Annotated in this window: 38 protein-coding genes and 11 pseudogenes (2 of these 49 running past the window's edge); 26 read left to right on the top strand and 23 right to left on the bottom strand. The window is 69.5% G+C overall.

Going from position 1 to position 57,671, the window contains the following annotated elements; genetic code table 11:
* The 8 genes from ADK41_RS25785 to yicI all read left to right on the top strand — a co-directional run.
* A protein-coding gene (locus ADK41_RS25785) for a WD40 repeat domain-containing protein (protein ID WP_030834480.1) crosses the window boundary here: on the top strand, positions 1–300 show its 3' end. It extends 1,389 nt beyond the left edge of the window; 300 of the gene's 1,689 nt are visible here — the last part of the coding sequence; its start codon lies off the left edge, out of view; its stop codon occupies positions 298–300.
* 147 nt (positions 301–447) lie between these two features.
* Positions 448–1,572: a glycosyltransferase gene (locus tag ADK41_RS25780; RefSeq protein WP_030834479.1), complete on the top strand. Its 1,125-nt coding sequence runs from the start codon at positions 448–450 to the stop codon at positions 1,570–1,572.
* 41 nt (positions 1,573–1,613) lie between these two features.
* Positions 1,614–2,351 carry a formylglycine-generating enzyme family protein gene (locus ADK41_RS25775; protein WP_030834478.1) on the top strand — a complete coding sequence of 246 codons (738 nt, stop codon included), beginning with the start codon at positions 1,614–1,616 and terminating at the stop codon, positions 2,349–2,351.
* Positions 2,352–2,373: 22 nt separating this feature from the next.
* A complete protein-coding gene (locus ADK41_RS25770; RefSeq protein ID WP_051843522.1) occupies positions 2,374–3,105 on the top strand; it encodes a class I SAM-dependent methyltransferase in 732 nt (243 codons plus the stop codon).
* A 73-nt stretch (positions 3,106–3,178) separates the two neighbouring features.
* Positions 3,179–4,213 carry an ABC transporter ATP-binding protein gene (locus ADK41_RS25765; RefSeq protein WP_051843520.1) on the top strand — a complete coding sequence of 345 codons (1,035 nt, stop codon included), beginning with the start codon at positions 3,179–3,181 and terminating at the stop codon, positions 4,211–4,213.
* Positions 4,210–4,998 carry an ABC transporter permease gene (locus tag ADK41_RS25760; RefSeq protein WP_158717715.1) on the top strand — a complete coding sequence of 263 codons (789 nt, stop codon included), beginning with the start codon at positions 4,210–4,212 and terminating at the stop codon, positions 4,996–4,998. The genes ADK41_RS25765 and ADK41_RS25760 overlap by 4 nt, the downstream gene beginning before the upstream one ends.
* Positions 4,988–5,788, top strand: a complete 801-nt coding sequence (locus ADK41_RS25755; RefSeq protein WP_051843518.1) for an ABC transporter permease — start codon at positions 4,988–4,990, stop codon at positions 5,786–5,788. Before ADK41_RS25760 ends, ADK41_RS25755 begins: the two co-directional genes overlap by 11 nt.
* A 27-nt stretch (positions 5,789–5,815) precedes the next feature.
* Positions 5,816–8,134: an alpha-xylosidase gene (gene yicI, locus ADK41_RS25750; RefSeq protein ID WP_030834467.1), complete on the top strand. Its 2,319-nt coding sequence runs from the start codon at positions 5,816–5,818 to the stop codon at positions 8,132–8,134.
* A gap of 309 nt (positions 8,135–8,443) precedes the next feature.
* On the opposite strand, the gene ADK41_RS25745 is transcribed toward yicI, so the two are convergent.
* Entirely contained in the window at positions 8,444–9,313 is an 870-nt protein-coding gene (locus tag ADK41_RS25745; RefSeq protein WP_030834465.1) for an IS3 family transposase, read from the bottom strand.
* Between the two features lie 14 nt (positions 9,314–9,327).
* Entirely contained in the window at positions 9,328–9,627 is a 300-nt protein-coding gene (locus tag ADK41_RS25740; protein WP_030834463.1) for a transposase, read from the bottom strand.
* Between the two features lie 71 nt (positions 9,628–9,698).
* Here ADK41_RS25740 and ADK41_RS39750 point away from each other — a divergent pair, with 71 nt between their 5' ends.
* Entirely contained in the window at positions 9,699–9,920 is a 222-nt protein-coding gene (locus ADK41_RS39750; RefSeq protein ID WP_267883156.1) for a thioesterase domain-containing protein, read from the top strand.
* 55 nt (positions 9,921–9,975) lie between these two features.
* Here ADK41_RS39750 and ADK41_RS25735 read toward each other — a convergent pair whose 3' ends face one another.
* Entirely contained in the window at positions 9,976–11,541 is a 1,566-nt protein-coding gene (locus ADK41_RS25735) for an ANL family adenylate-forming protein (RefSeq protein ID WP_030834461.1), read from the bottom strand.
* 337 nt (positions 11,542–11,878) lie between these two features.
* On the opposite strand from ADK41_RS25735, the gene hemA reads away from it, so the two are divergent.
* Positions 11,879–13,135 carry a 5-aminolevulinate synthase gene (gene hemA, locus ADK41_RS25730; RefSeq protein WP_051843516.1) on the top strand — a complete coding sequence of 419 codons (1,257 nt, stop codon included), beginning with the start codon at positions 11,879–11,881 and terminating at the stop codon, positions 13,133–13,135.
* 111 nt (positions 13,136–13,246) lie between these two features.
* A complete protein-coding gene (locus tag ADK41_RS25725) occupies positions 13,247–13,471 on the top strand; it encodes a transposase (protein ID WP_078662149.1) in 225 nt (74 codons plus the stop codon).
* 627 nt (positions 13,472–14,098) lie between these two features.
* Here ADK41_RS25725 and ADK41_RS25715 read toward each other — a convergent pair.
* Positions 14,099–14,526: pseudogene (locus ADK41_RS25715) on the bottom strand (transposase family protein); the annotation flags it as partial.
* Between the two features lie 220 nt (positions 14,527–14,746).
* On the opposite strand from ADK41_RS25715, the pseudogene ADK41_RS25705 reads away from it, so the two are divergent.
* A pseudogene (locus ADK41_RS25705) lies at positions 14,747–16,187 on the top strand (IS3 family transposase).
* A gap of 40 nt (positions 16,188–16,227) precedes the next feature.
* On the opposite strand, the gene ADK41_RS25700 reads toward ADK41_RS25705, so the two are convergent.
* A complete protein-coding gene (locus ADK41_RS25700) occupies positions 16,228–16,782 on the bottom strand; it encodes an ATP/GTP-binding protein (RefSeq protein ID WP_030834455.1) in 555 nt (184 codons plus the stop codon).
* A gap of 174 nt (positions 16,783–16,956) precedes the next feature.
* Positions 16,957–17,765, bottom strand: a protein-coding gene (locus ADK41_RS25695) for an IS5 family transposase (protein ID WP_420706784.1) whose coding sequence is annotated in 2 segments (ribosomal slippage) — positions 16,957–17,417 and positions 17,417–17,765 — 810 coding nt in all. Because the reading frame shifts where the segments join, the coding sequence is not laid out codon by codon here.
* A gap of 33 nt (positions 17,766–17,798) precedes the next feature.
* Between ADK41_RS25695 and ADK41_RS25685 the strand changes: the two are divergent.
* Positions 17,799–18,337: pseudogene (locus ADK41_RS25685) on the top strand (transposase); the annotation flags it as partial.
* Positions 18,338–18,399: 62 nt separating this feature from the next.
* Here ADK41_RS25685 and ADK41_RS25680 read toward each other — a convergent pair.
* On the bottom strand, positions 18,400–18,897 hold the full coding sequence (locus ADK41_RS25680; RefSeq protein ID WP_037805159.1) for a tautomerase family protein: 498 nt from the start codon (positions 18,895–18,897) through the stop codon (positions 18,400–18,402).
* Between the two features lie 94 nt (positions 18,898–18,991).
* Here ADK41_RS25680 and ADK41_RS25675 point away from each other — a divergent pair, with 94 nt between their 5' ends.
* A complete protein-coding gene (locus tag ADK41_RS25675; protein ID WP_030834447.1) occupies positions 18,992–19,483 on the top strand; it encodes a winged helix-turn-helix transcriptional regulator in 492 nt (163 codons plus the stop codon).
* 269 nt (positions 19,484–19,752) lie between these two features.
* Here ADK41_RS25675 and ADK41_RS25670 read toward each other — a convergent pair.
* Positions 19,753–20,901 (bottom strand): annotated as a pseudogene (locus ADK41_RS25670) (IS3 family transposase).
* Positions 20,902–21,079: 178 nt separating this feature from the next.
* A complete protein-coding gene (locus ADK41_RS25660; protein WP_030834443.1) occupies positions 21,080–23,401 on the bottom strand; it encodes an ATP-binding protein in 2,322 nt (773 codons plus the stop codon).
* A gap of 125 nt (positions 23,402–23,526) precedes the next feature.
* Here ADK41_RS25660 and ADK41_RS25655 point away from each other — a divergent pair, with 125 nt between their 5' ends.
* From ADK41_RS25655 to ADK41_RS25620, 8 genes are all read left to right on the top strand, one after another.
* Complete coding sequence (locus ADK41_RS25655) at positions 23,527–24,009, top strand: GNAT family N-acetyltransferase (RefSeq protein WP_030834442.1); 483 nt, start codon at positions 23,527–23,529, stop codon at positions 24,007–24,009.
* 578 nt (positions 24,010–24,587) lie between these two features.
* A complete protein-coding gene (locus tag ADK41_RS25650) occupies positions 24,588–29,147 on the top strand; it encodes a peptidoglycan-binding protein (protein WP_158717714.1) in 4,560 nt (1,519 codons plus the stop codon).
* Complete coding sequence (locus ADK41_RS25645; RefSeq protein WP_030834438.1) at positions 29,144–32,860, top strand: DUF6603 domain-containing protein; 3,717 nt, start codon at positions 29,144–29,146, stop codon at positions 32,858–32,860. Before ADK41_RS25650 ends, ADK41_RS25645 begins: the two co-directional genes overlap by 4 nt.
* Positions 32,861–32,978: 118 nt before the next feature.
* Complete coding sequence (locus ADK41_RS25640; RefSeq protein WP_030834436.1) at positions 32,979–38,198, top strand: DUF3892 domain-containing protein; 5,220 nt, start codon at positions 32,979–32,981, stop codon at positions 38,196–38,198.
* Between the two features lie 71 nt (positions 38,199–38,269).
* Complete coding sequence (locus ADK41_RS25635) at positions 38,270–42,916, top strand: hypothetical protein (RefSeq protein WP_037805158.1); 4,647 nt, start codon at positions 38,270–38,272, stop codon at positions 42,914–42,916.
* Between the two features lie 4 nt (positions 42,917–42,920).
* A complete protein-coding gene (locus ADK41_RS25630; RefSeq protein ID WP_030834434.1) occupies positions 42,921–44,603 on the top strand; it encodes a hypothetical protein in 1,683 nt (560 codons plus the stop codon).
* Between the two features lie 308 nt (positions 44,604–44,911).
* Positions 44,912–45,166 carry a hypothetical protein gene (locus ADK41_RS25625; RefSeq protein WP_030834432.1) on the top strand — a complete coding sequence of 85 codons (255 nt, stop codon included), beginning with the start codon at positions 44,912–44,914 and terminating at the stop codon, positions 45,164–45,166.
* The gene (locus ADK41_RS25620; protein ID WP_030834430.1) at positions 45,163–45,537 is read left to right on the top strand and encodes a PIN domain-containing protein; all 375 of its coding nucleotides are present in this window, start codon (positions 45,163–45,165) and stop codon (positions 45,535–45,537) included. Before ADK41_RS25625 ends, ADK41_RS25620 begins: the two co-directional genes overlap by 4 nt.
* Before the next feature lie 57 nt (positions 45,538–45,594).
* On the opposite strand, the pseudogene ADK41_RS41795 reads toward ADK41_RS25620, so the two are convergent.
* The 4 pseudogenes from ADK41_RS41795 to ADK41_RS25610 all read right to left on the bottom strand — a co-directional run.
* Positions 45,595–45,720 (bottom strand): annotated as a pseudogene (locus tag ADK41_RS41795) (IS3-like element ISRhosp1 family transposase); the annotation flags it as partial.
* 48 nt (positions 45,721–45,768) lie between these two features.
* Positions 45,769–46,008: pseudogene (locus ADK41_RS41095) on the bottom strand (transposase family protein); the annotation flags it as partial.
* A 22-nt stretch (positions 46,009–46,030) separates the two neighbouring features.
* Positions 46,031–46,712: pseudogene (locus tag ADK41_RS44335) on the bottom strand (IS110 family transposase); the annotation flags it as partial.
* Between the two features lie 232 nt (positions 46,713–46,944).
* Positions 46,945–47,472: pseudogene (locus ADK41_RS25610) on the bottom strand (transposase family protein); the annotation flags it as partial.
* Between the two features lie 259 nt (positions 47,473–47,731).
* Between ADK41_RS25610 and ADK41_RS25605 the strand changes: the two are divergent.
* Together ADK41_RS25605 and ADK41_RS25600 are read left to right on the top strand one after the other, a co-directional pair.
* Positions 47,732–48,580: pseudogene (locus ADK41_RS25605) on the top strand (IS5 family transposase).
* Positions 48,577–48,975, top strand: a complete 399-nt coding sequence (locus tag ADK41_RS25600) for a hypothetical protein (RefSeq protein WP_030834427.1) — start codon at positions 48,577–48,579, stop codon at positions 48,973–48,975. The pseudogene ADK41_RS25605 and the gene ADK41_RS25600 overlap by 4 nt, the downstream one beginning before the upstream one ends.
* Positions 48,976–49,027: 52 nt before the next feature.
* On the opposite strand, the gene ADK41_RS43450 is transcribed toward ADK41_RS25600, so the two are convergent.
* From ADK41_RS43450 to ADK41_RS25560, 9 genes and pseudogenes are all read right to left on the bottom strand, one after another.
* A complete protein-coding gene (locus tag ADK41_RS43450; protein WP_051843512.1) occupies positions 49,028–50,152 on the bottom strand; it encodes a serine/threonine-protein kinase in 1,125 nt (374 codons plus the stop codon).
* Between the two features lie 205 nt (positions 50,153–50,357).
* Positions 50,358–50,960 (bottom strand): annotated as a pseudogene (locus ADK41_RS43445) (protein kinase domain-containing protein); the annotation flags it as partial.
* Between the two features lie 387 nt (positions 50,961–51,347).
* Positions 51,348–51,746, bottom strand: a complete 399-nt coding sequence (locus ADK41_RS25590; protein WP_030834425.1) for a hypothetical protein — start codon at positions 51,744–51,746, stop codon at positions 51,348–51,350.
* A complete protein-coding gene (locus ADK41_RS25585; protein ID WP_030834423.1) occupies positions 51,746–52,021 on the bottom strand; it encodes a hypothetical protein in 276 nt (91 codons plus the stop codon). The genes ADK41_RS25590 and ADK41_RS25585 overlap by 1 nt, the downstream gene beginning before the upstream one ends.
* A gap of 304 nt (positions 52,022–52,325) precedes the next feature.
* On the bottom strand, positions 52,326–52,691 hold the full coding sequence (locus tag ADK41_RS42550) for a hypothetical protein (RefSeq protein ID WP_199821992.1): 366 nt from the start codon (positions 52,689–52,691) through the stop codon (positions 52,326–52,328).
* Positions 52,692–52,965: 274 nt separating this feature from the next.
* Positions 52,966–54,096, bottom strand: coding sequence for a DNA gyrase subunit B (locus ADK41_RS25570; RefSeq protein ID WP_234319043.1), 1,131 nt, complete (start codon positions 54,094–54,096; stop codon positions 52,966–52,968).
* Positions 54,097–54,506: 410 nt separating this feature from the next.
* The gene (locus ADK41_RS25565) at positions 54,507–55,001 is read right to left on the bottom strand and encodes a nuclear transport factor 2 family protein (protein ID WP_051843508.1); all 495 of its coding nucleotides are present in this window, start codon (positions 54,999–55,001) and stop codon (positions 54,507–54,509) included.
* A gap of 33 nt (positions 55,002–55,034) precedes the next feature.
* On the bottom strand, positions 55,035–55,199 hold the full coding sequence (locus ADK41_RS41790) for a hypothetical protein (RefSeq protein WP_158717712.1): 165 nt from the start codon (positions 55,197–55,199) through the stop codon (positions 55,035–55,037).
* A complete protein-coding gene (locus tag ADK41_RS25560; protein ID WP_030834413.1) occupies positions 55,196–55,405 on the bottom strand; it encodes a hypothetical protein in 210 nt (69 codons plus the stop codon). Before ADK41_RS25560 ends, ADK41_RS41790 begins: the two co-directional genes overlap by 4 nt.
* 83 nt (positions 55,406–55,488) lie before the next feature.
* Here ADK41_RS25560 and ADK41_RS25555 point away from each other — a divergent pair, with 83 nt between their 5' ends.
* On the top strand, positions 55,489–56,067 hold the full coding sequence (locus ADK41_RS25555) for a helix-turn-helix domain-containing protein (RefSeq protein ID WP_051843505.1): 579 nt from the start codon (positions 55,489–55,491) through the stop codon (positions 56,065–56,067).
* 42 nt (positions 56,068–56,109) lie between these two features.
* Positions 56,110–56,763 (top strand): hypothetical protein, encoded by a 654-nt coding sequence (locus tag ADK41_RS25550; protein ID WP_051843503.1) that lies wholly within the window; start codon positions 56,110–56,112, stop codon positions 56,761–56,763.
* A 174-nt stretch (positions 56,764–56,937) separates the two neighbouring features.
* Here ADK41_RS25550 and ADK41_RS25545 read toward each other — a convergent pair.
* Positions 56,938–57,671 (bottom strand): annotated as a pseudogene (locus ADK41_RS25545) (Helicase associated domain protein); it runs 1,904 nt beyond the window's last position.

Genomic DNA, 57,671 nt, shown 5'->3' with positions numbered 1-57,671 from the left:
TGGTTCGCAAGCGTCAGCCGGGATCTCAAGCTGCGTATCTGGAACCCGCGACGAGAGGCCGACGTCCTCACCACCCCGCACACCCACTCGGTGAAGTGCGTGGCAGCCTCCGATGACGGGCTTTCGGTGGCCACGGGCTCCTATGACGGCAGCGTCGCGGTGTACGACCGGAGCACCGACACCTGGGGCCCCGTGACACGGCCCACGACCTCGGGTATTTCCTCCCTCGCCTACGACGCGCGACAGGACGTCTTCCTCGCCGGAGCGTACGACGGACAGGTGTACCACATCCCGCGCTGAGCGATGTGGTCCGAGGCGGCCTCGGCGTGACCGCCGACCGCTTCTGTCGTCTCCCTCCACCCTCGCGACGCCGTCATGCCGGCCGCGATTCCATGACCGTCTCGACATGTCGGCCTGCTTCCACGGGCCCGACGGAGAGGATCTGCCGTGACCGGGTTCCTGATACCCACCGCCGTGCGGCGGGCGGAGCACGCGGCCCCCCGCGCCGCCGACGAGACCGAAGCCGCGGCCGACGTCGTGGTTCTGGTGCCCATGTACAGGGAATCGCTCGAGACGTGCGAGCGTTCCGCGGCCGGCATGCTCCGCCTGGACCACCCCCGGGAGCGCATCACCGTCCTGTGGCTCGTTCCCGAGGGTGACGAACGCAGCCAACTGCCCGCGCGCAGCGCATTCGCGCGACTGACCACAGCCGGTTTCGACCCGAGGTCCCGGATACGGCCCGTGCCGGACATGAGGCCCAAGGGCCGGGCGCTCAACCACGTCCTGGCCGACCTGGACGCCTACGACGTGGTTCTCTTCCTCGACGCGGACGTGGTCCCGGGCCCCACACAGGTCACCGAGGCGCTCCAGGCGGTCGGCGAGGGCGTGGACATCGTGGAGGCATTCGAGTTCCACGAGTCGCGCAACTGGGTGGGCCGCGCCATAGCCGCGGAGAACGCCACTCACCTGGCGTCCATGATGTTCCTGGAAAAGCGGCTGAAGACCGCCTTTCTGCAGGGCAGTTCCCTCTACGTCAGCACCGCTTTCCTCAAGAGGGCCGGGGGCTTCATCGACGATGAGGCCGAGGAGTGCTTCGTGTGGTCGATGTTCGCCAGTCGGCTGAGACCGCGGATCCGTTTCCTGGCGACCGTCTCGTACGGAACACCCGTCGACCAACTGCCGACCGCGCTACGGCAGCGGGTCCGGTGGCTACGGGGGCAACTCGCGGCTCTTCGGCACATCACCGCGCCCGAACTCACTCCGGCCGGACGCCTGGCGCTGGGGATCACCGCCGCGAGTGTCGCCGCCCAGCTGACCGTGCTGCCCGCGCTCGTCCTGGCCCCGCGCGGCGGCCGTACGCGTCGCATCGCCCTCACGGCCGTTCTCCTGGAGGCCGTCCGCATCGCTCATACCGCCGCCACGCCCGAATGGCGTCGGCTGGGCATCAAAGACGGCTGGTGCACACTGCTGGCCTTCGAACTGGTACAGGGCATCACCGGATGGCGTGCGGTGCTGGAACTCGCCACTCAGCACAAGGTGTGGCACAGCGTCCGCGACAGTGGGCACATGTGACGCAGAACCCGACGGACACGGCGGAACAGGTGGTCTGCTTCATGACACGAACAGCGCTCCCCGACATCGACTGGGTGACCGTCCCCCACGGCATCCTGGTGCGTGGTACGGACGAGCGGGAGGTTCCCGCACTGGTACGGGATCACGCCGATCTCGAACTTCCGGCGGAATGGTTCCTCAAGGAATGCCCGCGGACGGAAGTGACCGTCCCGGAGTTCGCCATCAGCCGGACGCCGGTCACCCGCGCCCAGTGGGCGCCCTTCGCACGGGAGAGGGGACTGAACCGTGGGCCGGACAGCGACTTCGACCACCCTGTCACCGGCGTCGACTGGCAGTTGGCCACGGAGTACTGCGCTTGGCTGGCCGAGCTGACCGGCCTGCCGGTGCGGCTTCCCTCCGAGACCGAGTGGGAGCGGGCGGCCCGCGGCGGTGACACCCGCGCCTACCCGTGGGGGGACCGTTTCGACGTCGCGCACGCCAATCTCAAGCCCGCGGGGCACAAGGGCACCACGCCCGTCGGCTCCTTCCCTTCGGGCGCCGGCCCCTTCGGCGTCCTCGACCTGGCGGGCAACGTCGACGAGTGGACCTCGACGGTGTACGAGCCGTACCCGGGCGCTCCCGACGAAGTTCCGGCCGACGAGACCTGGGCCCACGACCGGCACGTGACACGCGGCGGCTCCTGGCGTCACAACCGTGATCTGGCACGGTGCGCCCGTCGGCACGGCGCCTACGACTCCGAACCGCACGACATCGGCTTCCGGCTCGCGGCCGGAACCTGACGATCCCGAGGGGGAGCATTCGATGAACGCGGTAAGCGGGAACACCTTCTACGACCTGCCGGGTGTCTCCGGGGAGTACCTGCTGCGCAGGGAACAGCCGGAACACCCCAACGACCTCATGGAACAGCCCTATGTCCGCGAACTGGTGGGGCAGGTGGCGGGCCGGTCCTTCGTCGACCTCGGCTGCGGAGACGCCAGGTACGGCAACACCCTGCTCGACGAGGGCGCTGAGAGCTACCTGGGCATCGACGGCTCCCGGAAACTGCTGGAGCAGGCCCGCCTCACCTCCGACAGGATGCGGGTCCAGCACACCGACATCGAGCAATGGCGCCCGGACACGGCTGTCGCCGACGTCGTCACGGCCAGGATGGTGCTGCACTACGTGGCCGACCTGGAGAGCACGCTGCACCGCGTACGCAGTGCCCTCCGTCCGGGCGGAACGTTCGTCTTCTCCGTCGAACACCCCACCGTCACCAGCTGCTACGACTATGCCGACAGTTCCGACTTCCCGCGCGCATGGCTGGTGCGGGACTACTTCCGGCCCGGGCCGCGGAAGGTCGACTGGATGGGCGCCAGCGTGATCAAGCACCACCGGAGCATCGAGGAGTACCTCGCCGCCTTGGAGGCTGCGGGCCTGTGTTTCACCGCGCTCAGGGAGGGCCGCCCGCACACGGACCACACGTCCGAGGAGGTCATGCGGGAGCGGCAGCACGTGCCCATGTACCTGATCGTCAAGGCCGTCCGCATGGATTGAGGAAACGCCGTCGGAGTGCCGGCCGCGCGGACGGCGCGGCCGGCTTCACCCAAGGGCCGGGCCGGGGAGGAACATGAGGACCATCGAGGTGCGCGGTCTGCGCAAGGAGTACCGGATCCCGGAGAAGGAACCGGGGCTGGCGGGCACGGTCAAACACTTCATACGACCCCGGTACCGGGCGAAGCCGGCGCTCGCGGGGATCGATCTCGACATCGAGCCGGGAGAATCGGTCGGCTATCTCGGCTCCAACGGTGCGGGCAAGTCCACCACGATCAAGATCCTCACCGGGCTGCTGTCCCCGACGGACGGGTACGTCAGGGTGAACGGCTTCGATCCACACCGTGAGCGCAAGCGGCACGTGCGGGAGATCGGAGCCGTTTTCGGACACCGCACCGGACTGTGGTGGGACCTGCCGGTCATCGACTCGTTCAAAACACTGAGCAGCATGTACCGGATTCCGGACGCGACCTACCGCGCCAATCTGAAGCTCTTCACCGAACTGCTCGAACTGGAAGAGTTCCTGTCGGTCCCCGTGCGACAACTGTCCCTGGGACAGCGCATGCGCGCCGACCTGGCAGCCGCCCTGCTGCACGACCCGAAGCTCATCTTCCTCGACGAGCCGACAGGCGGCCTGGACGTCAACTCCAAGGTGGCCGTACGGCAGTTCATTCGTCATCTCAACCAGCAACAGGGCACCACGATATTCCTGACCAGTCATGACATGGCCGACATCGAAGGGATGTGCAACCGGCTGATCATCCTGGACCGCGGCAGCGCGGTCCTCGACGAGGACATCGACAAGGCGAAGCACCGCCTCGCGGCCGACCGGCGTCTGGTGGTGACCGTGTCCGACACGGAGGATGTCGCAGAGGTCGCCCGGACGGTGCACAATGCCTCCGGCCTCACCTGCACGATGCTCGACCGGCAAAGGTTGTCCTGTGAGTTCGGCCGGACCGAGGCCACCGCCGCACACCTGGTCGGCGTCATCATGCGAGCCCATGAGATCGTCGACTTCGAACTGCGTGAGCCGACCCTCGAACAAATGGTGCGGCGCCTCTTCCAGCAGCCCCCTCCGTCTCCCCCGCCGGCAGAGGTGAGGTCCCGTTGAGGATCTTCCGCAGTCTGGTCGGCGTAGCAGCGCAGGAAGCCTTCATGTACCGCGGCCGGTACGTGGTGGGCGTCCTCATCAGCCTGGTCCAGATAACGGTGCTCTACTACATCTGGCGCGCCATCATGAGCGGCGGGCAGAGGCACGCGGGGTACGACTGGCCGCAGATGCAGACCTACCTGCTGCTGTCCTTTCTGCTGACACTCGTTCTCTCGTTCGGCACGGAGGAACGGGTCTCAGCCAGCATCCGTGACGGCAGTGTCTCGCTGGAACTGCTGAAGCCGGTGCACTACATGACCCTTCGTGTCACCGAACTGATTGCCGCACTGTTCGTCGAACTGCTGTCCGTCGGCCTCTGCCTGGCGCTGTTCGTCTCGACCGTGCTGCCTGCCGTGCCGCCCGAGACGGGATCGCGCTTTCTCCTGGTCCTCTCCTTCCTCCTCGCGGTGGCCCTGAAAGCGACCATCGCGATCACCACCGGCGTCCTCTGCTTCTGGACGACCAACGTCCTCGGTCTCATCGCGTGCCGGCAGGCCTTGGCCCTGATGCTGTCCGGAGCCATGTTCCCGCTGCAGATGCTGCCGGACTGGCTGCACACCGTGGCGTACGCGCTGCCCTTCCAGAGCTTCTTCAACACACCCACCATGATCTACTTCGGTCGGGTCGGCACTGCGGACGCTGCCGGTCTTGTCGCGCTCCAAGGAGCGTGGCTCATCGCTCTGGCGGGCATGACGGCCCTACTGCTGAACCGCGGATTCCGGCGGCTGGACAGCTATGGCGGCTGAACAGCGAGCACACGCCCTCACCCACTTCGCGCTTCTACTGCGGCTCCAGTACCGGGCCAAGTCGGCTTACCGGGCCGACCTCGCGCTCGAAATCGTCTCGGCGCTGTTACGCCAGGGCACTTGGCTCGCCTTCATGCTGGTGCTCCTGCGCCGCACGCCGGTGGTCGACGGCTGGGACACCTGGAAGATGGTTTTCCTGTACGGCCTGGCGACGGCCCCTCTCGGCCTCAACGTCCTGCTTTTCGACGGCGTCTGGAAGCTGACCGAACTCATCCGCAAGGGCGAACTCGACTCCCTGCTGCTTCGCCCCGTCGATCCGGTACTCCACCTGTACACCAGAAGCGTGAGTCTGCACGGTATCGGTGACCTCGCCATCGGCATCCTCGCCATGAGCCTGGCCGCGCAACACGTGCCGCTTCGCTTCGGCCTGTGGACACTGCCGCTTCTGGTCGTGTGCGTCGTCTCCGGCAGTGTCGTCTACGCCTCGGTCAATCTGGCCTCGGCGGCTCTGGGCTTCTGGTTCAGGGAACTGCACAACGTCCCCTTCCTCGTGCAGCAGTTCACCGACCTGGCCCGATTCCCGCTCGCCCTGTACCCCCCCGTGCTGACCGCGATCTTCTTCTTCCCGCTCCCCTTCGCCTTCGTCACCTATCTCCCGACGGTCCTGCTGACAGAGGGCGGCTCCGTCTGGGTCGTCCTGACGGCGCCGGCCGCCGCCGCCGTCATCCACATGCTGGCGAGGCTCGGCTTCCGCCTCGGGCTGCGGCGCTATGAGAGTGCCGGAAATTGAGAACATCGAACCAGGAGAGTGACTCCCATGAAGTTCACTGATGGTCACTGGCTGCTCCGTGACGGAGTGAAGGCCTTCCACCCGGCCGAGGCGTACCGCATCACCTCCGACTCGGATTCGCTGACGGTTCTGGCTCCGGTCCGACGGATCGAGAGGAAAGGCGATGCGACGATGGGTCCCGTCGTCACCGTTCGCTGCAGCAGCCCGGTGCCGGACGTCATAGCGGTCGAGATCACCCACTTGGAGGGCGTGCGGCCGCGTGGACCGGAAATCGAGCTCCACTCCCCGGAAACGCCCGCCGTCGATGTGTCGGTGGATGACCGCGCGGCTGTGCTCACCAGCGGCTCACTGTCGGTACGCTTCACCCGCGGTGACGCCTGGCGTATGGATTTCCTGGCCGACGGCCGGGTTCTGACCGGCAGCGGAGCCAAAGCCATGGCGGTGATCGAAGCCGACGGCCACCCCTATGTGCGCGAACAGCTGGACCTCGGCGTGGGGCAGCACGTCTACGGCCTCGGCGAACGCTTCGGACCGCTGGTCCGCAACGGTCAGTCCGTCGACATCTGGAACGCGGACGGCGGGACCTCCTCCGAACAGGCCTACAAGAACGTGCCGTTCTACCTGACCGACGCCGGCTACGGGGTCTTCGTGCACCACAGCGGCAAGGTGTCGTACGAGGTGGCCTCGGAGGCGACGTCACGCGTCCAGTTCAGCGTGGCGGGCCAGTCGTTGCGCTACTTCGTCGTCCACGGCCCGACGCCGAAGGACATTCTCCGCCGCTACACCGCGCTGACGGGCCGCCCCGCCCGGTTGCCCGCCTGGTCCTACGGTCTGTGGCTGTCGACCTCCTTCGTCACCGACTACGACGAGGGCACGGTCAGCTCGTTCATCGACGGCATGGCCGAGCGGAACATCCCTCTTTCCGTGTTCCACTTCGACTGCTTCTGGATGCGCGAATACCAGTGGTGCGACTTCGCCTGGGACGAACGAGCCTTCCCCGATCCGCCCGGCATGCTGAAGCGTCTGAAGGACCGCGGCCTCAAGATCTGTCTGTGGATCAATCCGTACATCTCCCAGCACTCGCCGTTGTTCGCCGAGGGAAGGGAGAACGGCTACCTGCTGCGCAGACCCAATGGCGACGTCTGGCAGTGGGACCTGTGGCAGCCCGGTCTCGCGATCGTGGACTTCACCAATCCGGCCGCCTGCTCATGGTTCGCGGAGAAACTCGACGCGCTCCTGGACATGGGAGTGGACTGCTTCAAGACCGACTTCGGGGAGCGCATCCCGCTGGACGTGGTGTACTTCGACGGATCCGATCCGGAACGCATGCACAACCACTACGCCCACCTCTACAACCAGGTCGTCTTCGACCTCCTCGAGCGACGCCGGGGCCGTGGTGAGGCCGTTCTCTTCGCTCGCGCCGCCTCGGCCGGTACACAGAGTTTCCCGGTGCACTGGAGCGGCGACGGTGAGGCCACCTTCGAAGGCATGGCCCAGAGCCTGCGGGGCGGGCTGTCCCTCGGGCTTTCCGGATTCGGGTACTGGAGCCACGACATCGGAGGATTCATCGGTCTTCCCGACGCCGCGGTGTTCAAGCGGTGGATCGCCTTCGGTCTGCTCTCCTCGCACAGTCGTCTGCACGGAGGCGGGTCCTACCGGGTTCCCTGGGCGTTCGACGAGGAGTCGGTGGACGTACTGCGGGACTTCAGCCGGCTGAAGATGCGGCTCATGCCCTACCTGGGCCGTATCGCCGAGGAAGCTCACACCGAGGGTCTGCCGATGATGCGTCCCATGATCCTGGAGTTCCCCGACGACCCGTCCTGCGCTTACCTGGACACGCAATACATGCTGGGGGACTCTCTGCTCGTCGCTCCGGTCTTCTCGGCCGACGGGCACGTCCGCTACTACGTGCCTGAGGGCCGCTGGACCAGTCTGCTGTCCGGGCAGTCGATCACGGGCCCCCGCTGGGTCGACGAGCAGCACGGCTTCGACAGCCTGCCCCTGCTCGTCAGGCCGGGAACGGTGCTGCCCACGGGCGCCGTGGAGGACCGGCCCGACTACGATCACGCCGCAGGCGTCGTGCTGCGGGTCTACTCCCTGCCCGAAACGACGCGAGTGAAGACGAGGATCGTGGCGCCCGGAGGCGAACTGTCCGCGGCCTTCACCGTCGAACGCGCCGGCGGCCGGTTGCACGTCACGGCGGACCGGCCGATCGCGGACTGGGCCGTGCTGCTGGTGGGTGAGTCCGTGCCCTCCTCGATCGAGGGCGCCACGCCGGAACACGTGGCGGAGGGGGTGCTGCTGCGGGCCTTGCCCAACGCTCTCACCATCACAGTCGACGGGTGACCACTCGCCGACCGGCCGCGCCGGGCCGGAGTTCCCGCCGCGTTTCGACCGCCGTGCCCGGAGCACGGCGTGTCACGCGGAACCGCGGAGCTCGAAAGGACCGCGGGCCTTACCCCAAGGCCGGGTAGTTAGGGCTTGCCGATCAATAACTCGCTGTCTTGATCTCTGGCGCGGGGATGCCGAGGTGTGTGGCGAGGTTGGTGAAGTCGTCGAGTGTGGCCAGGTGTGTCTCGGCGGGTTCGATGGCGTGTCCGATGTCGTGGAGGAGCCGACGGGTGAAGTTTCCCCGTGATCTCGGACACGTGATCGTTATGCCGCGAGGGCGTGCTGATGCCGCTGCCTGGTCTCGGCCGGGGTGAGGTAGCCGAAAGTCTTGTGCTTGCGCAGGCGGCGGCGGTTGTAGAAGGTCTCGGTGAATGAGAAGACCTCGGCGCGGGCGGTGGCCCGGTCGGGCCAGGTACGGGTGCCGATCTCCTCCTTGAGCAGAGCCCAGAAGCTTTCCGCAGCGGCGTTGTCGAAGCATGATCCGGTGCGTCCGCAGCTCTGCCGCAGCCCCAACTTGCCTGTCCGGTGCCGGAACTGGGTCGATGTGTATTCGCTGCCGCGATCGCTGTGGATCACGCAGCCGGGCTCGAGTCCGCCCCGGCCGTGGGCCATGTCGAGAGCGTCGACGACGAGCTCGGCGCGGTGATGGTCGGCCATGGCGTGGCCGACCACCTCGCGGGTGGCCAGGTCCAGCCAGCAGGCGAGGTAGGGCCAGCCCTCGGGGGTGGGCAGGTAGGTGATGTCGCCGACCAGCTTGGTCCCGGGGCGCTCGGCATGGAAGTCGCGGCCGATCAGGTCCGGGGCCGGCTTCGCCTTCGCATCAGGCCGGGTCAGCGAACGTCGCCCGCGCCGGGTGACGCCGCGGATGTCGCGCTCACGCATCACGCGGGCGACGCGCTTGCGGTTCACCCGTCGGCCCAGGCGGCGCAGTCCGGCGTGGATGCGCGGGACACCGTAGGTGTGCCGGGAAGCGATGTGCACCACGGTGGTCTCATGGGCGAGCGCGTCGTCGGCGGCCCGCCTGGCACGACGGGCGGCCTCGCCCTCGCACCAGGCGTAGTAGGAGGAGCGGGCGACCTTCAGCACCCGGCACAGCAGGACGATCGGGTACGTCGCCTTCTCCGCATGGATCAACCGCTACAGCTTGCTCACCGGCCGCTCTCCTTCACGAAGAAGGCCGTCGCTTTTTTCAGGATCTCGATCGTCTGCTGCTGTTCGCGGACCTCCTTGCGCAGCCGTTTGAGCTCCTCACGCTCGGCGCTGGTCGGCTCACCGGACTCGCCCTCGCCCCGGTCCGCCTTCGCCCGGCGGTACCAGCCGCGCAGGGATCCGGAGCTGATGCCGAGTTCCCGGGCGACAGCGGTGACCGTCCTGCCCGAGGAATCGACGAGCGCGATCGCATCCCGCTTGAACTCCTCGGTGTACCGCTTCGTGTACTTGCTTCCCACCTGGTGCTACTTCCTCTGGAACCTCAAGATCCCAGTCTCCAGGTGTCCACGATCAAGGGGAAGCTTCAGCACTGAGGTGCCCCCTGTACGTCTACACCGGTGACGTCGATCCCCAGGTGAACGAGGAGGAGGAGGCGGCGGGATGGGCGGAGCACACCCGCGCGGACTTCCGGATCCGCACTTTCAGCGGCGGTCACTTCTACCTCGCCGAGCAGAGCGAGCAGGTGATCGCGGCACTGCGTGAGGACGCGACGGGCTTCCAGGAGCGTTCCCGGACCGGCACCGAGCGCTGATCCGGGCCGGGGCGTCGCCCGGCGGACTCGGCCAGTACGGACGCGGCGGTCAGGATCATGCCGCACCGCTGTGCCGTGCGGCCAGTGCCGGCTTGTCCGGCTTGCCGGCACCGGTGAGGGGCAGCGCGTCGTGGAACGTCACCACGGCCGGTACGTGCTTCGGGGACAGCTCGGCGGCGACGTGGCCGATCAGCGTCCCGGTGTCGGCGGTGCCGCCCGGCCGCGCCACGACGGCGGCATGGATGTGCTCCACGCGGTCCTCGTCGACCACGCAGTACACCGCGGCCTGGGCGACCTCCGGATGGGTCAGCAGCGCGTTCTCCACATCGGTGGGATGGACCTTGATGCCGTTGGTCTTCATCACCTCGCCCATGCGTCCGTGCAGGCGCAGGAAGCCGTTCTCGTCGAGGGAACCGAGGTCGCCGGTGTGCACCCAGCCGTCGCGGATGATCGCGGCGGTCAGTTCCGGTTCGCCCCAGTAGCCGAGCATGGTGGACGGGCTCTGCACGCACACCTCGCCGATCTCGCCGGGCGGCAGGTCACGGTCGTCGTCCACGTCGCGGATGCGTATCTCCGTGGTCGGACGTCCGACGGTCCGGCGCAGTTCCGGGTCGAAGTGGTCCTGCGGCATCAGCATGCTGATGCCGCTGACCTCCGTGGTCCCGTAGAGCTGGAGCAACACCGGGCCGAACACCTCGACCGCCTCGGCCAGTCGGGCCGGGGCCGCGGGGGAACCGACGTAGGTGATGAGCCTGATACTCGAACGGTCGGTTGTGGCGGTGTCGGGGTGGTCGATCAGCATGTACAGCTGCGGCGGGGTGATGGTCAGCGTGGAGACGCGGTGCTGTTCCACGGCCCGCAGTACTTCGCTCGCCTCGAACCCGTCGTGCAGGACGACCGTTCCGCCGGAGGCGAGCGCGACATCGACGGCGGAGCCGCTGGAGTTGCTCACCGGCAGGGTCGACAGGTACACGATGGGTTCGGGGGACTGGAGGGCCACTTGGAGGTGGGCACGGCGAAGGCGGTACGGCTGCGTGACACCCTTGGGACGTCCGCTGGTACCGCTGGTGTGGATCACCACGGCCGGCTGTTCGGGGTCGACCTCGACGGCGTCGTGGCCGAAGGCGTCCGGGGCACCCGACGAGAGGTCCAGGACATCGGGACCGAGGGCGCCGAGGGCGGCGAGACGCGGTGGCTCGGGCAGCCGGTCGCACAGCTCTCGGGCCGCGTCCAGGTTCTCCTCGTCGACGGCGAGGAAGGTCGCCCTGGTCTTGCTGAGAATGTCCAGCCGAGCGGCGGCGGCCAGTTGGTCGGTAGGGTCCACCGCGTTCGTGGAGTGCAGGTGGACCAGGGTGGCCCCGGCCAGGTTGGCCGCGTAGCGGAGGATGATGGTCGCCGGGCTGTTGGTGACGGTCAGCACCACCACAACCGAGGCCCTGCCCTCCGTACTCGGGGCTCGATGTTCCGTGAAGTGCCGGAACAGAAGTTCCGCTGCTGTGAGAACCGCCTTGGAGAACTGGCCTGCGGTGATTTCTTCACCATCCGCCCACAGGGCAGTCCGGTCGGGGGCGGAGGCCAACGCATCAAGCACCCGACGGACGTAATTCTCGTTCGAGGACATCTTTACCCCACCCTGCTGGTTCGTTTATCGGCCAGTGCGGACTTACATGATCACGCGGAAGCGCGGCAATCCGCTCTCGGCGACCATTGGGCGTGTGACCGGTGAGCACGGCTGTGGTCGGCTGGTTCCCAACGCCCGTTAATCTTCGACGAGTTGAATGCCCGCCGGAGTCGATGATATACAGACGTTACCTCCATGCCCTTCCCCTGCGTTGCGAATGCTGAGACCGCTCCCGCGCGATTTCGCCAGTGACACGTTCGCGCCGGTGCCGGGGACAAGCAGAATCCAGTCATAGCCGTGCGGTTTCAGCCAGTTATGCGCGGTTGCCCATAGTTGCATGTGGCCTCAGACGGCCTGGACGAAGCGAGTAGACGTGACGACCCAATATCTGGATCTCTTTGCACGCCTCACAGAAAACTCCGACGGGGGGAAGAGGGAGTTCCTGGAGATCGGACGGCTCGCCGGGAGCTTCCCCGCGGCCAGCGTCCGCAGCAGTGGACCCGTGACCGGCCGGGACAGCATCAGCGTCTGGTGCAGCAACGACTACCTCGGCATGGGCCAGCATCCCGCAGTGCTCAAAGCCATGAAGGACGCGATCGACGAGCACGGTGCCGGCGCCGGCGGCTCACGCAACATCGGCGGCACCAACCACTACCACGTGCTGCTGGAGAGAGAGCTCGCCGTGCTCCACGGCAAGGACGAGGCCCTGCTGTTCACCTCCGGTTACACCGCCAACGACGGTGCGCTGTCCGTCATCGCCGGCCGCATGGAGAAGTGCGTCGTCTTTTCCGACGCCCTTAACCACGCGTCCATCATCGACGGCCTGCGCCACAGCCGCGCCCAGAAGCGGATCTTCCGCCACAACGACCCCGCTCACCTGGAAGAACTGATGGCGGCAACCGACCCCGAGGCCCTCAAGCTCATCGTCACCGAGTCCGTGTACTCGATGAACGGCGACATCGCCCCGCTGTCCGAAATCGCCGACATCGCCAAGCGCTACGGGGCGATGACGTACCTCGACGAGGTGCACGCGGTGGGCATGTACGGCCCGGAGGGTGCCGGCATTGCGGCCAGGGAGGGCATCGCCGACGACTTCACCGTCATCATGGGCACCTTGGCCAAGGGCTTCGGCACCACCGGCGGCTACATCGCCGGGCCCGCCGAAATCATCGAAGCGGTGCGCATGTTCTCCCGCTCCTTCGTCTTCACCACCGCGCTGGTGCCGGCCGTGGCCGCCGGCGCCCTGGCAGCCGTACACCATCTGCGGTCCTCCGAGGTCGAGCGGGAACAGCTCTGGTCGAACGCGCAGTTGATGCACCGGCTGCTGAACGAGCGTGAAATTCCCTTCATTTCGGACCAGACGCACATCGTGTCCGTCATGGTGGGGGACGAGGCCGTGTGCAAGCGGATGTCCGCGCTGCTGCTCGACCGGCACGGAATCTACGTGCAGGCGATCAACGCGCCGAGCGTGCGGGTCGGTGAGGAGATCCTGCGGGTCGCCCCCGGAGCCGTGCACACCGCCGACGACATAAGCGAATTCGTCGACGCTCTGAGCCAGGTCTGGGAGGAAGTGGGCTCTGCGGCTTCCCCCTGATCATGGACACCCGGAGACTGGGATCTTGATGTTCCAGAGGGAGTAGCACCAGGTGGGAAGCAAGTAAATGAAGCGGTACGCCGAGGAGTTCAAGCGGGACGCAACGCGCCCGTGGATTCCTCCGGCAGGACGGTCACCGCGGTTGCCCGGGAACCCGGTATCAGCTCGGAGTCCCTGCGCGGCTGGTACCGCCGGAGCGAGGGCGAGTCCGGTGAGCTGACCAGCGCCGAGCGTGAGGAGCTCAAACGGCTGCGCAAGGAGGTCCGCGAACAGCAGCAGACGATCGAGATCCTGAAAAAAGCGACGGCCTTTTTCGTGAAGGAGAGCGGCCGGTGAGCGAGCTGTACCGGTTGATCCGTGCGGAGAAGGCGTTACTGATCGCTTCACAATGAGATCAGCTGAGGAGCTGACGTGGTCACGCTCGGCTTCTTCCGTAGGATCGCTGCATGCCCGCTGACGAATGCGCGACCCGGTCCACATTTTCCGGTCGTATCCGGCCAATATCTGTTCCTCAAACGATGCCACAGTTGCCCCAGCGGGTCTGGTCGGACGAAGACTGGGAGCGGATCCAGCGCGGCTACTCGTCGATCGCCTCCAGTCTGGGCAACATGGCTGCGCATTGAGCAGCTGTGAGGGATCCGTCATCGTCTGGGTGGTCGAGCAGTGGTGTCAGTGTGGTGGAGACACTGCTCCACTCGCGGTCTCCACCGAACCCGCGCATCTCAGCAAGGGTGAAGCCCTCTGAGTCGGCCAGTCACTGTCTGAACATGTGGAAGCCGGTGCAGGACCAGGAGACGTCGGGGCTGGTCGCGTCGCCGTCTCCGGGGAAAAGCATGAGCCCCGCCATGTCCCCCTTCGCTTGCCTGGTGTCCAGGATCAGTCGCAGGGCGAGGTGTCGGCAACTGAAATGATCGCCGTATGGCTGGTGTGATCACGGCGTCGGAGCCCTCCTGGATAGCCCTGTTGGCCTGGCAGCGCTTGCGAGAACCACAGCTGTCCCGTCCGGTGCGGCCACGACCTGCACGTTCATCCCGTGACGGCGGTGCTTCATCGAGTAGTGGGGCTCGTCCGCCGCGATGCGGGCGGTGGCGATCAGCGTGCCGTCGAGGATGACGAATCCCCCCGGCGGAAGCTCGCGCAAAGCTTCGTGCAGGGTCGGGGCGCGCTCGGCGAGGAGGACGACCGTCTCGTTCACGTACCGGCCGGCGGTGGCGGTGGAGACACTGAACCAGGCGGCGACCTGGGCCAGTGTCTTGTTCTTGCGCAGGTGCACCAGGACCAGCAGGGTCTGCCGGAAAGCCCAGTCTGCGCCGGCGGGAGTTCAGCTCACGCCCTCGGGCGTGGATGAGCCGGGAAACGTGCTCAACGACCTCGTGCGGGACGCCGGGCATGGCTCGAGCGAGGCCAACAGGCCTCCTGTGCCGAGACGGCGGCGGGTGAGATCACCAACCGAAACGACCAGGAGCCCTGTCGCGTCACGGCCCTCGACCACCAGCCGTCATCACCCGCCCCTCTCTATCAAAGTAGGTCGAGTCAGGCATACTGGATGATTCATTGAGTCGAGGGCGGAGAAGGAGTAGTGCCCGGGTGGCCGGCACGAATGACCACGGGATGCCTGATCCGCAGGTGGAAGCCCGTCCGACCGGTCCGCGCCGGTGTACCGCGGAGTACAAGGCGAGGATCCTCGCGGAGTACGAGACGTTGGACAAGAAGGGCAAGGGTGCTCTGCTGCGGCGGGAGGGCCTGTACTCGTCGTTGATCACGACGTGGCGGCAGCAGCGGGACAAGGGCGGCCAAGCGGCGCTTGCCGCGCCGGCCGGACGAAAGCGGACCCGCGGGACAGGGAGATCGCGAAGCTGAAAGCGGAGAAGGCCCGCCTGGAAGCCGGCCTCGCCAAGGCCCGCACCGTCATCGAGGTCCAGGGAAGACTCTCCGCGCTGCTCGACCAGTTCGCCACGGACAGCGCCCCGAACCAGAACGGCGAGAACACCAAATGATCGGGGCCGCCCCCGCGGCCGTGTTCGACGATGCCCGCGACCAGGTCCTCGAAGAGCTCACCGGACTGGTCGGACGCGTCCAGGCGTGCACCGCGCTGGGCGTGAGCCGGGCCACCTACTACCGCCACCACCGCCGCGGCCCCGCCCCGGCCAGGCCGCAGCAAGAACGGCGCCGGTACCCCCGCGCGCTCACCCCGGAGGAGGAGATACGGGTCCTCGACGTGCTCCGTTCCCCGGAGTTCGCCGACATGGTGCCCGCGGAGATCTACGCCATCCTCCTGGACCGGGGTGTCTACCTGTGCTCGGAGTCGACGATGCACCGGCTTCTGCGACGGCACGGTGAGGTCCGTGAACGCCGTCGCCAGGCCGTCCACCCGCCCCGGACCGTTCCCGAGCTGATCGCCGAGGGCCCGAACCGGGTCTGGAGCTGGGACATCACGAAGCTGAAGGGACCGGTCAGGGGCCCCTACTACTGCTTCTACCCGGTCATCGACATCTTCAGCCGCTATACGGTCGGCTGGATGATCGCCGACCGGGAAAACAAAGATCTCGCCGAGCGGTTCCTGTCCCAAACGATCGTCAAGTACGGTATCAGATCAGGCCAGTTGACGATCCACTCGGACCGCGGGTCCCTGATGGTCGCACAGAACGTCACCCAGATGATGGCCGGCCTCGGCGTCACCAAGTCGCATTCGCGACCGGAGACATCGAACGACAACCCGTACAGTGAGAGCCAGTACAAGACCCTGAAATACCGGCACGACTTTCCCGGCCGTTTCGGATCCCCCGAGGACGCCCGGGCGTAATGCACCCACTTCTTCACCTGGTACAACGAGGAGCACCGGCGCTCCGGGATCGGCCTGCACACGCCCTACGACGTGCACTTCGGCCTCGTCGAGCAGCTCCGCGAGATGCGTGCCGACGTCCTCCAGGCGGTCTACGCGAAGCACCCCGAACGCTTCGTCCGCAAGCCACCCGAGCCGCCGACACTCCCCGCAGCGGCCTGGATCAACAAGCCGACACCAGACGGCCCACTGATCCCAGCACAACGTTAAAACGATCTACCTGCCTTGATCGCTTTGACAGGTTCCGGGCTCACCTTGCGGGTGCCTGAGGCAGGGCATGCGCGATGGCTGAGCTCACCGTGGCGACGCGGTGAGCCAGGTCGTCGGCAGGGATCTCGATGAGCTCGTAACCGAACGCGCGGTAGCTCTCTTCGTGGATCTTTTCGAAAGCCAGTGATTCCTGGAAACTGATCCGCCGGGCCGCGGTCGGCTCGCAGAACCCTAGATTGCGGACGAAGAGCACTTGCTTCTCATAGACCCCTTCCGAGGTGATCCGTTCGAGTTCCGCGGCCAGTGCCGGGGACACCGGCCACCCCAGGTAGGTGGTGAGGGCGTGGGTGCAGACCGGTGACCGGTCGAACACCTGGATGGAGCCGGTGGCCGCCAACTGTCGCTCTCGTTGCAGAGCGACGATCTCGTCGATGAAGGACGCCCGTGTCCATGGCTGGTCCTCGCCCAGCGCTTGCGTTCGTGCGATGACTGCCGTTGCTGCCTCCTCGACAACCCCGTAGCCAAGTTCGCTCAGGCACCGCAGGATTGATGTCTTGCCCGCGCCCGGCGTGCCAGTGAGAACGTACCGCCGCATGATTCGAGAACCCTTTCTTGCAGGTCGAGGTGGGTCCATGGGCCGCCGCTCGTTGCCTCCACCGAAGGTAACGAGCCAGTGGAGCCGATGGGGATGGGGGGCACAGGCTAATTCTCGAACGGCTCGTGTGCCGGAGACGCGCCTGATACCCGAAGCGTTGAATAAGAAGTTGTCTCATTTGGTGAGTCTGCGGTAGCAGATGAGGGTGCAGGCGATGGCGATGGCGGTGAAAGCGAGGAAGTGTTCGGCCTTGCGTTCGTAGCGGCGGTGCAGGCGGCGGCAGCCGGCCAGCCAGGACATCGTCCGTTCGATGGTCCAGCGGTGCCGACCGAGTCGAGTGGAGGACTCGATGCCCTTGCGTGCGATGCGGTGCCGGATGCCTCGCTTGCGCAGCCATCGCCGCAGGTCGTCGTAGTCGTAGCCCTTGTCGCCGTGGAGCTTGGCGGGCCGGCGTCTGCGCGGGCCGCGCCGGGAGCGGATCGGCGGAATGCCGCGGACGAGGGGCTTGAGGGCCTGGCTGTCGTGGAGGTTCGCGCCGGAGATGCCGACGGAAATGGGCAGACCGGTCCGCTCGGTGATCAAGTGGATTCTCGAGCCCTTCTTGCCCCGGTCGACAGGATTCGGACCTGTCAGGTCCCCCCTTTCAGGGCCCGCATGTTCACCGAGTCGATCGCGCACCGCGACCAGTCCAGCTCCCCGCGCGAGCCCAGCTCGTCCAGGACCAGACGGTGCAGCTTGGCCCGGACCCGGGCGGCACTCCACTCGGTGAAACGCCGGTGCGCGGTCGGCCCCGACGGGCCAAAGACCGGCGGCAACTGCCGCCAGGTGCAGCCGGAGGTGGCCACAAAGATGATCGCCGCCAACACCTCGCGGTCGCCGTACCGGCGCCGCCCACCGCCCTGCGGCCGCGTCGGAGCAGGTGGCACCACCCGCTGGAACAACTCCCACAACCCGTCCGGGACCAGCCGCTCCACGATCGTCATGCCTCAAGATTACGAACCCAGATGAGACGACGTCTTAACCTCCAGCCCCGCCCTGGGCGGCAGTGGGCCGAGCGCGGTGGGCGGCACAAGGACCCCGGGCGGGAACCGAGGCCCCGCCGACGGGCGACCTATACCTGCCTGCACGGGGTCAGACCCCTGTTCGCCGCCTACGGCCTGGGCAAGGACAAGCTCTACGGCCACATCAAGCCGAGGAAGCACCGGACGAAGTTCCTGGGATTCTGCCGCCATCTGCGCGGTCTCTGCCCGCCCGAGATCCGCATCGCGTTCGTGCTCGACCACTTCTCCCCGCACCTGACCACGAAGAAAGACAGCAGCGTCGGCGACTGGGCCGTGGCGAACAACGTCGAACTCGCCTACACGCCGACCAACAGCTCCTGGCTCAACCGTATCGAGGCCCAGTTCACCGTCCTGCGCTACTTCACCCCGGACGGCACCGACCACGCTACCCACAAAGAGCAGGGCAGCTGACCCGCCGCTACATCATCTGGCGGAACCAGCACGCCGCCGGCGGACGCCTCCGCGAGGTCGTGGCCAAGGCCGACGTCGCCTGAATCTGGGTGATCCTAACGACGGTGTCACCGGCCGTATCGATCCCCACTTCATTCGCCGCTCATCAGGGCAGGCGGGCGTGTTCGGCTCGGCTGGCAGCGATCCGCTCACGCGCGAGCGTGCGGGCCCGCTTGGTGTCGCCGCCCGTGAGTCGGGCGAGGATCGTCGCGAGCGGCCTGATCCGGCCCCAGCCGCCCCAGTGGCCCTCGGGGATCTCGGTGGGGAATACCCAGATCCGGCTGGCGTCACGCGGCCAGGCGCCGTTCTCCGCGTCGAGGATTGCCTCGGTGACCTCGGCGATGACGCTCGCGCGTTTCTGCTCGTCGAGCTGGCCTTCGGGGACGGACGGGACGACCTTGTAGCGAGGTGCGTCTGCGGGTTCTCCGCCGACGTAGATGCTGGCCGGTCTGTGCAGCCAGAGCCAGGAGACGGAACGGCTCACCGGGTCGGCGGGGTCGAATCCTTCGTTACGGACGAGGATTTCGGTGATGCGGTTCAGCAGCACCGCCTCGGCGTCCGGCTGGAGCGCGCCGTCGGGAATGTACACGTCGAGCATGGGCATGGCCGATCTCCTTAGTGAGTTTACTTTTTCAACTCAGGAAGGAGCCTACGAGGGCTAAGTACAGCTTGTAAACCCAGAGGGGTATACTCGTCCCATGGAGACGCGGCGGATCGACCCGGTGAACTGCTCGGTGGCGCGCGCCCTCTCGGTGGTGGGGGAGCGCTGGTCGCTGCTGATCGTCCGTGAAGCGCTGGACGGCGCGCGCCGGTTCGGAGAGTTCCACTCCCGCCTCGGGATCGCCAGAAATCTCCTGGCGACTCGGCTCGAGACCTTGGTGACCGCCGGAGTGATGCGTCGCGTACCCTATCGGGAGCCTGGGGATCGGCAGCGCTTCGCCTACGAACTCACCGAGCAGGGACGGGCGTTGCGGCCCACGCTCGTGGCGCTTCTGGAATGGGGCGACACGTACCTCGCCGACTCGCAGGGCCCGTCGGTCATCGTCCGGCACCGGTCCGTCGACGATGCGAGCTCCTGCGGCGAGCCGGTTAAGGTCGTCCTCGAGTGCGCTGCGGGGCACAGCCACCTCGCCCCGGAAGACGTCTGCCGCACGCCCGGGCCGGGCGCGCGCTTCGTGGAAAGTTCCTGAGATCCCAGGGTCGTACCCAGCAGCCCATATCGCGAGAAGCATGTTCCAAATAGCGGGGCCGACGCCTGTGTCATGGGGTAAATGTTGGATGCTGCGGCTAGGCCCAATACCGGTGACTTTGGTGGTTTCTGGTCGTTGGGTGGGTTGTGCCAAGACCGAGTCAGGTGAAGTCGTCGGGGGTTGATCGGTTCTCGGATCGGATTGAACCGTTCCGGGTTCGGTAGGGACTCCGGAGTGTCCTGAGTTTGGTGGAGTCGTGTCGCTTGGTTTTACGCTGCAGGTGCTGCACGTAGTTCGTACTCGACGGGCGTGAGCATTTCCAGGGCCGAGTGCCTGCGCCGGCGGTTGTGGAAGATCTCCAGGTACTCGAAGAGTGCCGTGGACAGCTCCAGTCTGGTCCGCCGGCGCCGGCGGTTGAGCTGTTCCACCTGGACCCGGGCCCAGAAGGACTCCCTCATCGCGTTGTCCACGCAGTTCCCGATCGAGCCCATGGACGGCAGGAGACCGCAAGGCGCGGGCTCGTTCGGTGAACGCCCAGGAGCCGAACTGCACTCCGTGATCGGAGTGGATGATGGTGCCGCCGGGCTGGGGATGGCGGTTGCCGATGGCCGTGCTCAGTGCATGGGTGGTCGATGCGGCGGTCGGGGACGCGTCGATGGGCCAGCCCACCACCCGGCGGGCGAAGGCGTCCAGGACCACAGCGCAGTACACCTTGCCCTCCATCGTGGGATGTTCGGTGATGTCGGTGACCCACAGCTGGTCCCGGGCGTGACGGGTGAAGTTGCGTTCCACCAGGTCGGCGGCCGACGGTGTCTGCGGCTTGGACCGCCGACGGGCTCGGTTGCCCGGCAGGCCGTGCAGGCCGGCCCGCTGCATCAGCAGTTCCACGGTGCCGTGGTGCACGTGGATACCCAGGCCCAGGGCGAGCTCGGCATGTACCCGGCGGGAGCCGTAGGTGCCGCGTGAGGCGGTGTGGATGCCGATGATGGCCTCGGTCAGCCAGGCGTGCCGGACCGTGCGGGCCGAGGGCGGACGGTCCTTCCAGGTGTAGTAGCCGGACTCCGCGACGTGCAGTACGCGGCTGGCCGGCTGGACCGGCAGGCCCTCGTCAGCCATCACGCGGATGGCTTCGTACCGCCTTTTGGGCGAGTCGCCTCACCGAGGAGTTCCGCGGCCCGGCGGTGGATGGCCAGCTCGGTCTCAGGCTCGGCGATGCGCTTGCGGGCCGAGGCCAGCTCAGCCTGATCACTGCTGGTAGTGCCGGGGATCTGCCCGGTGTCGATCAGGTGCCGGCGGCGCCAGTTGCAGATCGTCTGGTCGCTGACGCCCAGGAGCTGGGCGACCTCGGCGACCTTGCGGCCGGATGCGACAAGGTCGAGGACCCGGCGGCGGAACTCGGGCGGATAGCTGCGGGGCATGGCGGCCTCCGGATGCTGCTGGATCAGTCAATTCTCCAGCAACCCGACTCCATCAGACCCGGAGCAGACCAAGATCTCTACCGAACCCGGAACGGTTCAGCCTTTCTCGACGGCTGGCTCAAGGGCATGCGACTGACTGTCCGCAAGGAACAGCCCCGTCACGGCCTGACCAGCTGACTCACCCACAAGTCATTTTCGTGTCAGTCCCCAGGCAGGTGCCGTGCAGGGAGAGTTCCGCGACCGCCCGGGGGCCGAGCGTCCGGCCGGTGTCCACGGCCCCGTCGTGGGTTTCGTCACCCAGGGCGGATCGTGCTGACCTCTCGGCCGCGTCCCGCAGTCTCTGGTCGGGGTGGTAGTAGCCGTAGACGTCGGCGCCGACCGTTGCGCGCAGACCGTTCACGGCCCCGAGGAGGGTGGCAACGCGGGCGTGGTGGCCCTGCCTCGACTCGATCACTGCGAGCGTCTCGACGAAGTAGGCGAGATTGGCCAGGTCCCGGGTCTCGTGCGAGAGGATGATGCCCTCCTCCACATGGCGGCGGGCCAAGGGGTAGTCGCCCAGAGCGAGAGCGGCCTGGGAGAGGTTGTAGAGGGCCACGTACGTAGACAGCCGGTCGCCCCGGACACGAGCGAGCTGGAGACCGCGTTCGATCTCGGGCACCGCGGCCGCAGGAGCGCCGCGCAGCATGTGCACCGTACCGAGCCAGACCTGGGCCAGGGAGGCGATCCAGGGCGAGCCGTCCTTTTGGAGGGCGTATCCGAGAGCGGAGCGAAAGCGCTCCTCAGCGGTATTGAGGTCGCCGTCGGCCAGAGCCGCGAGGCCGGTACCGGCACGAGCCTTGCTGCGGACTTCGGGATCCTTCTGGCTGGCAGCAAGGCGGTCGGCCTCGGCCCAGTACGCCGCGGCGGCACTCTGGTCGCCGGCGGCGTACGACATGGTGGCGCCGGTCAGGTTGACCCGGCTGCGTTCCCAGGGCGGCAGGTCGGTGGCGAGACACCGGTCGGCGAGGCGGCGGCCCACGCTGAGCTGGCCGCGCAGCCACCAGTAGAGCCACATGAACCACGTGATGCGCGCCGCGGTACGCGGGTCGTCGGCGTCGAGGGAGCGTTCGATGGCGACGAGGACGTTGGCCTCCTCCTCCTCGATCCGCGCCAGCCACTCCACTTGGTCCGCACGCTCGTAATTGGCGGCCGCTCGTTCAGCGAGATCCAAGTAGACGTGGGCATGGGCGCGTCCGACGCGGGCGGCCCGGTCGCCCACCAGGAGACCACGGGCGTACTGCGCTATCGGTTCGAGCATGTCGAAGCGGTTGCCGCGGGCGCGTACGAGGGAGTGCTCGGCCAGTTCGTGCAGGATCCCGAGGACGTCGTCGGCGGCACTTCCATCGCCGCTCTCCGCCACCGCCTCGATCGCTTCGAGGGTGGCGCCGCCGCGGAACGCTCCCAGCAAGGTGAAGAGCCGTTGCTGCTCGGTGTTGAGTAGGCCGTAGCTCCAGTCGAGGGTGGCCCGCATGGTGCGTTGCCGCTCGGGCAGGTCACGGGCCGCCGACGTTGTGCTGGCGGCCTCCAGGCGGGTCAGGAGCGCGGCAGGGGACAGCAGACGCAGTTGCGCGGCGGCGAGTTCGATGGCCAGAGGTAGGCCGGCGAGGCGGTGGCAGAGCTCAGCGGTGGCCGGCACGTCACCCGCGGACGGCCGTACTCCGACCGACTCCGCCCGGTCCAGCGCCAGGGCCCCGGCGGGGTGGGCGCGCAGTTCGTCGACCGTCGTCGAGTCGCGGGCCGGAAGGCCGAGGGGCTCCACGACGTACTCGCGCTCGATCCTCACCCGCAACGATGAGCGGCTGGTGACCAGTACGGTGAGTTTCGGGCACGCCGCGATGAGTTGCCCCACCTCGACTGCGGCGCTGAGCAGGTGCTCGAAGTTGTCGAGTAGCAGCAGAAACCGGGCTGAACGCAGGTGTTCGGCCACCAGGTGGTGAGCGCCCGGCGCGTCGATGCCGGCCAGCCCCAGTGCGCGCCCGATCGTGGCCATGAGTGTGGCGGCGTCGGCGAGGTGGGCGAGGGAGACAGACTGGACGCCGTCCGTGAACTCCCCGGCGAGTATCTCCAATACCGTGGCCGCCAGACGGGTTTTGCCGACGCCGCCGGGCCCGGTGAGCGTGACCAGGCGGGCTCCGGAGCGGATGAGGTCGGCCACGGCGGCGATGTCATCGGCGCGGCCGAATAAAGGGGTCGGCGGCATCATCAGACTTGACGGTCTGGTCACAGAGTCGGCGACGGGCCGGCGGCGGGGGATCGCGGCGACGAGCGCGGCGCGGTCACCCTCGGAGGCACCGAGGGCGTCGGCGAGGGCGCGCACGGTGTGCGGGTAGGGCCGGGTTCGGGTGCCGCGTTCCAGGGAACTGACGGCGTGCGGGGTCAGATCGGCTCGTTCGGCCAGTTCCTGCTGGGTAAGTCCGGCGCGTTCGCGCAAGGTACGCAGGATGCTGCCGAAAGTTCGCACCGGCCGTCTCCTTTACTGCTGGGCACGGAATGGATCATAAGTGACCCGCACGGAGTGCCGACTGTACGAGTAGTGTGCGAGCGCTGTCCCTGGCCTGTGGCGCGTGCGACCGTGAGGCTGAGGTCATGACAACAACTGCTTGGCTCCCGGAGGAGTGGGACCATCCGCTCCGGGTTTCTCTGGAAACAGGTCACCACCTGCGCCCGATTCGGGCCACCGATGTCGATCTGGACATGCAGGCGGTCATGGGCTCGCAGGAACGGCTTTGGTCGCTGTACGGGGAGTCCTGGAACTGGCCCCCCGCGACCATGAGCGCTGAACAGGACCGCGAGGACCTGGCTCGGCACGAGGCTGAGATGGAACGGCACGAGTCGTTCAACTACGCGCTCTTCGACAATGGCGAGACCGAACTGCTGGGTTGTGTCTACATCGACCCGCCGGTCCATGACGGGACGGACGCTGAGATTTCGTGGTGGGTGGTCGACTGGCTCGTGGGCGGGCCGATCGAGGCGGCCCTCGACGAACTTGTACCGCGTTGGATCGCCGCGGACTGGCCCCTTGTCAGCCCGCACTACACACACCGCCGGGACCACGACGGTTCGGTGTGAACGGTGCAGCCTCTACTGCTCTTCCCGGGGCGTTTCGCCGGGGAGGGGCGGCCGCACGAAGCCCTGACGGGCAGGGTTCGGAGCAGTCTGGCCCGCGCGTACGGTCCCCCGCCGCCCGCACACTTCTCGTACACCTTCCAGGTGTGCGAGTGCTGTCGGTGGTCCGGCGGCAGCAGGCGGGGGACCGTAGGCGTGTCGTGGTGCCGGGCGGTCCAGGCTGGGCTGTCGCACGAGAGGTATCGCCCGGTACTCGCGGAAGGGGCCGGCACTGGGCGAGGGCCGCACGGATTCGTCCCCGCGGGCGCCGGGACACAGGGACCGAATGTGTGCCGCATGCGGCACAGCGGTCAGTTTTCAGGGCAGCCGGGCCACCGGCGTCCGAAGGCGGCAGCCGTCGCTGGGAAGGGCTCCGGCGACGGGGCCGCGGATCACTGTGCGCGCCGCTGTGCGGGCACGTGCGTGCCGAATGGGTTGCGGACACGGGTTCGTCAGATGCGGTTCGTACAGGACGGGGCAGCGCTGCGGTCCGCCGCACGACTATCTGGGCGCACCCGGATGTGAATTGAGGAGATGGGGCCATGGGGGAAAGCAGAAGATCGACCCTGTCCGAGCTGCCGTCGTTGGACGTCGCCGCGCTGCCGCTCGTACTGGCGGGACCGATCGTGAGGCGGGTCGACCGCGGCAGCGTCACCGTGTGGCTGGCGCTCAAAGCACCGCGCAAGGTCACCCTCGATGTGTACGAAGGAGCCACGGGGGACCTGCTGCCCACGCTCACCGGCACCCGGGTCGCCGCCCGGGTCGGCGAGCACCTGTACGTCGTTGCTGTGACGGCCAAGGCGCCGTCAGGCGAATCCCTGCGCGCCGGGACCATCCACCGTTACGCCCTGCGCTTCGGCGAGGATCTCTCGTCCCCTGTCACCCCCGTGCCCGCCACCGCCCCCGGACTGTTCAGCCCAGGTGTCGTCGCGGCCGACGAGGCCCGGGCCCGCTCGGCCCTGCTCTACCAGGGCACCTCCGGCGCGCCCGCCCTGCCGTCCTTCGTCACCCCGCCGGACCATCCGGCCGGACTGCGCCTGTTCCACGCCTCCTGTCGCAAGCCGCATGCCGAGGGTACCGACGCCCTGTCGATCCTCGACGAGGTGCTCGCCGCCGACGTGGCCTCACCGCGCCGCCCACAGCAACTGATCTTGACCGGCGACCAGATCTACGCCGACGACGTCGCCGACGGGCTGCTGCACATCTGTTCCACCTACGGTCGTGTTCTGTTCGGCCGGGACGAGACCTTCGCCACCGTGCACCCCACCTCCCAGAAGTGGCTTTTCCGGCCCGGGTGGCGCCAGGACATGGTCGTGGACGACTTCCGCATGACCACTACCCACGGGCGCAGCCACCTGCTGCGTCTGTCGGAGTTCCTCGCCATGTACCTGCTGGCCTGGTCGCCGGCACTGTGGCCCGCGGTGTCGCCGGTCCGCTTCTTCGGCGAGTTGTTTCCCGCAGAGGCCGCTGCCCTGGGCGATCCTGACCCCACCGAGTTCTTCGGCCTGCGCGCCAAGCCCGGGTACGAGCGGGCACGCGAGCGGCTCACTCAGTACCTCTCCGACTGCGACCGGGTGGACGGCTTCCGCGCGACCCTAGGCGCGGTCCGCCGGGCGTTGGCCAACACTGCCACCTACATGATGTTCGACGACCACGAGGTGACCGACGACTGGTACATCTCACGGCGTTGGGTGAACGAGGTCTGCGGCACCGTCCACGGCCGCCAGTTCCTCGGCAACGCCATGGCCTCCTACGCCGTCTGCCAGGGCTGGGGCAACACGCCCGAGCAGTTCGCCGACGGTCCGCAAGGCGAGGCAGGCCGGGAGCTGCTCGCCGCGCTCGCCATGCCCGACCACACCGCCGCCGGGCCCGCCGCGGTGATCGCCCGCCGGACCGGGGTGCCCACCGGGGCCGATGCGGCCGGGCGGATCATCCGTCAGGACGGCTCGCTTCTTTGGCACTACGCGATCACCTGGCCCGCTCACCAGATCGTCGCACTGGACACCCGCACCCAGCGGGTCTTCCGCGGCGGCCCCACCGACCCGCCTTCCCTGGTCTTCTCCGACGCCTCCTTTGCCGCCATGGTGGAAGCCGCCGAGGACCAGGGCTTGGAGAAGGTCACCGTGCTGCTCTCGCCCTGTCCGGTGCTCGGGGACCCGGTGATCGAGGAGTTCGCTCAGCCAGCCGTCCGACGCCTCCAGGGCTACCCGGGCCAGCTCGAACAGGACTACGAGGCATGGGGCCACGACCCGCGCGCCTTCGAAAAGTTCGTCGCCCGAGTGCTCGGCCACGCAGTCCCGGGTGCCGACGGGGTACGCCGCCGCCGCGTGGTCTCCCTCGGCGGTGATGTGCACTACGGCTTCGCTGCTCGCATGGCTTACCGCGCTACCGCCCCCTACAGCTCGTCACCCGGTCCGGTCCGCGGCGTCCTCGCTCAGCTGACGGCTAGTTCCCTCAAGAATGAGGCGAGCGGCACCATGCTGCTGCACCACGCAGGCTTCAACCCGCTCCGTCTGCCGAGCACACGCCGGGCCGGCTGGGCGAACGCGGACGGGCGGGCCCTGCCGGTACACATGAACGCGCCTGCGAGTAAACCCTCGGCCCTGGCCACGCTGCGCGAGAGTCCGGCCGTGCTCGAGCTGCCCGAGGGCCACACGGTGCGCACCCCAGCTCCCGAATGGGAGTATGAGCTGACGTACTTCCGCCACACGGACCCCGACGGCACCGCTCCCCGCCCGGGCGGGCCGGCCCCGGTCTCCTTCCCGGCCACCGGCGACCGCGGTGCCGACCTGGCCCAGTACGTGCAGGCCGCCGAAAACCACCGGGACTATATGGCCGTCACCGGCAGCGGCCGGGAGATCGTGGGCCGCAACAACATCGGCGAGATCCAGTTCACCTGGGACGGTCAGGACGCCAAGACAGTGGTCCAGACGCTCTGGTGGCACCTGCCCGGCAACGTCAACGGCGCCCCGCTGACCCGGCTGGTTGTCCCGCTGGACGTCGGCCAGACCACCGGTCCACCGCCCGTGGACTTGCCCGACCTGTACGGCGGCAGGACCCTGCGCGAAGGCGACACCGACACCTCTACCACCGGCGTTACCCACGTCAGTGACCTCCAGCGCGACCTGCTCGAGCTGGGTTTCGGCGTGGTCGGCGCTCGCGACGGCTGGTTCGGAAGAGAAGTGCGCTGGGCAGTAAGGGAGCTGCAGGCGTACGCCAAGATGGGCCGGGTCGCGCGGGTAGCCACAGCCGTCGTGCGGCTCGCCCAGCCGCTCACCGCGGACGCCACCATTCTGACCCTGACCGCGCCCGCCGCGGGCATCCTGCCCGAGCTGCCCTTCAAGGCCCGCATCGGCGATGAGAACGTCACCGTCACCGCCGCCTCCGGAACCGTCTGGACACTCACCCGCGCTGCCGACGGTACCGGCGCCGCCGCGCACCCAGCGGGTGATGCGGTCACCGCGCTGCGCGACCACCGCTGGGTCTCCGCGCTGGAGGGCGTCGACGTGCCCGCCGCGCAACGCTTCACCGGGCCGGTCAGCGGCGTCGTCGACACCGCCACCCGCCAGGTCATCGCCCGATGGAAGGCCGAGGGCCGACGCTGTCCCGTTGTCGTGGAGGCATGGCGGCTGTCCGGCGGCATCCCGCAGAGCATCCCGGTGATCCCCGCCGCCGGTGCCCGTTCCGCGCGGCTCGCCGACAACGTCTGGCGCTGGGACGAGACGGCGAACAACGCGGTGACCTCGCCTCGGATGTACGCCCGGGACTTCTCCGATCATTGGACACGTCCCGCTGGCCGCCCGGCCGACGGCTGGCAGGTCGATGCCAAGACCCCCATCGGCCAGCGCGTCCCCTACGACGACCCCTCGGCGGCCGCCGGCGACCCCTACCGCCCGATGTCGGGGCCAGTCGCCTACCCCGAACGCGGCCACACCTGGGCACCCGAAGCCGAGATGACCCCCGAGGCGCTCATCGGCACCCGGCTGCGCGACCTGGACGCCGACACGCTAGCCACGTACAAGGTGATCCGTGCGGTCGCCGAGGTGGAGGCGCTCGGCTATTTCGATGCCGTCAACTGCTACGACCACGCCTTCGCCTCCTTGGGCCTGTGCCACTGGACCTTCGGAGCCCGGGTGTGGGTCCCGGCCAACCAGCCCGGCAGACCCGACCGCGCTCTGTGGCGGGTGGAGGACGGTGAGCTGTGGGCCTTCCTTGCCTTCTTGCGCAGCCGCGATGAGGCTGCGTTCCAGAAAGTCGTGGGCTTCTTCGGGGTGCAGCCCGACCGGGCATGGACCGGCAACGGCCGCAGCGGCGACCCCGCCCCCTGGGTGGAGGGCCAACGCAAGTACGCCGCCCGTGGCGTCCTCACCCGCCAGGACGGTGGCACCACGCCCCTGCACGGCTTCCCGGCGCCCGGCCCCGGTGTCACCCAGGTCTACGGCCAGTACGCCGAGCACGAGTATTTCAAGCTCTGGCACTGGTTCTACCGTTTCGTGATGGCCGGCCGCACCGAGGACGGCTTCCGCCGCGCCATGTGGGATATGGCGCGGATGCGGCTGCGGGACCTGCGGGCCACGCCCTGGAACCACCCCACTGGTACGAACTCCTTCCCCCTCCAGGCAGGTACCACCATCGGCGATGTCTTCCGCTCCGAGCGGACTGCAGCCCTGGTGCACCGCTGGCACGTCTTCTCCCCGGCGAGGCTGCTGCGCGGCGGTGGCTCCGTCGCGGCCTCCGTCAGGCTGCAGAACGTCGTGGCCACCGCGGCAGCCGCCTCCGGGCTCACCTTCGGGCCCGACCCCGGCGCCTGGACTGCGGCCCACGAGGCCGCCCTGGCCGCCGCGATCCTCGCCATGAACATCTGCCCCAGGACCCCTACCAGCTCCGAGGATGTAGTCGAGCCGCACCCGGCAGGCCATGGCAGCCACGCCGGCTACAAGGACCCTGGTCACACCCTGCGGATCGTCAACGACTGGCCGGCCTGGTTCGGCGGGAACAACCCCCGCCACTACACGCTGCCGCTCGCCGACCTGCCCGCCGACCAGCGCACCTTGCGCACCGCCCGCGACTTCGTGCTCGACACCGAAGGGCTGCCGACATGACCGAGAACCCCGAGCGCGGCGCCCGCGCAGACCACAGAGAGACCCTGGAGACGGCGGTGCACAACGGCATGGACGGCAGCTGGACGTCCGCCGGGGCGGCGCACCGCCTTGCGGCCGGGAGCCAGAAGCCGAACGAGGCGGTGCGCGCCCTCGCAGGGCACGCGGCCACGGTGGCACAGCCGCCCGCCGACGGCTCCGAGGAGCCCTCCGGGCCCGACGGGCCGTTGCTGCCCGCTGACGGGCAGAGCGCCCTGGTAACCGAAATTCTGCACTTGATCGCCCCGCTCACCGAGGCCGTCGCCAACCCTCTCCAGCTCGCCCGGCTGCTCGCCCGCACAGGCTGGAACCCGGCCGCCGCCGGCGAGCACGGCACCGCCGAGGTTGCCGCTTGGCTGGAGACCGTGGCGGGGGCGGTCGGCGACCTTCAAGAGCTCCTCCTTCACCCGCCGCAGGACCTCGAAGGTCTCGGCCTGCTCCTGGACACGGTCGGCGCCACCATGGACCTGGTGCGCGAGGTCCCGCCCGCGCTCGGCACGTTCGACGCGTTTGCGTTCGCCGAGGACACCGTGCACTTCCTCGTCACCGACTGGCTGCTGCGCCACCACCCGGTGCTCTACCACGTCCTGGTGCTGCTCGGCGTCGTGGTGCTGCCCGAGGAGGCCGCGCCGCAGACTCCGGTGGTGAACCAGGACGGCGAGCCGGTCCGTACCGGCGTCGCCCGGGCCCGGCTGCGCCCGCAGCGGCTGGTCGATCTGGTCGCCGACCCGGTCGCTGCACTGCGCGCCGACTACCTGCCGGACGGCCTGGCCGACGAGGCTTGCGTCGACGCCTTCGCCGCCACCCTGCTGCCCCGGCTGGGCGGCCTCCTGCACGAACTGGGCGTGCGTGTCCTAGCCGGGCTCGGCGAGACCGCGGGCACCGGGCTGGACGCGGCCTCGGTGACGCTGGGACGCCGCATGCTCACCCTGGGCATCCCCGTCCGGCTCGCTCCCGGGGTGAATGGTGAAATCGGCGCCACTCTCGGCATCTCCTCGCCGACGGCGGGCGATCTCGGTGTCGTCGTCGTCCCGCGCGGCGCAGCCGCCGCCGACCAACTCCTGGGCGGTGGATGGGCGCTGCGCGCCGACCTGTCCGGGGCGGGCCCCGCCGTGGCGATCGGCCCGCGGGGGGTGACCTTCGCCGCCGGTACCGTAGGCCGGGTCGAACTCACCTTGGAGCTGAGCAAGGCCGGCGGACAGCCGAACGTCCCCGCCGTGCTGCTCGGCAGCGCGGCGGGGACCCGGCTGGAGATCGGGCAGTTCCGCATCTGGACCAGAGCGGTGCTGGAGGATGCCCCTGAAGGTGCCGAGGACCGGGACGACTTCGAGATCGGCATCGCCGCCGACAAGGCTGCCCTCGTCGTCACGGGCGGCGACGGGGACGGCTTCCTCGCCCAGGTGCTGCCTGCCGAAGGGCTGCGCACCGAGTTCGCCCTCGGCCTGCAGTGGTCACGTCGCAGAGGGCTGAGCTTCACCGGCTCCGCCGGCCTTGACGCCACCCTGCCCGTCAACGCCCGCCTGGGCCCCATCGAACTGCAGTCCCTGCACCTGCGCCTGAAGGCCGACAAGGAGCACGGCGCCCTGCACGCGACGGTCTCCGCCACCGCCCGGCTCACCCTCGGCCCCGTCCAGGCCACCATCGAACGCATCGGCCTGACGGCCGGGCTCACCACCACGAACGGCAACCTCGGACCCGTCGGATTCGGGGCCGCCTTCACCCCGCCCCGGGGAGCAGCGCTCGCTGTGGCCGCCGGGCCCGTCAGCGGCGGCGGCTACCTCTTCTTCGACCGGGAAAAAGAGGAGTACGCGGGCGTCCTCGCCCTCCAGCTGGAGAGCATCGCTCTCAAGGCGGTCGGCCTGCTCACCACGAAAATGCCCGACGGCACCGAGGGCTTCTCCCTGCTCGTGCTGGTCTCCGCGGAGTTCACTCCGGTCCAGCTCGGCTTCGGTTTCACCCTTGCCGGTGTGGGCGGACTCATCGGCGTCAACCGCTCCGTCTCCGCCGACACCCTCCGCGCCGGGATCCGCACCGGGGCCCTGGACACGGTGCTCTTCCCACGCGACCCGCTCGCCCGTGCCCCCGAGATCGTCTCCGTCCTCGGCGCCGTTTTCCCGCCCACCCCGGGACGGCACGTAGTCGGGCCCATGGCCCGGATCGGCTGGGGCACCCCCACCCTGCTCACTCTTGACCTGGGGCTGCTTCTTGAGCTTCCCACACCGGTACGGCTGGTGCTGCTGGGCCGACTGCGGATGACGCTGCCCACCGAGGAAGCCGCCGCCATCGTCATCAACATGGATGTCCTGGGCGTCATCGACTTCGAGCGCGGCGAGGCGTCCGTCGACGCCGCCCTCCACGACTCCCGGATCGCCGCCTTCGCCCTCACCGGTGACATGGCGATGCGCGCCCGGTGGAAGGGCACCCCCTCCTTCGCCCTGTCCGCGGGCGGCTTCCACCCCCGCTTCCAGCGCCCCGAAGGTTTCCCCGAACTACGTCGGCTCAACCTGGCGCTGCTGAACGGCGACAACCCCCGTCTCAGGCTGGAGGCCTACTTCGCGCTCACCTCCAACACCATCCAGTTCGGCGCCCGGCTGGAGCTGTACGCGACGGCCCTTGGTTTCAGTGTCGAGGGGATGCTCGCCTTCGACACCTTGGTCCAGTTCGAGCCCTTCGGCTTCGAGGCCGCCATCGCGGGCAGCCTCACGCTCAAGCACGGCGGCCGGGTACTGATGGGCGTCGCCGCCGAGGTCGCACTGTCCGGCCCCGCGTCCTGGCACGTGCGCGGCAGAGCCCGCTTCGAGATCCTGTTCTTCAGCGGCGAGATCAGCTTCGACCACACCCTCGGTGAGCAAGCCGCACCGGCCGCCCTCCCTGCCGCAGTGAATGTCGCCGCCAGGGTCGAAGAGGCGCTGGCCGACCCGCGCAATTGGACCGCGCAGCTCACCGGCGCCGGGCGCACGGTAGTCACCTTGCGTGAACTGCCCAACGCGGAAGGACAGTTGGTCGTGCACCCGCTGGGTGGGCTCGCCTTCACCCAACGGGTGGCCCCGCTCGGCATCACCCTCACCCGCTTCGGCGGTGCGCCCATCGACGGGCCTCGCAGGCTGGACCTCGATCCGCAGCTGACCGTGGAGGAGGCCGGCCCCGGGGCCGCCCCACTCACGGTGGCGCTCACCCCGGCCACTGAGTACTTCGCCCCGGCCCAGTTCCTCGACCTCTCCGACGAGGAGAAGATATCCGCGCCCTCCTTCGAACTGCTCGCGGCGGGCGCCACCGCCCAGGGCGCCGTCGCCGCCGAGCGGGAGCGGACCGGGGTGTTCACCTCGAGGATCGGTTACGAGGAGATCGTCCAGGACGGCCCCCACCGCACCGCCATGACCGGCCCCGCTCCGGCCGCCGGGCTGCGCACCGCCGCCGGGCCTGCCGCCCGGGCGGCTACCCGACGCACCGGACGGCAGCGCTTCGCCACTGCTCCGCGCGGCCTCGGCGTCCGCGACACCCGCTGGACTGCCGTCGGCCGGCAAGCGCCCCCGAGCGGTACGGCACACAGAGCGGAGCGCTCCGCCGCACCGGCCGCCACCGGCACCACCTGGACCGAGGCCGCCGAGCACCGCCGGGCCGCGGCCGCCGAAGGCCTGCGCATCGTCCCGGACACCGCGCCCGGAGGCGTCCGTTGACCCGGCCACCCCGTTCGCGCCGTACCCACCGGATCCGCTGCGCCCGCACGCCCGACTGTCCGGCCGTCCCACCCACCCCCGCCCCCCTGTCCATCGGCTTCACCCCTGGAGGAATCCGTTGAGCGGCCTGACCTTTCTGTCCTGGGTCCGCGAGGGCCTTGCTGCCGCCGGGGGCGCCGTCGACGCCACGGCGGGTCCCATGGTCTCCCGCACCACTCTCACGCTGCGGCCCAAGCTCCTCGACCGCGAGGCGGTCGCCGTCTTCGCGCGGCTCCTGGGGCCGGGTGACGTCACCGGACTCGACACCGCGCAGGTGCTGCGGAGCTTTCCCGCCGCCGAGACACCCAACGCCGAACCGCACCTCTTCCCGGCCGTGGAGTTCGACCGGCCCGACCTGCCGTGGATGTTCACCCCCGCGGCTGCCACTGGCGAAGGGCGGCTGCGGCCCTGGCTCGTCCTGGTTGTCGTGGAGGCCCAGCACGCTGAACTGCTTCCGGCCGCCGACGGCCTGCCCCGGCTGCGCTGTGATCCCGCCGAACTGCCCGACCTGGCCGATTCGTGGGCCTGGGCACACGCACAAATCGCCGTCGACGCCACCAACGACGACGCCGAGGTGGACCGGATCCTGGCTGAGGAACCCGACCGTACGCTCTCCCGGCTGCTCTGCCCCCGCCGCCTGCGCCCACGCACCCGCTACCTGGCCGCCGTCGTTCCTGCCTTCGAGGCCGGACGGCTCGCCGGGCTGGGCCTGCCCGTCCCTGCAGGGGACCTTCAGCCCGCCTGGCCTCCCCGGGCCGAGCGGCCCGGGGAGGGCGAGTGGCTGCTGCCCGTCTACCACCACTGGCGGTTCGCCACCGGCCTCGACGGCGACTTCGAGTCCCTGGTCCGCCACCTCACCCCGCGCGCCCTGTCCGGCGACGTCGGCACCCGGCCGGTGGACGTCGGTGCCGCCGGCGGCGGCCTGCCCGCGCTGCCGGACGGCCACCCCGGCCGCGTCTTTGACCTGGAGGGCGCGCTGCGCACCGCCGCAACCGACGCGCAGCCCTGGCACGAGGAGACCGCGACCATCTTCCGCACCGCCTACAAGGCCGCCCTCGACGCCGGTCCGCTGAACACCCGGCTCACCCCGCCCATCTACGGCTCCGCCCAGGCCGACACCCGGGGCCTGCCCTCGGCGCAGGCGGGGCCGCTGTGGCTGCACCAGCTCAACCTTGACCCACGTCACCGGGCCGCCGCCGCCCTCGGCGCCGAGGTGGTCCGCTCCAACCAGGAGGACCTGGTCGCCGCCGCTTGGGACCAGGCGGCCGAGGTGCGGCGCGCCAACGAGGTGCTGCGCCAGGGCCAGCTGGCCCGCACCGTCGCCCAGAGCCTGCACCGCCGCCTCCCCGGCACCGCCGCGAGCGGCACCCCGGCCAGCGACGACCGGCTCGATGCGCGGATGCTCCAGATGACCTCCGCCGTGCGGGACACGGTCGACTACGGCGGGGGCACCGCCGGACAGGAGCTGGCCCGCAACAAGGAGGCCGGTGCCGCCATGGACCCCGCCTTTCGGCGGCTGCTGCGGCCCGGCGGCCCCCTCGCCCGACGCGCAGCCCTTCCTGGCACCGCCCCGGTCGCCGCCGACACCGCGGCGACCGCTTTGGCAGCCTCGCTTGCCCGCCGTACCGAGCAAGCCGTGCCGCCGCTCGCCACCCCTGCTGGACTCGCCGGCGTGGACGACCTCTCGGGTAGCCAGGAGACGTTCGAGGGACTGACCGAGAACAGGCTCACCACCCGCTGGTGGGAGAAAGATCCGCAGGAGCCCCGGGAGGATGTCGCCCCCGCGGTCCCGACCGTCCGCTGGGTGGGCGCCGCCATGCCGAACCGGGTGTTCGTGGTGACCGTCGACGGCCAGCTAATGTCCCGGGTAACCCAAGCCGGCGTGCCCGGCTGGGTGGACCATGGCCGCCCGCCCGGCACCTGGTGCGCCTCCCCGCCGGCGGCCGTGAGCGATCTCCACGTCTTCGTGATCGGTGCCAACGGGCTGCTGTACCAGTTGCGCTGGGACGGCGACCAGTGGACCTGGCTGTCCCACGGCCTGCCGCCCGGCGGGCAGCCGCTGACCATTGGCGAGGGCCGGCTCACCACCGCCGTCCGCCACCGCTCGCCCACCGGTGGCACCACGAACTACCTCCACCAGGCCGCCTACGCCACGGATGTCCAGGGCAACCTCTGGGAACTCACCGGCCGGGACGACTGGTGGAGGTGGAACCCCTTCGGCATGCCCGGCGGCTACTGGATTACCGGGGTGCGCTCGCAGGACCCCTGGGAGCTGCTGCTCATCAACCGGCTGGGCCGTCTGATCAGGCTCACCAATCCCGCCGGCGACTGGTTCAACGAGGACCTTGGAGCTCCGGATGCCGCCGGATTCACCCCGGATCAGGGTGTGCCCGTGCGCGCCCACGACGGCCGCTACTACGGCATCGGCGCGGATGGCAGTCTCAACCTGAGCTTTTCCTCCGGCTCGCAGACCCGGTGGCTGCCGGTGCCCGGTCTGCCGGCCATGTCCCGGGTCATCGGTCTCGGCCATGACGGGACGGCGCTGCTGTCCACCACCACCTCGACGGTGGTCGTCTGGCCCACCAAGGACACCTTGCCCGGTGACGGTCGGGCCCCCGTGGGAGCCGACCAGGGCCTCCAGGGCGTCTCCCTCGGCTCCGTCGTCCACGTCGTGGGCGATGGACAGCTGATAGCGGTCGACCGTGCCGGCGACAACGCCTGGAAGCCGTTCGGGCGCCCCGAGTTCGGCGGCAAGGGCGCTCCTGACGCTTCGCCGCCCCGGGACATTCGCTGGCGTCCGGCGCTCGGCTTCCTCTCCAACCTTCTGGTCGGACACGTCGACGCGCCACCCGGCTCCAACGTGCCGTACTTGCGGCTGGGTCGGGCCACGGACTTCGACGGCGCAGTACGCGGTGGCTGGCAGACCAGGACCGCGATCACCGGACGGATGGTGGCTGACACCACCCAGGGCTTCGGCATCGCCACCGCCGACCTGGATCGCTCGGGCCGCCCCGACGCCGTCGTGTTCTGGATCGAGGAGTACGCCAACAACGGCCACGTCGGGAACTTCGGCCGCTATCTCATCGGCCGCGACCTGAACGGCAACGCCGACCCCGTCTCCTGGACCGGTCCGGTGACCATGCCCACCCCGATGTCCACCGTCGGCACCTCCAGCGGCGGCCTGACGGAGTCCGTGTACGTGCAGGCGGGCAGCTGCACTCTGGCCGACCTCGACGGAGACGGCAACCAGGAACTGCTCGTCGTCTACCTGGGAGGTCTGAAGGGCAATCGACGTCTGTTCATACGGATCGGCTGGAACATCTCGCCCGACAGCGGCGTGGCACGCGGCGGCTGGTCCGACTCCGTGGAGATCCCCTGGCCCGGACGGCCCGACGACGCCGCCCCTGCCGTGTACGCCATGGACGTCGCCGTCGCCGACCTCAACGGCGACCTGCGCCCGGAACTGGTGGTGATGCTCATGGAGCGGACCCCCGACGGGGTGCGCGGCTCCTACCGGATCGGCTGGAACATCAATGCCCGAGGCCGAGTCAAAGCGGACGCTTGGAGTCCCGTCCTCCCTGTTCCCGGCACCTTCCCCGCGATCGCTGGGGCGGGCATCGTCATCGCCGACTTCAGCGGCACCGAGAAGCCCGATCTTGCCGTCCTCGTTCTGGAAGACGGCCCCACGGACAATACGGCCTCCTACCGCGTCGGCTGGGACATCGGGAACTCCGGGTCTCCCCGCTCCTGGTCCGACCCGCTGCCCGCCGACGCCGGTTCCTGGTACGGCTGGGTCAACCAGGGCGCCGGAATCGCCCTGGCCGACCTGCCCGGCACCGTGGCCGAACGACGCAGAAAGATCACCTCCACCTTCCGGGACGCCGCCAAGACCCACCAAAAGGCCCTACTGACCGCCCAAAGCCGCGCTCTTCAGGAGCAGGAACCCGCCGTGCCGCTGGACCGGCTGGCCGACGCGGTGCGCGTCGCCACCGCGCCCGAGCAAGCCGTCACGGCCCGCGTCGCCGACCGGATCGACGGCGCAGATCTAGCGGCCTCCGACCTCCCCGACCCGCTGGGCCCACTGCTCGCCCCGCCCTCCTTCACGCAGCCGATGGCCGAACTTCTCACCGAACTCGGCAGCGACCATCTGCTGCCCGGAGTCCAGAACATCCCGCCCGACACCGTTACCCTCCTGCGCGCCAACGGCCAGTTCATCGAGTCCTTCCTCGCAGGCGCCAACCACGAACTGGGCCGCGAACTGCTGTGGCGGGAGTTCCCCACCGACCGGCAGGCCACCGCCTTCCGCCACTTCTGGGACACGCGCGGCACCGTCGGATCCGGCCAGGAACAGCCCGACGTCCCGCCCATGCACGACTGGGACCGGCACCGTCCCCTCGGCGAGACCCTGCGCCGCCCGCCCGGCGGGGACGACGCCGTGGTGCTCCTGATACGGGGTGAGGTCGTACGGCGCTTCCCCTCTCTTAGCCTCCACGCCCGACGCGCCCTGACACCGGCGGTCCCCGGCGGTCCGCGCCGCTTGGGCGAGGAACGCCTCGACCCGGTGTTCTCCGGTCGGATCGGCACAGACATCCTCTTCACCGGCTTCCCGCTCACCGTCGCCGCCGCGCTCGGCCAAAACGCGGACACGGGCTGGTTCTTCGTTTTCGAGGAGCACCCCACCGCACCCGCCTTCGGCCTCGGCAACCCGCCGAAGGACGCCGTGTATGGGCCGGCGCCGTTCACCTGGCGGGACATCACCTGGGCCGCCGCGACCCGCAGCGCGGAGGAACTGGACGCCCTCGTCCACCTGACCACCCACCCGGCCTTCGGCGCGGACCCACGCCCGCTGCATCCGGGCCCCGACGCGCCGCTGCTCTCCTGGGGACGCAACGCGGCCACCCTCGCCCACATCACGCTCCAGCAGCCGGTGCGAATCGCCCACCACGCCTGCGCATTGCTACCGCTGCACGGGCCCGGCCTACGGGTCACGCACGTCCGCAAGCGAATCCCGGGCAGCGACCGGGTCTTCATCCGCGAAATCGCCGGGCAACACCCGGACGGCCGCTGGTGGCGGATGTCCCGGGCGCAGGCGCTCGCCGCGCTCGACGGCCGCCAGGCCCTCTATGTGGAGCAGACGCCTGGACGGCGCACGGCCGTCGTCGCCGTCGCGGACGGCAGCGGGGGACGTTATCTGCGGGCCGGGGCGAACGACGACCCCGAGGACAACCTGCTGTCCCTGCCGGCCATCCCGGACGAGGCCTACCAGGCCTCGGCCGCCCACGCTCCCGTGACCCCGTGACCACGCCACCGCCCGCCCCGACGCCGCCTCCCACCGCCTTTTTCCGTACGACACCACCTGGACGGACGCAGATGACCACGCCGCCGCCTCCCGCCTGGGCCCTGCCCACCACATTGCCCGTGGTCCTGCTGCCGGTCCGGCTGGAGGCCCGGTTCACCGCCACCGAACTCCTGGTCCGTATCTACCCGGACGAGATCCACATCGACACCCACGAGCCGCCCCTCACCGCCGATGAGGCCGAGTACGGTCGCCGTTACTGGCGCGCCCTGTGGGCCGCCCGCGGCGACCTCCCGGCCGAGCAGGCCGCCTGGGAGGAGTTGGCCGACCGTTTCGGCGCCGAGCGGGCCGGCTGGATCGCCCAGACCCTGGAGCCGGTCAATCCCTTCGACCAGCCCGGCTGGGGCGCGACGGACGTCGAACCGCATTTCCCCGTGCTCGGCGAACCACGCTCGGCGAGCTGGACCAGGCGGCCCGTCGCCCGTGCGCTGCCCACCCGCTGGTACGTCGTCGGCCGCCCCGGTAACCCGACCGCCCCCACCGTAACCCGGGTCACCGGACCGGTCGGCGGCCCCGCTGGCGACCCCCTGCCGGTCGGTCCCGCACCCACCGCGGGCCTGGACCACCTCGACCCCGCCGCTCCGCCCACCGACGAAGCCACCCGCTGGCTGGTCGACTTCGCCACCGCCGAGGCCGTCGGCATGGCGGTACGGATGCCCCGCGGCGACGGTTACACCCAACTCCTGGCGTACGGGGTGTACGAAGGACAGACCACCGAAGCCGTCGCGGAGCTGAGCCGGCTCATCGAGGCGCATTACCACACCCGGGGCCTGGGCTACGTGCCGCCCGGGGCCCCCTCCAACAACACCTCCACCGCCGCCTCCCGCTACAGCCGCACGGACCAGGCGGACCGCGCGGCCTACCAGGTCCGGCATGCCGACAGCCTGCCCACCCACGTCGACTCCAACGCCGTCGTCCTCGCCAAAGCACTCGGCTTGCCGCTGACCAACGCCTCCGGCCGCCCAGGACCCCTGGCCCGTGCCCGCGACGCCCGGCGCCGCGACCAAGGCGCCGCCCGGGACATGGCCACCGCCCTGTGGGGCGCCACCTGGGGCTACTTCCTCAGCCAGTTCGGAGAGGACCACTTCCCCGAGGAGAAGGTGCGCGGCGCCCGCGAGCACGCTCGCCAGTACCTGCGCCCCGGCGGCCCCCTGCCCGCGCTGCGAATCGGCAGCCAGCCGTACGGTCTGCTGCCCGTCCTGCCACTTGCCCGCTGGACCGACCTCGAAGGCACCGGGTTCGGCCCGCTCCGGCTCGATCCGGCCGTCCCCGACTTCCTACGCACCCTGCGCGACCGTATCTGGGCCCCCACCGCCGCCGACCCGCAGGCGGTGCCGCGGATCACCCGAGGCGCCGCCGCGCAGAGCACCGTCGCCGAAATTCTCGGCATGGCCCCCACCGCCCGCCGCATACACGCCCGCAGTGCGCTCGGCACCGCCTACGTCGCCGACCTGTGGCGATACGGACCGCTCTCCCTCGGCGACGAGTGGCGCACCGGCCTCGCAGCCCAGATGCGCGACCTTGCCGCCCGACTCTCTCTACCCACCTGGGAGTACGGACCCGGCCGCGTCCTGTACGCCGACCACGCCTGGCCGCTCGACCTGCCGTGGGTGCACGCCCCAGCCGATACACCCGGCGGCACCCCCGCCCAGTACCTGGCCGCACTCGCCGAACCGCTCACCCCGCCCACCTGGGCGCACGTCCCCGATACCGCCGAACGAGACAACCTGCCCTGGGCACGCTGGTGGCACGACCTCGGCGCGAGCGGTCCCGCCGACACAGCACACGCCCTGACCACCCCACTGCTGTACCGCCTCGCCCGGCACTCCCTGCTCGCCGAATACGCCCGCGCCGTGGACCTCGTGCTCGGTTCGGGACCAGCGGCCCGCCGCGAACCCGAGGTGATCGACGCCGACGACGTCGACCCCACCGCGACCGTGTGGCGGCGTGCCAAGCGCACCCGGCCCAACTCCTCCATCACCGTCGACGCCTACCTGTGGACCCCGGAGGCCGCAGCCCGGCCCGAACTCGCCCCGCTGCACCAGACGGCGGCCGCCCTCAAGGCGCTCGCCCCGCTGCCCGCCGAGGACCTGGAACGGCTGCTCACCCAGAACCTGGACACCACCTCCCACCGCCTGGACGCCTGGATCACCTCGCTGGCCACCCGGCGGCTCGCCTGGCTGCGCCGGCCCGGCACCCCCTCCCCGTACGGTCTTCACCTGGGCGGCTACGGCTGGCTGCTCGACGTGATGCCCCGCGAGACGAACCCGACCGAAGTACCGCCGCAGCAGCGGCCCGAGGGAGAGAGGACCGACCCGCTCGCCCCGCCCGGCTCCACCACACCCTGGAAGCTGTACGCCGCCGCCGACACTGCCGGCCCCGTCCACGCCCCCTCCCTCGCCCAGGCCACCACCGCCGCCGTGCTGCGTGCCGCTCAGCGGGCCCACGGCGACCGACCCGACGCGCCCACCGCGATCGACCTGCCCTCCGACCGCGCCCGCACAGCCGCCTGGATCGTCGACGGCGTCCGCCGGGGCCAGCCGCTGGGCGCTCTGCTCGGTTACCGCTTCGAACGTGCCCTGCAAGACCACCCGATGCGCACCCTGGCCTCCTGGAGCGACCACTTCCGCGCGCTGGCACCCACTACCGCGACCCATGTCAACCACGACGGCACGCTCGACGAGTCCGTCACCGCACACGACATCGTCGATGGCCTGCGGCTGCACCGCCGTCGCGCGGCTGGCCTGCTCGACCTCATCCGTGACGTCGGTGTCCCGGCCACCGCCACCGCCGAACTCGACGCGCTCAAGGTTGTCCTGGACGACCTGGACGACGCCGTGGACGCGATCGCTGACACCCTCCTCGTCGAAGGCGTGCACCAGGCCGTGCAGGGCAACCCGCTGCGCGCCGGAGCCACTGTCGACGCCATGGGCAACGGGGAGGCACCACCGCCGGAGCTGGAGTCCCTGCGCACCCCGCGCGGCGGCGACGCCGTCACCCACCGGGTGATTGTGCTGCTGCCCGAGCCGCCCGCCCCGGACAGCTCGAGACGGCTCGCCCCTGCCGAAGCCCCCGGAAGAGCGGGAGAAACCCCGCCGATCCACGTTCCGCCGCCCTCGCTCACCGACGAGGAACTCCCCGGCGCGTCTGCTTGGTCCAGCGACCCATACACGCAGACCCGCGCCCTCGCCGAGCCCGCCCTGAACGCCTGGTTGACCACTCTGCTCCCGGCACCCGCCACCGTCGACTACCGAGTGCGTCTGACCGACGGCACCACCCGTACCGTCCCCCTGGCCGGGGCGCCACTCTCACCGCTGGACTGGCTCGCCCTGGGGCTGGACCCTGACGCCCTGCCCGGCTCCGACCTGGAGCGCCACCTCCTCCATCACGCCGACCTCCACCTGGCCGCGCACGAGCCGAACGCGCCCCGACCCACAGCCCTGGACGCCACGGAGGAAGGGCTCGGAACCCTCCTGGAGACCGTCCGCGCTGCCCGTGAACTCCTGCGCACCGCACGCCCCCTGTGCCCCGCCGACCTCGCCGCGTCGCAGGCCGCCTCCGCCGACGACGGGGCAGACGATCCGGACCTAGAACCGCGCGCCACGGCTGTACGCGAGGTCGCCCAGCGTGCCGCCGCCGACCTCGCTCCGCCGGCCGACGTCCCCGCCGTCATCCGCATCCAGCTCCTCCACCGGGGCCTGACCACCGCCAGCCTGCTCGGCGTCCCGGCCGTCGTGCCCCCGCTGCCACCGCGCCCCGGCGCCGACAGCACGGCCGTCGCGGAGCACGCCACCCTGCTCGGCTCCCTCGCCACCAGGACGGCCCCCGAACTCGCCCGCAGACTCGGCCGCCTAACGGATCTGGACACCGCGCGTGCCCAGGGCACGCTGTCCGTGCCGCAATGGGCCCGGCAGGTGCTCACCGCCCTGCTCAGCAGCGACCTGATACTGCTGCCCGGCTTTGCCGCCCCGGCCCCCGGGCCCCTCACCGAGTCCCTGGCCCATGCCGACACCCTGCTGGCCGGCGACCCGCACGCCCCGGCCGGCTGGCTCACCCGCATGGGCCGGATCCGGCGCGGTATCGAGCGGCTGGTCACCAGCCTGGGCTATGCCGAAGCACTGGAGACCGGGGATGCGCTCACCGCGGTGGTCGCCCAGACCCCCTACACCACCCATCCTGACCCCACCCGGGCCGAACGCTGGGCGGCCCTGCCGTCCGCGGACGACCGAAGCCCCGGCCCCCGGCTCTCCCTGGTCGTGCACACACCCGGTACCACCGTCCCCACGGACCCCGCCGCCGTTCTGTTCGGACGACTGCGCGGCATCGTCGTGGACGAATGGACGGAAGTCATCCCGCACGAACACCAGACCACCGGCGTCGCCCTGCACATCGACGCCCCCGACGCCTCGCCACCACAGACCGTCCTGCTGGCCGTACCGCCAGACGCCTCACCTACGTGGACCCCCGAACTGCTCGGCGCCACCGTTGAAGCAGCCCTGGACCTCGCCCGGCTGCGCGCCGTGGACTACGAGGCCCTGCACCCCGATAGCCCCACCGCCGTCGCGGACATCGGGCAGCTCGCCCCCGCCGCCCTCCTCGCCATGAACACCCGCTACGAGGACGCGGTCGCCACCGACTTCACCCGCGGACTGACGAGGTAACGCCATGGCATCGATCACCAGCTGGACCCGGCTCGAACCCCGCGCCCGCACCGGCGACCTACGCCCCTCCCTGGAGGCCCAGGTACACGACCCGGCCTGGATGCTCGCCCGGCAGTGGCAGCTGGGCGAATTCCTCGGCGACGACGCCGGCACCCCGGTGTGGGTGCGGGTCCGCGGCCACGCCGACCGGATCACCCGCTACCGGCCCGGCCCCGCCACCGGCCCCGGCACCGACTACGACGGCCACACCCCCCTCCAGGCCATGGCCGAAGCTGAACCCAGCGGCCTCCGCGCCACCTCGGCTGACCTACGCTCAGGCGCCGAGACGGGCCAGCACCTGCTACGCCTGCTACGGTCCTGCGCCGCCCCCGCCCAAGCGGTCACCGAGGCCGTCGCGCTGCTCCTGGACGACTTCCCCCTCGGACTCACCGGCGCGGAGGGCACCGACGACCCGGCCACCGCACGCTACCTCACGGTCCTACGGGGCAAGGTGCCTGACGGCCACGCCCTGGCTTCCGCCCTGCACACCACGCCACCCACCCCCGGGGAACCCGGCTGGGGCCTGCCCGCCGAGGCCTTCCCCGCGCTGCGCGACTGGCTCGCCTGGTACGACGAGCGCCACCTCACCGCCGCGCAGGGCCAAGAGGCGTGGGACCCGCGACGTCTAGAACACTGCTTCTCGGTCGGCCTTCGCGAAACCGGTGCACAAAGCACCCTCACCGCCCCCGCCTACCAGGGCGGCGAGCTGGACTGGACCGACTTCACCGCCGGCGGGGACACCGGCCTGGCGGCGACCGTCAACCGCGAAACCCTGCTCAGCACCACTTTCCCTGTCCCGGTCCGCTTCCCGGGCATGCCCGCCCGCCGCTACTGGGAGTTCGAGGACGCCCACACCCATCTCGGCGGCATCGAGGCCGCACCCTCCGACCTGGCCCGGATGCTGGTAGCCGAGTTCGCCACCGTCTACGGCAACGACTGGTACCTCGTGCCGCTGGAAGTGCCGGTAGGCAGCCTCACCACGCTCACCTCGGTCGTCGTCGGCGACACCTTCAGTTCGGAGCTGGGCGGCCCGACCCTGCTGCCCACACCAGGAGCGGGCAATGGTGACGCCCACTGGTCACTCCACCGCCTGAGCACCGACGACGGAGGCCGCCGCACCGGCCTGTTCGTTCCACCTGTCACCGTCAGCGCGCTGGAGAGCGACCCAATCGAAGAAGTGCTGCTCGCCCGGGACGAGGGAGCCAACCAGGCCTGGGCGATTGAACGGAGCGTCCCCACCCCGGTCGGCGGCACCCTGGACCGCAGCCGCACCGCCCCGATCCTGCAGCCCACGCCCTCCATGCCCGGTAGCACCGCTACCTACCGACTCATGACCGACATCCCCGCCCATTGGCTCCCGCTGCTTCCCGTCGAATCCCGCCCCGGCTCTCACGTCCTGCGCCTTGGCCGTCTCGACGGTCCGGACGGCCGTCCGCTGCAGCCTCTGGGCCGCCTCCTGAACCCGACAGTCCCCGGCGCCTACGACCTGTACGCCGAGGAGGTTCCGCGTGAGGGCATCACCCTTACCCGCGCTCACCGGTACGCCCGCACCGCTGATGGCCGCGGCCTGCTGTGGACCGCCCGCCAGGCCCGTCCCGGGCGCGGCGAATCATCCTCCGCTCTACGCTTCGACCATCTGGAGGAGTAGGCCGCTGGCCCGCCGCCCCGAGGCTGGGGCGGCAGCCGGATACCGCGACGCGCGGGCCGACCATCCACAGGACAGGGCGTCCGCCGAATACACCTGGTACTTCAGCAACGGATGGTGTGCTGAGCTGCGTTTTTGGTAGTGGCAGTGGCGGGCGACGGCCTGGCGACGTCTTTTCCGGGCCGACCATTTCAGTGCGTGGGTGGAGTCACAGGGGCATCAGTGCCAACGGACGAGATCGTCTCCTGGGACCACCGCACTGAACCGAGCACTCCCGCTCCACGAGTTCTACCGCTGGTAGAATAGGCGACATGAGTAAGCCGACGAGCATCAAGACCAGTGAGGAAGTGCGCGACCGGCTGCGTGTCCTTGCCGAAGAGCGCGGCACCACCATCACCGAGCTGCTGGAAGAGCTCGCTTCCCGTGAGCTCACGGAAGCCGAACGGGAGCAGCGCGCTGCCGAGGCGGCCCGTGAGCTCGGCATCCAGTACACAGAGCAGGTCCAGCAGGCCGGTCAGGATGCCTGGGCGAAGATCCGCGCCCATCAGGGCGGCGCCGCCGCGTGAACCTGACGGCTGTCCTGGACCACACCGCTCTGGTCGCCCTGTACCGAACCGACCCCTTCTTCACCGGCCTCTACATCGAGGCCTCACGCGGCACCGGCCGCGTCATCATCCCCTCCCTGTCCATCCTCGCTGCCGAACGGCAGGTCGCCGGGGCAGGAAAGCACGCGGCATCCTTGCGATTCGCCGAGAGTATCCCGTTCACCGCTGCGCACTCCGTAGACGCAATGGACTGGAAAAACGTGGACTGGCCGGTAACCCACGCGGCTGCGATCGCCTGGCACGCGATCAAGGCAGGGGAGCCTCTCACCGTTCTGTCGCTGGAACCCGAGCTGTACACGGGCACCGGTATCACTCCGCTGAACCCCACCTGACCTATACTCCGGGCAAAGGTGAGGCTGAGATTGATCCCCGGGAGTGGACACCCGGTTTCATGCCACGAGTGACAGAGTACGTGACGTGATCAGTCGCTGTTCGAACTTGATTGGTGTGAGGTGGTCGAGCGCGGAATGCCGGCGGTGCCGGTTGTAGTACAACAGCCAGCGGAACAGCTTGAGCGGGCCTTCCACCTTGATCGTGGACACCTCGGCACTGAGTCTTTTCCATCATCGGCCTGAGCTCGCCAAATGCAGGGTCGGGATGGCTTGGACGAGGCTCGTGATGCGGGTGGTCGAGCACCGCAGTTTGCGGAGGAGTCGCCAGGACTTGAGGGTGACGACGGCCTGCTCGACCAGGGCTCGGATTTTTGCCTGAGACCGGTTGACGGCCTTCTGGCCTGTGGAGAGGTTCTCCCAACGTCCCCAGTACGGAACCCGGACCGTGCCTTTGGTGCCTCGGTATCCCTTGATGCTCCTATAGAAGTCAAGTCGTCGAAGTGAGCATTGCCAGGTGTTCGGTGACCTCGTCGATCTCCTCGGTGAGCATGCGGATGCGGCGTGCCAGTTGGCGCAGTGCGTAGCGGGCGGCCTCCGTGGGACAGGTGAGGTCAACTCCTGGCCGCAGCCGAAGGCAGCGGTTGACCAGGGTGGTGCGGGTGAGCCCTGTGAGCGATGCGCGCAGAGCTTCGGGAGCGGTTACCCGCAGGCCGATGAGTTGGTTGATCGCCTGGGTTCTGGCCTTGATCGCGGACGCGCGGGCCACACGCAGCTGGCGAAGGGCTTCCACCGTGCCGGTGTGGGACTTGGGGATGGCCGTAGCCCGTCCTGAGGCTGCTGCGCGGGCGGCAGCGTAGGCGTCGATTGGGTCGGATTTGCCGCGGGTGTGTCGGGTGCCCCGGTCGGGGGGCGTTGACCTCGACCACCGTCAGGTCGGCCGCGCTCAGCACCGTCGTCAGTCCGGCGCCGTAGGAGCCGGTGCGCTCCACACCCACCGCTTGTACGTGGCCGAACGTGATGAGCCACATCAACAGAGCGCGGTATCCCTGGGTGGTCGTGGGAAATTCTCGGTCGGCGAGTGGACGTCCCAGCGGGTCCACGACGGCGGCATGGTGGGTGTCGGTGTGGGTGTCGACTCCGGCGAAGACTTCCTTCTCGAGCTGCTGGTTGATCATGCTGGAGCTGCTGCCTTCTCATCGTGCTGACAGGGCAACACGGGCCAGTCGAGGCAGGCGGACACGACAGTGACGGGTCTTCTCGTACAAGCACCTATGAAGTCACGATGCCCTTGGCCGACCACGTGCGATGGCGTCACCGACAGACCGACGGATCAAGGCAAGGACACGAGATTCCGGTCAGTCGGCCCAAGGGACAGATCTGTCGGTGACGCCATCACCCATCATCACTGTCGGCCCAGCAGGTGATGCCGGCGTCCGTGAGAGCGGTGATGATGCCGTGTTCACGGGCGGCCCGGACATCGTGGACGGCTCCGGGCAGAGCCGGCGACGCCCACAGCAGCCGGCCGGACGGATCGGCCAGGACCTGCACGTTCATCCCGTGCTTCTTGTGCCTGCCGGAGCAGAAGGGGCGGTCCGCGGCGATCCGGTCGATCGGCAGCAGGGTGCCGTCCAGCAGCACGAAAGCCTTCGTCGATGCCGTCCGGGCCGCCTCCGCGAGAGTCGGGGCGAAGGCGGCCAGGAGCTCGACGGCCTCGGCGACGTACCGGTAGGCCGTCGTGGTCCCGATGCCGAAACCGGCTGCGAGCTGGGCGTACGGGTGGCCGTTGCGAAGGTGGGCGAGCGTGAGCAGGGCCTGCTGGTCGGGGCTCAGGCGCCGTCATCGGGTACCGAGCTCCCGGCGGAGCCGGCGGAGCTTGGCGGACAGGAAGCGCAGGGCAGAGCTGGACACGTCGACGCCCGACGGGTAGACAAGCACACGAAGCCTCTGGTGGAGACGGATTTCTTGGTCGAAAACCCATCTACCAGGGGCTTCACCTGCCTGTCAGTCCAACCGCCCATCCGAACCGGCAGGTTGGAAAGGGCTCACTGGATCCTGAGTCCAGGGAGAGGAGTCCCAGGTGGGGACCTATAAGAGGGCGGTTCGTGAGTCTTTGAGTGGTTCTGCTGTCGCCTGATGGTGTGGCGACAGGGCGGAATCCGCCGGTCCACGGGTGCTGATCTGGTGATGTGACCGGGTGAATGAACGCAAGCTGTACCCGAGTGACTTATCGGACGAGCAGTGGTCGTTGATCGAGCCGGTGATCACCGCGTGGAAGGACCGGCATCGCTCGGTCAGCGGGCACCAGGGCGCCTACGACATGCGGGAGATCGTGAACGCGATCCTCTACCAGGGGCGGACCGGCTGCCAGTGGGCTTATCTCCCGCACGACCTGCCGCCCAAGAGCGCGACCTACTACTACTTCGCCGCCTGGCGGGACGAAGGCACTGATCAGGTCATCCATGAACTCCTGCGCTGCCGGGTCCGTGAACGCGCCCGCCGATGAGAGGACCCGACCCTGGTGGTCCCGGACACCCAGAGTGTCCACGTGGCCGCCGGGATCTCCGCCGCCATGACCGGTCACGATCCGGCCAAGCGGGTGCCCGGCCGCAAGCGCGGCCTGGCCGTGGACGTCCTCGGCCTGGTCATCGCGGTCGTCGTCCTCGCCGCGAACACCCACGACAACGCCGCGGGCATCCTCCTGCTGGACCAGGTCGCCGAGCACACCGGCGGCACCGTCCGCAAAGTCCTGGTCGACCGGGGCTTCAAGAACCAGGTCGTCGCGCACGGCGCCGACCTGGGCATCGATGTCGAGATCGTCCAACGCACCCCGCAGGTCAAGGGGTTCGTGCCGCAGCCGAAGCGGTGGAGGGTCGAGCAGACCTACGGAATCCTGATACTGCACCGCCGCCTGGTCCGCGACGACGAGTACCACCCCTCCTCGTCCGCCTCCCGCGCCTACTGGGCGATGACCCACGTCATGACCCGACGCCTCACCGGCGCGAACGCCCCCACCTGGCGCGAGACGCAGACGGTGTCAGCGTGAACCTCCAGCCCCTGCTCGATGCCCTGAAACTCCAGGAAGACGCCGCCCGGGCCCTGGCCGACGACCTCCGCGCACAGATCGACGACCTGCAGACCCGGCTGCGGGAGGCCGAGACCCGCCTCGAACACCTCGCGATCACCCGCACGACTGTCACCGGCCTCACCGACCGGCTCCCGGCCGGCCCGCCGGACCTGCCCGAGCACCCGGACTACCCCCGCATCCTCGACGCCTTCAACCAGACGACCGGACCGCTACGGGCCAAGGACGTCTGCGAAGCCCTCGGCCACGAACTGCTGCCGAAGAACGTCGAAGGCACCCGCGCCAAGCTGAAACGCCTGGTCAAACTTGGGATCCTCACCGAGGCCGACACCGGCAACTTCGCCAGGAAGCAATAGCCGACACAACCCCCACCAGCGACCTCGCTGCAACCTCAACCAGAAACGGACATCAACTTACGAACCGCCCACTCGGGGCTCGCAGCCAGGGGCCGATTTTGTCCCGGGCGTTCCACTGGTTCCAGGCGGCGTCCCAGGTGCACATGGTGTGGGCGGCTTCCTCCAGCAGGTCCCAGTCGCGGTGGCCGGCGGCGTAGACGCAAACGCCCTGGAGCCAGATCACGACTGCTGCGGCGTCGCCGAACTGCACCATGTGTGTGTCGTCTCCGTGGACGTGCTCGGCCAGGGCACGCAGGAGGCTGTGAGCTTGCGCGGGGTCCCGTTCGAGGGCCGATTCCGCCTGCTGGACATCGAGGCGGGCGAGCACACCGACGTGGATCTCGTAGTCCTCGGGGTGATCACCGACCAAGGCCAGCAGGGCGTCTGCGGCCGCCGAGTCGCCGGCACCCGCGGCTTCCAGCAGCGCCTGGGCGCTCTCGAGAGGGTCTTCGAGGACGTCCGCGTGCTCACGGTCGATCAGGGCGAGCAGCTCGCTGACGGTCTGAGGGCGACGCTGCGGATCCGGATACGTGGCGGCGCGGACGATGGTGCGCCATGGGCCGGGAGGGGGCAGCAGCGGCAGGTTGGTCTCCGGCGTCTTGCCGGTGAGGGCCCAGGCGATGACTCGGCCGAGGCTGTAGACGTCGCTGGACGCCGTGGCCTCGTGAGGTGTTCCGGACAGTTCCGGCGCGGCGAAGCCCTCGGTGCCGATGTAGAGGCCGGTGCGGCCCACCTTGGTGGTCTGGCCCCGTGGCCGGCGGACGATGCCCCAGTCGGCGAGGGTCCAGCGGCCGTCGAAGTAGAGGATGTTCGACGGTTTGATGTCGCGGTGCAGCCAGCCCTCCTCGTGCGCGGCGGCCAGCACCGATGCCAGAGCGTCGACCAGGGCGCGCAGCTCAGCCGGTTCCTGCAGCAGCTCTTGGCGTTGTGCGGCGGTCGCATCCGCCCAGGGCATCACGAACCAGGTGTGGTTGGCGCCGAAGTCGAGAATCGGCATGGCATGGGGGTGATCCTTCAGCACCTGGCCGATTTCGATCTCCCGCCGCATACGGGCCACCTGGCGCTCGGGAGGGTACTTGCTGTGCAGCTTCTTCAACGCGACGGTCGTGCCGGTGGGCTTGTGTACCGCCTCGAACACGTCCGCCTGGCCCTCGTCCGGGACCGGCTCGCGCGAACAGGAGTAGTCCTTGCGCTCGCCGCGAGCGGCGCGGCGGCTGGGGGAGCGGGGGGTGCGGTGTGCCGGTATCCGGCGGGCCTCGTATACCGGGTGGCCGCTGACAGCGGGCCTCGGCGAGCTCGTAGCCGTCGGGGGCCAGCAGGCCGTTGACCAGCGTCAGTAGCCGCTGGACCTCGTCGGGGTCCGTCCGCACCGCGGGGTGGATCATTTCCGTCAGGAAGCGGAGCAGGACCTCGTCGGCGCCGTCGGCGAGCCCGAAGCGCTCGTCACCGAAGACCCAGTCCTCTTCCCAGTCCCCGGGGTTGTTGTAGCGGTGCTGGATGATGTCGCCCTCGGCCGTTGCGAACCGCGGATCGTGACTTTTCAGACGGTCCAGGTCGTACAGCCTGCGCAGGAAGGTGACCTCGTCCAGGCTGCCCGACCAGCTCACCCCGCTGCTGCGCAGCGCGTCGAACAGGTGTCGCCGGGTGACATCGGTGATGACCGCCGGCGGTGCCGCGGACAGGCTGCTGCCCCGGAAGCGGCCGACGACGGTGTCAGCGGAAACGGTGCGGAGCAGGGACGTGCCCGTCACGCTCTCGGTACGGGGGCGGGAGAAGAGGTCCAGATCGAAGGAGACGTCGTTGAGTGCCCGCAGGACGGTGTGCTGCAGATCGGGACCCAGCTCGCGCAGCCGCTCGTAGTAGGTGTCCCTCAGCCCGAGCGAGAAAAAGGCTCCGTCCAGGGCCTCGAAACCGTCCGGCAGCGGCGTTCTGGCCGGGGCCACCATGCCGAACCGGCCGATCTTGACGGCGCCGATCTCCCTGATCTCCCCGCCCGGATCGGCACAGAGCAACTGGAAAGACGTCTTGAAGCTGTAGTCATCCCAGTTGTCCCGAACCAGGAAGGCCTGCCCCGGCAGGGGAGAGACGGGCCGCCCGCGGACAGGCAGGACAGTGAACTGCACGGTTCCTCCGGAAGACACCTCGGCCTGCGGCCGGGCACATCAGAACAGACAACGCACCCGCCCTTGTACGAGCGCGGTGCTCCTCCCGGCGAAGCAGTGCCGGGTCTTGCTGGTGTCAGGCGGCGGGCCAGGCCCGGGGACAAAGCGACGGTCGTGTCGGCGGTGCAGGCGGAGTCGTGGTGACCCTTTTCTGTCGTCGGCGGCTGACGGTTACTGGCCGGGGTGGACGGCCTGGACGCCGGTACCGGCGTACGCCTTCGGCGTCAGGGTGAGCAGGTACCGGCCGACGGGGTAGGCGGCGGAGGGGTGGGCGGCGTGGATGGCGTGGACGGCGGCCCAGGAGTGCCCGAAGCGCAGCAGTCCGGTGGCGGTGACTGCGGCGTCGGTGTCGAACGCTTCGATCCGGATGAACCGCAGCCCTTTGATGTAGCCGAGCAGACCGGGTCGTTCGGCGTCGCCGGCCGTCAGTGACAGCACCGGCGCAGACAGATCACCGAGCCCGCCGGACGCCTGGGCGTAGAACGCAGCGACCGCCTCGTTGAACGGATCCTTCGGGTCGTACAGCGCCGTGGCGGTCGTGTGGTCCAGGACGACTGCGATCGCCGCCACTACGCGGCCACCTGCGGACCGTGCGAGGCGCCGCCGAGACGCTCCAGCAGGGCCCGTGCCCTCGCCTCGGCCTCCGGGCTCGGCGCGCTGCCGAGGGCGGAGGCGAGCTCGGCGCGGGCCAGCTCGGCACGCTCGGCGTACTCGGCCTGGGTCGGAGTGCCCTGCGCGAGGTCCTCCACCAGGCTGCGAATGGTGGTGCCGTGCTCGGCCGCCAGCTGGGCGAGCCGGTCTCGAGCTGCCGTACTCACCTTGATGCTCGTCTCGTCTGCTGCCATATCCCTCACTCCACCGCGCTCCTCTACTGCAGGTAGAGGAAACAGGACCGTACGGCAGCACGCCTCGGCAACCCGCCCACGCGCGGAAGACCGCCCTCGCAGACGCCTCGGATACGAGCGAGGGCACGCCTTCCGTACACGATTGGTACGCCAGATGTGCGCTTGATGAGCGGTGCACGAGGTGCCCCATGACCCGAAGCCGGACCACCGCTATCAGGTAGTGGTGGGCCGGCCGGATACGCCCGCTCAGCCCGTGCACGTCCAGACCACCCGGTGGGCGTCACCGGTCGACGTCCGGCAACGATCACGGAAGCGGATGATCATCTCCAGTGGCCCGGTTGCGCTGCTCCTGCAGATCCACGCCTTTTCTCTGTCGCCGTCGGCGCTTGCGCAGTTCAGCCCGGCGCTCACGCTGTTTGGCCTGGCGCTCGCGGTAGCGGAAATATTCGAGTACCAGGTCCCGCTTGTGCTCGGACTCATCGGGCACCACGATCTTGACCAGGCCAAGAATGAGCGAGACCACGAGCGTGACGAGCACGATTATCGCCACGACTTCCCAGGACGCGTTGGCCATCGTCAGAACTGCGACGACCGCGCCCCCGCTGACCATGCTCACAGCCGCCGGCCGGGCCCCACCGAAGCGGGACTGCTGCGAGACAGGCGCGCTCACCGGCCCCACCCCTCAGCATCGGTCCCGAACAGCGCCTCGCACTGGCGCCCCTGGAACACCGCGTTCCGGCGGTGTCCTGCCACCGGGCCAGCCGAGCCCACCGATACCGGCGGCAGCCCGCAGAAGCGGCCGGACGTGCGGCCACCGGCCACCGCACCCACCAGTCGCAGGAAGCCGGCGCTCACTCCTCGCCCTCCTCGTCCTCGTCGAGGCGTAAGGGCTTTTCGATGACGTCCGCTGGAGTGGTCCTGCCTGTGGGTGTATCGACCGCCGGTCAGTCCTGGCGGATGTTCCGGAGGATTCGGTCGACGATTTGCGTGGCTTGCTTCGAATGCTCCTCGAGCCAGTTACCGAGGTGTTCCCGGACAGCCTCCCCGACACAGTCGCGTACGTCGGTGTTGCCCAGCAGCTCGCGCGTGGCGCCCAGGTATTCGGGGCATTCGAGTTTCACCGACACGACTGCCGTGAGACCCTCGCTGATCCGGTCGGCGCAGGGAGCGTTGTCCGCCGCCAGCAGTCCTCGTTCACGCGCGTAGGCGGTGACTGCCGCCATCACTCCGTCTCGGAAGCCGTCCACGTGCGCGCCGCCCTGGCGAGTGGCCCGGCTGTTGGCGAAGCCGCGTATTCGCTCCTGACGGGAGCCGCTCCACAGCATCGCCACCTCCATCGTCCCCGCCATCCGCGGATCCTCGCGCTCGAAGCCGATGACATCCGGATGAAGGGCGGCCCCCGTCTCCGCTTCGAGGGCGGCCACAAAGTCCCGCACTCCCTCCGGAAACCGGAAGCTCACCGCCCGGGCCCCGCCCGCCGGGCGTTCGTCGGCCAGCGAGATCCCCAGGCCCCGGTTGAGGAAGGCCACCTGCCGGAAACGCTCCGCCAGCACGGCGAACGAGCACCGCGTCGTCTCGAAGATCTCGACGTCGGGCCAGAAAGCGATGGTGGTCCAGCTTCCGGCCGTCGGCCCCACGGCGGCGGGCTGGGCGGCCGCAACACCGCGCGCGTACTCCTGGACCCTGCGGGTCCCCTCACACCGCACCTCGGCCGTCAGACTGCTCGACAGGGCGTTGGCCACGAAGAGCCCCACATCCCGGCTGTGGCTCACGGCCGCGATGTGCCGACCACCGGGCTCGTCCCCGGCGGGCATACGGGTCAGCAGGACTTCGAGACCGCGACCACCGGCGTTCCCCTCGGCCGCGAAGGGACACCCGAACCCGTTGTGGGCGACCCGCACGCCGCCGTCGCGGGTGAGTGTGACATCGACGGAGCCGCCGCGGCCGGCCAGGACATGGTTCACAGCCCAGCCGACGACCTGGAACACCAACTCATGCAGCCCGCGTTCGCCGGTCGAGCCAACCCACATACCGGGCCGTTTCCGAACGGCTTCCCGCCCCTCCAGCTCCTCCATCCTGACAGCGTCGTACCCCGTTCCTCCCTCACTCACGAAGGCCCCTCCCATGATGCCCGACAGACCTCCGCAGCCTATGTGAAACCCACAAAAACACCAGGTCAAAGCCGTTACGGCGACGCTGCGGACGGGTGGATGAGAGCGTGCCGGGCAGCAGCTGGCCCCAGATGCCGTACACCACGCCCAAAACGTGTCCGCGGACCCGACGAAGCCGCGCACGACCCCATTCCGGGCGCCCCTGAGCCCTCAATTCCATCGACGACGGGCAGACAAGCGCGCGAAGCTCTTGGCGCACACGGGTGATCTTGGTCAAAAACCCGTCTACCAGGAGCTTCGTCGTTCCGCATGCGTGTCCACCCACGACCTGGCTGCTCCGACGTCGCGCACCGCCCTGTGGCCAGTACGTCAGGTCAGCAGGCGTCGTACTTCCAGTCGCCGCCCTCCCGCGCCCACGGCTGCGACTTCTGGTCGAACTTCGCCAGACCCTCCACCCGGTAGCTCACCCGCGCCAAGTCCCCGGACACCTCGGCCTTCACGTCCGTCGCCGGGTGCCCATCGCCGTAGTCGGCCGCCGCCTGCTCCAGTGCCGCCCCGTACACCTCGGGCGTGATCCTCCCCTGGCAGCGCTCCGACAACATCTCGTACGCGGTGTCGGCATCGCCGTCGAAGTACGCGGCGGTGTAGTCCTCGACGGCCTGCTGCAACGAGCCGTCGTCAGCCGGCTTGCTGCTCCCCTCGACGGCCGGGCTGCTTGCGCTGCTGTCGGCGGCTGTCACGTCGTCGCCGCTGTCCTCGCTGGAGGAGCAGGCGGTGAGCATGGTGAGCAGCAGGACGGCGAGCGTGGTGGTGGCGCGGGTGCGTATGTGTCCCCCCGGATGGTGCGGTGTGGGGAGACATCGTGGCATGCGGGCGTGAGTGGCCCCGCCGTCGACGGAACTTCACGGCGGGACCCGACGCGTCACAGCCATGCACCCCTCGCGGACCATCTTCCGGTCCAGCCCCATCGCCCGGGCGATCTCCGACAGGCTCATCGCCCCGGACCTCAGCAGACCACGAAAGCGCCGCAGTTCCAGCCAGCGATGCGGGCCCAGAATCACCGTCAAGCCGCCCAGTCGAGACCGAGAGCAGCGAGGGCGCCGGCTACCGCGGTGGCGAGGGTGAGGACCGCGGTGAAGGCGGTGGCGGCGCGGGTGAGGGCGGCGGGGTAGGTGGCGCCGTCCAGACGGGCGAGCTTGCCCGCGCCGACGGCGGCCAGCACCGCGACGACCAGCACGAGCGCGGCGGTGAGGAGGACAACGGCGACGTTCACGGCAGACTCCCGTCAAGGGGTTGGGGTGTTGACGTGGACGAAGGTGGCGGAATCGGTGTGCGCCGGAGTTCGCCGGGACGAAGATGAACACCGGCGAACACCTCACCACCCGCGGGGGCGAGCACGTGCACGACGAACAGGCCGACCACACTCCGGACTCGGCGCTGACCGAGCTACGCCGGAGGCTGGAGGGCGGGCTGGCCCGGGCCGGGGTGAAGAAGACGGACCTCGTCGCTCGGACAAGGCTGGGCCGTACGACGGTGCAGCTGGCGTTCCAGACCGACGGGCCGGTGCCGTCGGCGCAGACGGTGACGGCGCTGGCCCGCGCGCTGAAGCTGCCGGTGGAAAAACTGTTGGCGCTGCAGCAGGTCGCGGCCGGTGGCGGAAGCAGTGATCGGCCGGGACCTGGCCGGCCGATCGGCCAGTGGGATCCGCACGCGCCGGAGGTCCACCCGGCCGGCAGCGCCCAAGACGGTACCGGCTCGCTTGGGCAGCGGCTGCTGCCCGGCTACGTGCCCCGTGGGCACGACCGGATCCTGGCCGAAGCGGTCCAGGACGCGGCGGCCGGCCACAGCCGGATGCTGGTCCTGGTCGGCTCCTCCTCGACGGGCAAGACCCGGGGGTGCTGGGAGGCCGTGCAGCCGCTGGCGAAGCAGGGGTAGCGGCTGTGGCATCCCTTCGACCCCACCCGCGCCGAGGCCAGGGTGAAGACTGATCGCGGTGACCGGCTGCTGGTCGGCGCCCTCACCCGCGCCGGCAAGGACGGGCGCCTTGCCCAGGACCTTGCCGGAGGCCCCGCGCTCCTGGAGCGCTATCAGACCGGCGCTCCGGCCGCCCGAGCACTGCTGGAAGCGGCGACGGACGCCCGCCGCCTGGGTGTCGGCCTCCACCTGCCGCAGGCCTTCCTCACCGACGCCGCCGCCGACTACCTCCACGACACCGACTGGGACCAACTCACCGACGACTGGGCAGAAAAGGCCTACACCGAACTCGCCGAACACGTCCACGGCAAGCACGCCCCGCTGAGCCGCATCACCCCACGGCCGCAACGACGCCCGCCCGGCCCCTCCCCGGACAGTACCCCCTCACCCCGCCCGACGGGGCCGGTGTTCCGCCTCGCCGACTACCTCGAACAACACGGCCGCACCATCCGCCGCCACCTGTGCCCAACCGCATCCTTCTGGCACGCCGCCCATACCCACCTCACCCGCCCCGACAACTTGTACAACCTCACCCGAGCAGCCGATACCCGGTTCCGCCTGCAATGGGCCCACCACCTCCTACACCGCGCCGCCAGCCACGGCAGCACCAACGCCCTGGCCCGCCTGGCCGTGCTGCGGAAAAGGGCCGGGGATTAGGATTGGGAGGGTGCTGAGGCCCTCGCCCGGCAGGCCGCCGACCACGGCATGGGCAACCTCCGTCTGGAACTTTCTTTAAAAGGAGTTCTCGTAAGGCGGTGGCCCAACGGCCTGGACCCGGACGGCACACCCACACCGCCGCGGCAATGATGCACACACCCCCTACCGGCGGCCCTATGCCCACCCCACGCCCAGCTCCCGCAGCGCCTCCAGCTGCTCCTGGGTGAGCTTGTCCCGTCTCGCGCGGGTGTTCGATGTCCAGACGCCCAACTTCACCACCGTCGGCTCGACCTCGCCGTCGACCGTGATCTCTTCAGCGTGGCCGCGCGGTACAGGCCGGTCCGCGCCCTCCCGCTCGATCCACTGCGCGAGGGCTGCCAGGCCGCGTTGGAACGCCTGCTGCGCCTTGCCCGGACTCTTCGTCGCGCGCCCGGCCGCCGGGGAGAGAGTCGGCGCCTGAACGGGCTTCAAGCCCAGCTTGGTCAGCCGCTCCTGCTGTTCGGTCGACAGCAGCTTCCAGGCGGTCGGCTGTTTCTGGCGCTGGAGCCATCGTCCGATGTCGTCGCTGTCGAACAGGACGCCGGGGGCGATGTCGGGCAGGACGCCGTCGGCCTCGTCGGCGGCGAGGTCGGCGAGGTGGCGGTAGTGGCGTTGCCAGTTGAGTGGCCAGGGGCAGTTCCAGTCCGGGTCGATTGCGGTCAGCTGCTGCGCGCGTACGGCGGCCCGCCGCGGGTCCTTGCCCAGGCCGCCCTTCCGCCGGAGGTTGGTGATGTGCTGCCCGATGGGCACAGGGCCGCCGCCGACCGGGCCGTCCCAGACGGCGTCCTGCCGGGGGGCGAGGTGCCCGGTAGCCCGCCGGTACGAGCGGAACGCGGCGAGCTTGGCCTCCCAGGCTTCTTCGCCGGGTT

This window comes from Streptomyces caelestis (assembly GCF_001279005.1).
Lineage (GTDB): Bacteria > Actinomycetota > Actinomycetes > Streptomycetales > Streptomycetaceae > Streptomyces > Streptomyces heliomycini.
Note: the sequence above shows the minus strand (reverse complement) of the source record. Positions and strands in the feature narration are given on the sequence as shown.

Coding starts and splice junctions, on each gene's coding strand:
- ADK41_RS25630 (WP_030834434.1), top strand. CDS start 42,921: ATGGCATCGATCACCAGCTGGACCCGGCTCGAACCCCGCGCCCGCACC.
- hemA (WP_051843516.1), top strand. CDS start 11,879: ATGTGGCCTCAGACGGCCTGGACGAAGCGAGTAGACGTGACGACCCAA.
- ADK41_RS25755 (WP_051843518.1), top strand. CDS start 4,988: ATGGCGGCTGAACAGCGAGCACACGCCCTCACCCACTTCGCGCTTCTA.
- ADK41_RS25680 (WP_037805159.1), bottom strand. CDS start 18,897: ATGCCCATGCTCGACGTGTACATTCCCGACGGCGCGCTCCAGCCGGAC.
- ADK41_RS25585 (WP_030834423.1), bottom strand. CDS start 52,021: ATGGCAGCAGACGAGACGAGCATCAAGGTGAGTACGGCAGCTCGAGAC.
- ADK41_RS25555 (WP_051843505.1), top strand. CDS start 55,489: ATGAACACCGGCGAACACCTCACCACCCGCGGGGGCGAGCACGTGCAC.
- ADK41_RS25645 (WP_030834438.1), top strand. CDS start 29,144: ATGACCGAGAACCCCGAGCGCGGCGCCCGCGCAGACCACAGAGAGACC.
- ADK41_RS25650 (WP_158717714.1), top strand. CDS start 24,588: ATGGGGGAAAGCAGAAGATCGACCCTGTCCGAGCTGCCGTCGTTGGAC.
- ADK41_RS25775 (WP_030834478.1), top strand. CDS start 1,614: ATGACACGAACAGCGCTCCCCGACATCGACTGGGTGACCGTCCCCCAC.
- yicI (WP_030834467.1), top strand. CDS start 5,816: ATGAAGTTCACTGATGGTCACTGGCTGCTCCGTGACGGAGTGAAGGCC.
- ADK41_RS25770 (WP_051843522.1), top strand. CDS start 2,374: ATGAACGCGGTAAGCGGGAACACCTTCTACGACCTGCCGGGTGTCTCC.
- ADK41_RS25625 (WP_030834432.1), top strand. CDS start 44,912: ATGAGTAAGCCGACGAGCATCAAGACCAGTGAGGAAGTGCGCGACCGG.
- ADK41_RS25765 (WP_051843520.1), top strand. CDS start 3,179: ATGAGGACCATCGAGGTGCGCGGTCTGCGCAAGGAGTACCGGATCCCG.
- ADK41_RS25700 (WP_030834455.1), bottom strand. CDS start 16,782: ATGCGGCGGTACGTTCTCACTGGCACGCCGGGCGCGGGCAAGACATCA.
- ADK41_RS25635 (WP_037805158.1), top strand. CDS start 38,270: ATGACCACGCCGCCGCCTCCCGCCTGGGCCCTGCCCACCACATTGCCC.
- ADK41_RS25655 (WP_030834442.1), top strand. CDS start 23,527: ATGACAACAACTGCTTGGCTCCCGGAGGAGTGGGACCATCCGCTCCGG.
- ADK41_RS25735 (WP_030834461.1), bottom strand. CDS start 11,541: ATGTCCTCGAACGAGAATTACGTCCGTCGGGTGCTTGATGCGTTGGCC.
- ADK41_RS25565 (WP_051843508.1), bottom strand. CDS start 55,001: ATGCCACGATGTCTCCCCACACCGCACCATCCGGGGGGACACATACGC.
- ADK41_RS25570 (WP_234319043.1), bottom strand. CDS start 54,096: ATGGAGGAGCTGGAGGGGCGGGAAGCCGTTCGGAAACGGCCCGGTATG.
- ADK41_RS25675 (WP_030834447.1), top strand. CDS start 18,992: ATGGAGACGCGGCGGATCGACCCGGTGAACTGCTCGGTGGCGCGCGCC.